Genomic DNA, 55,453 nt, shown 5'->3' with positions numbered 1-55,453 from the left:
ATGTTGACGGCAATCGAGAGTCTCGTCAAAATCTTTCCACTGGAAACATTGGCGAATGGATGGCGACCGCCGCCCGTCGATGTCCGGAACGACTTATCCGAACGAGAGGCATTCATGAAGGCAAACGTATTGATCTCCGGCGCTGGCGTGAGCGGTCTGGCGCTGGCTTATTGGCTCGATCGCGCAGGCTTCGCCACCACGCTGGTCGAGCGTGCGCCTGAACTGCGCCGGGGCGGTCAGGCAGTCGACATTCGTGGCGTTGCGCTCGATGTGGTCGAAGCGATGGGATTACTGGGGCAGGCAAAGGCGCTGCGCACGCAACTCAAAGGCATGTCGATGCTGGACGCGCAAGGCAACGAGCTCGACCGCTCCGAAGAGCGGACCTTCAGCGGCGGCCGGATCAATATCGGCGACATCGAGGTCTTCCGTGACGATCTGTGCGAGTTGCTGGCGGGTGCGCTTGGCGAGGACGTCGAGTGGCTTTACGACGACAGCATTCGGGCCATCGACGACCGGGGCGATCAGGTGGTGGTGAGCTTCGAGAACGGCGCGCCGCGCGCCTTCGATCTGGTGATTGGCGCCGACGGCACCTATTCCAACGTGCGCCGCCTGTGCTTCGACGACGAGGCGTCAGTCGTACGGCCGTTGAACATGGTGCTGGCCCTGTTCTCCACGCCCAACCTGATCGATCTGAAGGACTGGCAACTGGGCCATCGCGAGGGCGGCGTGGGGTACATCATCTACCCGAGTCTCGATCAGGATTCGTTACGTGTCGGCGTGGGCTTCGAGGCCCCCGTCCCGGCGTTACCACGTAACGACATGGCCGCGCAGAAGCGTCTCGTCGCGGCACATTGTGAACACTTGGGCGGCGACATCCCCAAGTTGATCTCGGCCATGCAGACCACCGACGAGTTCTATTACAACGAACTGGCGCAGATTCGCATGCCGTCGTGGTCCAAGGGACGTGTGGCGCTCGCAGGGGACGCGGCGCATTGCGCCTCGCCATTCTCTGGACAGGGCACCAGCCTTGCGCTGGTCGGTGCGGCCGTACTGGCGTATTCGCTGGCCCAGCATTGGCCGAATCCGGTGCATGCGTTTGCCGAGTACGAAGGACGCATGCGGCCGTACGTCGATCTCAATCAGGCGCTCGTCGATTTGCGGCGCAACGGGCCCGCCCCCGATGAGCAGATGGACGCCGCCAAGAACGGCATCCACATCAGCGACCTGCTCGGCGAGTTGTTAGCCGGATCAGATCACGCGCACGCCTGGCTTGCCCGGCCGCATGGCACCGACGATACCGGCTTCGGCGAAACCGTCGGCGCGGAACACGGCGAGCACATCGTCGACCGCGCCCGGGGCGCATGACACCAGCAGCCCGCCCGCCGTCTGCGGGTCGCACAGCAGGTCGCGATCCCGGTCGGTGAGGCGCTCGCCCAGTTCCACCGCGCTGCCGTACGACGCCCAGTTGCGGCCCGACGCGCCCGTGATGCAGCCCTTGTCGGCCAGTTCGCGCACGCCGTCGAACAGCGGCACGTCGGACATGCGCAGATACGCCGCGAGGTTGGCGCCACGGCACATTTCCAGCGTGTGCCCCAGCAGACCGAAGCCCGTCACGTCGGTGAGCGCGCGCACGCCCGGCAGTGCGGCCAGCGCGGGGCCGACACGATTCAGACGCGTGGTCGCGTCGATCATGCTGCGATAGCCGTCAGCGTCGAGCAGGCCTTTCTTGAGCGCCGCCGACATCACGCCGACGCCGAGCGGCTTGCCCAGCACCAGCACGTCGCCCGCCTGTGCGTCGGCATTGCGCTTGATGCGTTTCGGATGCACCACGCCCATCGCCGCCAGCCCGTAGATCGGTTCCACCGAGTCGATGCTGTGACCGCCCGCAATCGGGATACCGGCTTCGGCGCACACCGATTCGCCACCGCGCAGAATGTCGCGGATCGTCTCGCGCGGCAGCACATTGATCGGCATGCCGACGATGGCCAGCGCGAAGATCGGCTTGCCGCCCATGGCGTAGATATCAGAGAGCGCGTTGGTCGCGGCGATGCGGCCGAAGTCGAACGGATCGTCGACGATCGGCATGAAGAAATCGGTCGTGGCGATGATCGCCTGTTCGTCGTTCAACTGATAGACCGCTGCGTCGTCCGAGGTCTCGGTGCCCACCAGCAGAGCGGCCGGCATCGGCATGGGCGACTCGTTGCGTGCGAGCAGTTCCGAGAGCACGCCCGGTGCGATCTTGCAGCCGCAGCCGCCGCCGTGCGAGAGCGAAGTCAAGCGCGGAGCGGCAGGCGTGGTCTGCGGAGACGTCTGTGAAGCTGCCGGTGAAGCATCCACCTGAGTGGCATCGTGTGCGGTCATGGTCGTTGGCGTTGAAGTGGGCGGCATTCGTGGCGCTCGTGGCGCGCGGAAGGGATGTGCGGCATGTCTGCCTCAGACTACGTACATACCCTGCGGTGCGATGACGACAGTTTGCCAAAAGTCGACGTATTATGGAGCAGCTTTCGCCCGATGGCCCGTGCTATGGCGTCGCCGGTCGAACGACATCCCAACCACCATGCGCCGTGGGCGCTGATTCTGACGGGGATTCCATCATGCAACGTCGTCGTTTTCTCTCGCTCGCCGCGTCCACCGTACCCGCCGCCATGCTGCCCGCCGCGCTGGTTTCCGGCCGGGCCGATGCCGCCACCTCGCAACCCGCCGCAACGAATGCGCCCAATGCGGCCGACGGTTGGCGCACCTTCGAGCTGACGACGCAAGTCGACCTGCCCGCCTCGGCTGGCCCTGCCAACGTCTGGCTGCCGGTCGCCATTTCACCCTCCGCAACGTACCAGCAAGCGCTCGGCACGCGTTGGGAAGCGCCGGGCGCGCAAGCGGCATTGCGCAAGGTGCGCGGTGCCGCCGGGGTCGATGTGCCGATGCTCGCGGTCGCGTGGCCCGATGCGCCTGCACAGGGTGGCCCGGCGCGTACGGTCACGCTCATCAACACCTTTGCCACGCGCGACCGCCGCGTCGATCTGTCGCAGCCGCCGTCGGCAAATGCCCCGCGCGAGTCGGCCGAAGTGCTGCGCCGCTATCTGCAACCGACCGAGTTGCAGCCGACCGACGGTCTCGTACGCGAAACGGCCCAGCGCATCACGCGCGGGCAAGACGGTGACGTGGCGAAAGCACAGGCCATCTATCAGTGGATCGTCGACAACTGCCGCCGCGAAGGGTCGGTGCGCGGTTGCGGCACCGGCGACGTGCGCTACATCCTCACGACGGGCGACCTTGCGGGCAAGTGTGCCGACATCAACGCGCTCTTCACCGCGCTCGCACGCTCGGTCGGCATTCCCGCACGCGATGCTTACGGTGTTCGCGTGGCGGCGTCGAATCACGGCTTCAACAGTCTCGGCAAAGCGGGCGACGTGACACGTGCCCAGCATTGCCGTGCTGAATTTTATGCGGCTGGGTATGGCTGGGTGCCGGTTGACCCGGCGGACGTGCGCAAGGTCGTGCTCGAAGAAGTACCGGGCGGTCTGCCGGTCGACGATCTGCGCGTGCGTGCTGCGCGGGCGATGTTGTTCGGCCAGTGGGAAATGAACTGGGTCGCGTTCAATCACGGTGCCGACGTGCCGCTGCCGGGCGCGCGTGACAAGCGCGACGGCTCCGTGCCGTTCCTCATGTATCCGAATGGCGAAGTCGCACAGGGCCGGCTCGACAGTCTGGACCCGGACGCTTTCCGCTATCGCATGAGCGCGCGCGAACTCAAGGCCTGATCCGGACTTGCGGGACTTGCGAGACTCGCGTCAGACAACGAAGGAGAGCTTCACCATGCAACGCCGTCATTTTCTTCAGACGCTGGGCGCACTCGGCACAGCCGGGGCGCTGGCCGGTATCGACACCCCCGCGCTCGCCGCAGGGCCGGGCAAACCCGGTGCCGAAGTCGACGACAGCGCGCTCGCGGGCAACTCCGGCGGCACGCTCTCGGCGTGGCGCGGGGCAACCCCGTCGTTCACGCTGGAGGGGCTGGACGGCCAGCAGCATGCGTTATCGGAATGGCGTGGGCGTGTGGTGGTGCTCAACTTCTGGGCCACGTGGTGTGGACCGTGCCGCGAAGAGATTCCGGCGATGGGCGCAGTGGCCCGGCAGTATCGCAATCGCGGGCTGGCCCTCGTGGCCGTGAACGTGAAAGAGTCTCCGCCTACCGTCAAACCATTCCTCTCGAAGTTGCCCATCGACGGCACCGTGCTGCTCGATCGCGACGGCTCGGTATTCAAACGCTTCGGCTCCGTCGGGCTGCCAGCGACTTACCTCGTCGACCGCGCTGGCAATGCGCGCTTCTGGCGCATGGGCGAGCTCGAATGGACCGACGTCGGCCTGCACGGGCATATCGAGGCGTTGCTGCAACAGGGCGGTGGGGGTTCTACGGCTTGAGGATCGAATGCGCCGAGCGTGCAGATTTTTTCCATTTCCACAATTGAAGTCTGCGAGCCGTTCTTTCACCGACAGCCCTTCGTCATGAAAAAAATTAAATACGACGTTTATTTAAATTTCTAGAAAAAGGCGTGCGACGCGGATCGGTTCCGAAAAGCACGCCTTGGTTCTGTCGCCCAATCGACGTCAGGCAGCGACCGTTTTGGCGGATGGGATGAACGTATCGCGAGCGACGTTACCCACGACATTTGTCGTGACAGAGTCAAACGTCGCACCGACAATACCGCCCAAAATTGGCACCGCTTTCCCAAGATTGATGACACCGGTGGTTCCAAACTTGGTAAGTAGGCGGAACCCTACGGCCTGATTGATTTTGGTGATCGTTCCGCGACTTATGCCTTTCAGGGAATTGAGTGCGATTTTTTGCGCGATGACGATTCCCGCATCCTTCAAGATGTCTTTCGCTGCACTTCCCGCCAAGCAAGCGTATGCAAGCGCCTTGACGCGATCGTCTTTGGGATCGTAACCTCCGATACAGGCGATGGCGGCGATCATTCTCAGTTGAACGTAGAGCACACTCGCGACATTCGCGGGAATCGTCACAGGCAATGTCACTATGCCGCCCAAACCTGTCAGAAAGCCGGAAGTTGCGGCCTTCGTATTTTGCCAGCGAATGAGGGAGTTGACAGCGTCAAGTGGCGATTCGTTGTCGCTCAAGTATTGCTTCGCTAACTCCTCGGCAGTCCCGGTCCCGGGAATGCCATTTAATGCTTTGTCGTAGGCCCATTCAAGTGCCTGTTGAACCTTCGACTCGGTCAAATCACTGGCCATCTGATCTCTCTTTTCGTTTGTATTTGTGAAGTACGGTGCGAATCACCTGCCCCGGCCCACCAAAATTGAGCACATTCCAATCGCTCGCGTACATAGCGGCAAAATATTTAAAAACTTTAGGACTATTATCTATTCAATGATGGCACATTGAAATTTATTCAATACGCGGGGTAACGTCGCCGAAGGAAAGATATCTAACAGATGTTGTTGAGAACGCCAATGCCCCGAGCGACCAAGTGCCGTTTATCTCGGAAATCCGAAAGGTCCGCTATCGCGTGAATTCAAAGGTCGAATGCCCCATTGCGATTTCTGGCGAATGAAAGTGGATCTTGACCGCTTCCCGGCGGCCGTCATCCTGCGTTCAACAAGCTCACATCCCCCCATCCACCGGTTTTCGCCGCCGTGCGCACGTGGTCAAGCAAACGCGCCGTCGGCCCCGCGAGCACCCCGTCCCGATAAGCGAAGTGCAGCGGCGCGCGCGGTGCGGGGGTCAGTGGCCGGTAGACGATGCCCTCCACCTGCATGCGCATGAGCGATGCGGGCACGATCGACACCCCCAACCCGGCAGCCACCAGCGATAGCGTCGACGGCAGACGCGGCGCCTCCTGCTCGATATGCGGGCTGAACCCTGCCCCGTGACACGCGGCAATGATCGCGTCGTACAACCCCTGCCCCGTGCGGCGTCGATAGAGAATCAGCTTCTCCGCCGAGAGTGCCGTCAGCGGCACCGCTGCCTTGCCCGCACGCCCCTTGAGCGCCAGCGGGTGCGACGATGGCACTGCCAGCACCATCGGCTCTTCCAGCACCGGCAGGATGGCAATCTGCGCGATGTCGCCCAGCGGCTGACGAATGAAGACTGCGTCGAGCTGACCGTCGCGCAAGCCATCCAGCAATTCCGTCGTGCTGCTCTCGTCGAGCATCAGAGAAACCGCCGGTGCATCCGCCCGGAACGCGCGAATCACAGCGGGCACAAACGGGTGCAGTGCCGACGAACTCGTAAAGCCCACCGCCAGCCGCCCTTTGACACCTGCGGCCACGCGCCGGACGTCATCGACCGCCTGATCGAGTTTGCGCACCACGTCGTAGGCATCGCCCAGAAACGCCTGCCCCGCGTCGGTAAGCGCCATGCCGCGCGGCAGCCGCTCAAAGAGCGTCACGCCCAGTTGTGTCTCCAGCACGCGAATCTGCTGCGAGAGCGGCGGCTGGCCGATACCCAATCGTTCGGCGGCCCGCGTCATGTGGCCCGTTTCAGCCACCGCAATGAAATAACGCAGCAGCCGAATGTCGATGTTTGCCATATTGATTCGATATGATTCCAGTCACTTCCATATATTGGACAATATAGCGCAATCGACCTACTCTGACGTTGTCCCGCGCGGCGCCCGTGCATCTCCTTCCGCGATGTCACCTCCTGCCGGGCGGCCCCCACGGCTGTAGTAGTTCTAGAAGATTCCCGCCATGCGCATTCCGGCTCCGTCCACCAAGCTCGCCGCCCCGGCGACACGTCCGCCCGATCTCCCGGTCTCCGGTACCTCAGACACCAACGACACCGTCGTCCCGAGCATTCGTCAGCTTTTCTTCGGCTTTCTCGGCTTGGGCATGACCGCGTTCGGCGGCGCATTGCCGCTGGCACGCCGCATGATCGTCGACCGGCATCGTTGGCTGACCTCAGAAGAATTCACCGATCTGCTTGGGCTTTGCCAGTTTCTGCCCGGCGGCAACATCATCAACTTGTCCGTCGCATTGGGCATGCGTTTTCACGGCTGGCGCGGCGCGCTGGCGTCGATTCTCGGATTGATTGCGGCACCGTCTGCTGTCGTGATCATGCTCGGCATGGTCTATCAGCACTTTCAGAACGACCCGCACGTGAAGCATCTCTTCGCCGGGCTTGCGGCAGCGGCGGCAGGTTTGCTGATACAGATGGCGTGGAAAGTGTCGTGGCCGCTGCGCAAATCCGTGGTGCTGGCCGGTGTTGCGGCGGCGTGTTTCATCATGATTGCCGTATTGCGCGTGCCGCTCGTGCTCACCATGCTGATCATGACGCCGCTGTCCATCTACGCCACGTGGAGGGTTTCGCAATGACCGGCACCCTTATCTCGCTCGCGCTCATCTTCACGCAGTTGTCCGTGCTCGCGTTCGGCGGGGGCAACACGATCTTGCCGGAGATGGAGCGTCAGGTCGTCGACATCCATCACTGGATGACCTCGGAAGAATTCAGTGCGCTGTTCGCGCTTGGGCAGGCGGCGCCCGGCCCGAATCTCATGATCGTCACGCTGGTCGGCTGGCACGTGGCCAGTTGGCAGGGGATGCTGGTCACCACGCTCGCCAAGTTCGGGCCGTCGTCGCTGATTACGATCTTCGTGCTGCATCTGTGGCAGCGCTTCAAAGACCGGCCGTGGCGACGCATCGTTCAGGCTGGGTTGATGCCGATGACGGCGGGACTCGTGGCCGCGAGTGCGGCGTTGATTGCCGAGGCATCGGCCACGTCGTGGCTGCTTGCAGGCATTACCGCAAGCGTGGCCGTGCTGGCCATCCGAACGCGTGTTCACCCGCTGTGGTGGCTGGCGGCGGGTAGCGTTGCGGGATTGGTGGGTGGGGCGTGGTTGTGAGCGAAGTGCTCAGGCGTGGCGCCAGTTTGCGCCGTGCTTGTGGCTCGGCTTGCGGGCTCGCGCCGGCTTGCGCCACCGAGTCGACGCTTCACGCTCGGGGGCGTCCTGTTCGCTCGTGTCCGGCATCGGGTTCGCTCCGGTTCTGCCAGCCCGGCTGACCGTATCGAACGACGCACGCCAGTGCGCGTTGCCCATGATCTCCACGCCCTTGACGAGTTCGCTCCACTCCAGCGAGCCGATGACCAGCGCAGGCGGCGTGTCCATCCGAGCCATCGCCGCAAATCCGTATGCCGAGCGCGCCGTCGGCGTTGTCTGAATTCCGGCTTCGGTAATCAGGACGCGTGCCAGCCACTGCGCCACGTGCATCGGCATCGATGGGGGCCATGGCCCATGGGTGCCTGCCGGTGGCGCGTCGTGCCACTTCCAGATGTCGCGCGTCGAGATGTCCGCCATGACGCTGTTTCCAATGCGTTCGAGCACACTCGAACAGGTGTCGAGATACACCGACGCGATAGACATCTGCATATTGAAAAGATATCGCCAGTCGGCTCGCATGCCACAGTCGTTGCGCACGCTGGCGGCGATCAGTGACACGACGCGCGCCCGGACACGTTCAAGCGCCGCCACGTCGGTCAGCCGCTCCCGGTTCTCTCTGATCTCCTGCTTTCGCGCCTCGTGTGACTTCTTCGGCACCGACGGGTCATCGCACACCTCCTCCAGTGCCTCGAGATCGCCGGTCGTCTCCTCCGGATCGAAGAGTTGCACATCGACCGGATGCACCGAAAATGTCGGCGCCCCTGCCACATCCGTCTCCCACGCGGGTACCAACAGGTCGTGAAGCAGCCCGAACATCTCGTCGCGCCGAATCAACGAAGGCATGGCGGGAATGATTCGAAGGTTTTGTACGTGGGCGGCATTCAGGTGGAAGTCGAGCCCGTGAGCCAACAGTCCGCATAGCGCGACGACGTGCCAGCTATCCAGGTCACTCTGTCGTGGCGTGTTCGACAGATGCACGATCAGCGCTCTGGAAATGTCGGCGTCCGCCTGCGGCAGCTCAGGCTTTCGCCATGCAGTCAGCGCACGGGCGGCGTCGTACTGTTGATTCGCGCGCCACTCTTCCGGCGGGATATCCAACGGTGCCTTGGCGGCCGCATCGTCGGCCGGTGGCGGAAATGCCCCACCGAGGGTGGGTGGAACCCAGTTATCGGACCGTAGCCACGGCGAGAATAGTTTGTCGAGTGCCGCCCGCGACGACCACCCAAGGCCCGTAGAGACGAGCGCGGCGAGGGGCATCCAATATTCGCTGAATCCGTTGATGCCATGGATATAGTGCTCAGCACGAAAGTACTCCGGCCCTTCGTCACAGTGCGTCAGCACCATGGCGGTTTCGTTGATCGTCGTGCGCTCGCAACATCCGTAGGTTTGCGAGCAGTTTTGCACCTTCGCGAAGTTGCTCGCGAATTCGCCTGATCGAAGGACGTCCAGCACCTGCCCGAACGCCTGCTCCGGATGAACCAGATGAGACATCAGATCCACTAGCATTGGCATGTTGAGTATCCCGGTGGCATTGAAGAGCTGCGCAGCATGCGGCGGCGAGGCCCGCCACGCTTACGGGATTTCCAGCAGGGCTATGGCAAAACGCATTCTGGAGGACACCGCAGCAGGCGCGCCCCAAATCTGGGATGATGTCGCAATCGTGCCGTCCGGCGGCCGTTGCCTCCCGGCGACTGTCCGGCTATCTGCCACCAGCCGCCTGCCACCGGCCACCATTAGACGGCCCTGTTCCACGGAGACTCCATGCCGACCATTGCCACCCTCGCCACGTTCTTCGCCGTCGTGCTCGGGCTGTTCCTGATTCCCGGCCCTGCCGTGCTGCTCACCATTACCCGCACCGTGCAGGGTGGGCGCCGCGCCGGCATCATGACCGGCATGGGTATCGCCCTCGGCGACCTCGTCCATACCCTGTGTGCAGCCGTGGGCTTGTCGGCCGTGCTGATGACCTCTGCGCTCGCGTTCGACGTCGTCAAGTACATCGGGGCGGCCTACCTGATCTATCTCGGTATCAAGGCGCTGCGTGAGCGCCCGAGCGATCCGCAGTTGCCCGTGGCGCCGCAGGTGTCGCCCACGCGCGCGTTTGCGCAGGCCGTCGCCACCGAAGTGCTCAACCCCAAGACCGCGCTCTTCTTCCTCGCCTTCATGCCGCAGTTCGTGCATGCGAGCGAAGGCAACGTGTTCATGCAGTTTCTGGTGCTGGGTATGGTGTTCGTCGCCATGAGCGCCGTGTACACGGCCGCGATCGCCCTGTCGGTACGCCCGCTCGGCCGCTTTGTGAAGCGCTTTACGTGGCTGCTGCGCTGGCAGGGCAAGATCATCGGCACCATCTTCATCGGACTGGGGTTGCGCGTCGCCATGCAGCAGCGGTAAGTGTTCCGGGGCCTGCCGCGCCCCTCTCAAAGCCGGAGTCGCTCACTATGCAACGCATCGTCTCGCCGCTTCGCAATTCCAGCAATTCCCGCAATTCCCGCATTTCCAGCACCTTCCGCCGCCCGGTGATTCCTCCGGGCGCGCGCGCCCTTCGCGCTGCCTGCGCCGCCGCACTCGCCCTCACGCTCGTTGGCCTTGCCCCGGGCGCGGCCCTCGCGGCGGATAGCGATACCGGAAGCGGTGCCCTCTTCTCGCAAGCGCCCGCGGGCAGTGCGTTGCCTGTTGGCGCGCAAAACCTGCCCGTCGTCAAAGGCAAGAAGCTCACCCAGTACAACGTCGTCGCTGACGACGGACGCAATGTGATCGAAGCCAAGTCCGTGGATTCGGCTTCGGCGCTCATGTACAAGGGCGACGGCATCGATCTCGCGGCTACCCCGACCGTCTCGTGGCGCTGGAAAGTGGCGGGCGCCATTCCCGGGGCCGACAACCGCGAAGCTGACAAAGAAGACTCGCCGGCGCGGATCGTCTTCTTCTTCGATGGCGACAAGTCGTCGCTACCCTTCGGCGACCGGGCAGCGATGAGCCTCGCCAAAGCGGGCGGGGAAGACCTGCCCTACGCCACGTTGATGTACATCTGGTCCAACGATGCCGCCCCCGGCAGCGTCATCCAGAACCCGCATACCGACCGCGTGCAGATGCTCGTCGTGGCGGGTGGCGACGCCAGCATCGGCAAATGGCAGTCCTTCTCGCGCAATCTCGCGGCCGACTACGAGCGTGTTTATCACCAGAAGCCCGGCAAATTGATGGGCTATGGGGTTTTCACCGACAGCGACAACACGCACGCGAGTGCGCACGCGTGGTACGGCGACGTCCGGTTCGGCGCAGCGAAGTAGTGGCACCGAAGCGGATGGGAGCGGCCGGGAGCGGGCGTTTTTCCGCCGATTTTTCGTGTCCGGTTTCACCTGCTGACACCCATACGCGACCGCGTCGCGACGTCATCGAAAAAAACGCTGCAAGCCCCGTGTGACGGGGCTTTTGCGCTATTGCAACAGTCGCTTGCGTGCTACGCTATCTGGCCTAGAATTTGAGCCAGAGTCTGTTGATTGGCTCACCGCAGTCATCGCATCTCAACGCCCCGCGAGCGCCATGCAAAAGAAACGCCAGCCCAAGGACGTCACGTTCTCCGCCAGTCCGGTCCTTCAATCGCGCATGTCCTTGTGGCGCTCCAAACTCGTCGTCATCGTCATCACCCTCGCGTTCATCGGCTTGGTCGTGCGTGCCTTCTGGATTGCGGGCCCCGGCAACGGCTTCTATATCGCGCAGGGTGAAAAGCGTTACGAGCACACCATCGTCATGCCGGCCGTGCGCGGCAAGATCGAAGACCGCGATGGTCGCGTGCTGGCCACCAGCCTGCCCATGCGTACCGTGTGGGCCGTGCCGACCGAAGTACCGGACGACCTGTCCGACAGCGATATCCAGCAGGCGAGCAAATTACTCGACATGCCAGCCAAGGACTTGCGCAGCAAGTTGATCGGCGAGAAGAAATTCGTCTATATCAAGCGGCAGGTATCGCCCGAGATCGGCAAGCAGATCGAAGCGCTGGGCATTCCCGGCGTATACGAGAGCAGTGAATACAAGCGCTTCTATCCCGAAGGCGACGTTGCCGCCCACGTCGTGGGTTTCACCAACGTCGAGGACAAGGGGCAGGAAGGCATGGAGTTGGGCGAAGAGCCGTTGCTTGAAGGCGCAGCCGGGGTGAGGCGCGTCATCAAGGATCGAATCGGCCGCACCATTCAGGACCTTGACGACTCCAGCCCGCCGCGCGACGGCAAGGACATTCGTCTGACGCTCGATACTCGCGTGCAGTACATCGCGTACGAGGCATTGAAGAACGCACTGGATCGCACCGGCGCGAAGGCGGCGATGGCCGTCGTCATCGACGCCAAGACCGGACAGGTGTTGGCGCTGGCCAACTTCCCGACGTACAACCCCAATGATCGGGAGCATTTGACTGGTGAGCAGTTGCGAAACCGGGTGTTTACCGACGTATTCGAGCCGGGTTCGATTCTCAAGCCGTTCACGATGGCGTTGGCGTTGGACTTGCATCGTCTGACGCCGGCCACGCTTATCGACACAGGCCCGGGCCGCTATGTGTTCGAGGGTGCGACCATCAGCGACGACAGCGCGAACGGGGTATTGACGGCGGCGGGTGTGATTCAGAAGTCGAGCAACATTGGCATGACCAAGGTGTCGACCATGTTGCGGGCGGAGGAGATGTGGGACATGTTCACCGAGATTGGGTTGGGTCAGCAGCCGAAGCTCGGTTTCCCGGGTGCTGTCTCGGGGAGATTACGTCCGTACAAATCGTGGCGTCGCATCGAGCAGGCCACCATGGCGTACGGCTATGGTATTTCGGCGTCGTTGTTCCAGTTGGCGCGGGCGTACACCATCTTTGCGAACGATGGGGTGTTGGTACCGATCACGATCATCAAGCCGGACGCGCAGGTGCAGCCGGAGGGGGTGCGAGTGATTGATAGCCGTACGGCATCGGAGATGCGAAAGATGTTGGCGGCCGTGGTGGATACGGGGGGTACGGCGACGACGGCGCAGGTGGCGGGATACAGCATTGGGGGCAAGACGGGCACGGCGTACAAGGCGGGCGTGCACGGCTACGATCACTCGAAGTATCGGGCGTCGTTTGTGGGGATTGCGCCGTTGTCGGCGCCGAGATTGGTGATTGCGGTGTCGGTGGATGAGCCGAAGGCATCGCAGCACTTTGGGGGACAGGCGGCGGGCCCGGCGTTTGCGGAAATCGCGTCCCAAGCGTTGCCTTTGCTGGGTATCAGACCGGACTTGCCGGTGAGGCCGGGAGTGATATTGGCCGCACCGACCACGGATACACCGGCGGACGACCCGGGACCGCATGGATAGGGTGGGAGTGGTGAAACGACGGGAAATATGAGCGGTGATTGCCGGCCCTCTGGCGGAGCGACTTTAAATTGGAGTGAGCCGGAGGGCCGGCAAGCGCCGCGGGCCGGGGTGGCGGGAGAGGACGGAGCGGGTAGTCAAACGGTCGGCGTCATCGCATCGTGAGCCTCAAGACAAAAAGGGCAGTTCGATCATTCGAACTGCCCTTTTTGTTTACCACTAACACCGAGAAGGAAGAACTTACATCCCCGGCATCATCAGCGAGTTAGCGTTGTGCATGATCCACAGCGAGCCCACGAGCACGATCACGACGATCAGGCCGGTGAACAGGAACGCCATGATGTTCCAGCGTTGTTCCGACGAGCGGTCCATGTGCAGGAAGTAGATCAGGTGAACGATCATCTGGATCAGGGCTGCGCCGAGAATCAGCGGCAGCACTGTCGACGGGGGCATCGTGCCATCCATCACCAGTTTGAACGGCACCACGGTCAGGATCACTGCGAGCACGAAGCCGATCAGATACGACTTCACGCTGCCGTGGCTGCCACCGGCGGCATTATGGCCAGCTTCGTGGCCGTGCGATTGCACCGATTTGCTATTGCTCATTTACATCGCTCCCATCAGGTACACGACCGTGAACACGCCGATCCAGACCACGTCCAAGAAGTGCCAGAACAGCGAGAGGCACTGGAGGCGGGTCGTGTTCGTCGAGCTCAGGCCCTTCTTGCCGATCTGGAACATCAGCACGGCCATCCACAGCAGGCCCGAGGCCACGTGCAGACCGTGGGTGCCCACGAGCGCGAAGAACGACGACAGGAATGCGCTGCGTTGCGGGCCGGCGCCTTCCAGGATCAGGTGATGGAACTCATACAGTTCCATGCCGATGAACGCGGCGCCCAGCAGCCACGTCACCGCCAGCCAACCCATGACCGTGCCCTTCTTGCCGCCGTGCAGGCCGACCATGGCAAAGCCGTAGGTGATCGACGAGAACAGCAGGATGAACGTTTCGACCAGCACAAACTTCAGGTCGAACAGTTCCTTGCCGGTGGGGCCGCCTGCCGACGAGTCACGCAGCACCGCGAAGGTGGCGAACAGGCCGGCAAACAGCACCAAGTCGGTCATCAGGTACACCCAGAAACCGAAGATCGTATTGCCGCCGGTGTCGTGGTGCGCGTGGTCATGCGCATGCGCATCCGCATGCGAGCCCGTGTGTTTAAGAACTTCGCTCGTCATGATTAAGCCTTTGCTGCTACAGCCAGTGCCTGATGGTGGGCCTTTTCAATGGCCACCACTTCCGGCGACTGCACGTAGTAGTCGATCGAATCGTCGTTGCTGCGGCAGATGAATGCCACGATCATGCCGACGAAGCCAACGATAGCCAGCCACCAGATGTGCCAGATTGCGGCGAAACCGAACACCAGCGAGAACACGCTGATGATGAAACCGGCGCCGGTGTTCTTCGGCATGTGGATCGGGGCGTAGCTCGTCTTCAGATCGCTCTTGATGCCGTGTTCCTTGCGGTAGGCCAGCTCGTCCACATCGTGCACGCGCGGCTCTTCGGCAAAGTTGTAGAACTGCGGCGGCGAGGACGTCATCCACTCCAGCGTACGGCCGTTCCAGGGGTCACCCGTCGTATCGGCAAGCGCCTTGCGGTTCTTGATCGACACCACCACTTGCAGCACCTGGAAGGCGATACCGGCGGCGATGAACAGCGCACCGATCAGTGCGGCGATCAGCCACGGCTGCCAGGCCGGGTTGTCGTAGTGGTTCAGACGGCGCGTCATGCCCATCAGACCCAGCACGTACAGCGGCATGAAGGCCAGGTAGAAACCGATGATCCAGCACCAGAAGCTGTACTTGCCCAGACGTTCGTCGAGCTTGAAGCCGAAAGCCTTCGGGAACCAGTAGTTCATACCGGCGATGTAACCGAACAGCACGCCACCGATGATCACGTTGTGGAAGTGAGCAATCAGGAACAGCGAGTTGTGCAGCACGAAGTCAGCGCCCGGCACGGCGAGCAGCACGCCCGTCATACCGCCGATCACGAACGTCACGATGAAGCCCAGCGTCCAGAGCACCGGCACGGTCATTTGCACGCGACCGCGGTACATCGTGAACAGCCAGTTGAAGATCTTCACGCCCGTCGGGATCGAGATGATCATCGTCGCGATACCGAAGAACGCGTTCACGCTGGCACCCGAGCCCATCGTGAAGAAGTGGTGCGCCCACACGAGGAACGACAGCACCATGATCGCGGCCGTGGCGTACACCATCGACTTGTAGCCGAACAGCTTCTTGCCCGAGAACGTCGAGATGATTTCCGAGAAGATACCGAACGCCGGCAGAATCAGGATGTACACCTCAGGGTGACCCCAGATCCAGATCAGGTTGATATACATCATCGGGTTGCCGCCCAACTCATTCGTAAAGAAATGGAAGTCGAGGTAGCGGTCGAGCGAGAGCAGCGCCAGGGTCACCGTCAGCACCGGGAACGCGGCGCACACCAGCACCATCGTGCACAGTGCCGTCCACGTGAAGACCGGCATCTTCATCAGGTTCATGCCCGGAGCGCGCATCTTCAGAATCGTGACGACGAAGTTCACACCCGTGAGCAACGTCCCCAAGCCTGAAATCTGCAAAGCCCAGATGTAGTAATCCACGCCCACGCCGGGGCTGAATTGAATGCCCGAGAGCGGCGGGTAAGCCAGCCAGCCCGTGCGTGCGAATTCACCCACGCCCAGCGACAGGTTCACCAGTGCCATACCGGCCACGAACAGCCAGAACGACAGCGTATTCAGGAACGGGAAAGCCACGTCGCGTGCGCCGATTTGCAGCGGCACCACGAGGTTCACCAGGCCCGTCATGAACGGCATTGCCACGAAGAAGATCATGATCACGCCGTGGGCGGTGAAGATCTGGTCGTAGTGTTCCGGCGGCAGAATGCCAGGCGAATTGTGGGCGAGTGCCAACTGGGTACGCATCATCATCGCGTCGGCAAAGCCGCGCAACAGCATGACCAGCGCCACGAGCACGTACATGATGCCGATCTTCTTGTGATCGACCGACGTGATCCACTCATTCCACAGGTACTTCCACTTGCCGAAGTAGGTGAGCAGCGCGAGGATGCCCAGCCCACCCAGCACCATCATGCCCACGGCGCCGACGATGATCGGCTCGTGGTACGGGATGGCTTCGAGGGTCAGTTTGCCAAACAGCGTTGACATTGTTGTTTACTCCTTGTGCGCGTGCGCGGCCGTACCGGCGGCGTGCATCGCATGCGCGCCGGCGTCCATGGCCATGGTCATGGGCTGGCCGTTCTGCACGTTCGCTGCCGCAGCCGGAGCTGCCACCGCGTCAGTACCCGCGCCCTTCATTTCCATTTTCATGTCCATGCCCTTCATGTCCATGCCTTCATGGGCATCGTGACCGGCGGCGTGACCCTCGTGCTGCTGAGCCATGCCCGCGGCCATCGGGGCGTGCAGGATCGACTGGAACATGTTCGCGTCGACCGAGCTGTAATACGTCACCGGCGTGTTCTCGCTCATCGGTGCCAGCGTCGACGCGTAGGTCGACTTGTCGAGCACCTTCTTCGACTCACGCACCTTCGTCACCCATTGCTGGAAGTCGTTGTCCGTCATCGCCAGCGTCTTGAAACGCATGCCCGAGAAACCGCCGCCGCTGTAGTTCGCCGAAATGCCGTCGAACGAGCCGACGTGATTCGCGATCAGATGCAGCTTCGTTTCCATGCCGGCCATCGAGTAGATCTGGCTGCCGAGTTCCGGAATGAAGAACGAGTTCATGATCGATTCCGACGTGATCTTGAAATTCACGGGGGTATCGACCGGAACGGCCAGTTCATTGATCGTCGCGATGCCTTGTTCCGGGTAGATGAACAACCACTTGTAGTTCAACGACACCACTTCGACCGTGATCGGCTTCACGTCGCTTTGCAGCGGCTTGTAGGGATCGAGTTCGTGGGTGCTGACCCAGGTAATGCGCGCGAGGATCGCAATAATGATGATCGGCACGAGCCACACCACGACCTCAATGGCCGTCGAGTGAGACCAATTCGGCTCGTAGCGGGCCGACTTGTTGGTCGCGCGGTACTTCCACGCAAACCACAGCGTCATCACGATGACCGGAATCACAACGATCAACATCAGCCAAGTGGCCGTGAGGATCAGGGATTTGGTCTCTTCTCCGACCTGCCCTTTGGGGTTGAGCAGCGCCATGTCGCAGCCAGCCAAAAGCAGCGGCGAACACAAGGCGAGGAGCCTAAGCAATCGCGGGTTTCTGTGTTTCTTCATGTCACACGACAGGGTTGAGTTGGCCAGCGAACGGCACAACACGGGCTTACCGGCCTGATGCAGGGTCGCAGGAGGTTGGCAAGGGTTAAGGTGAGACGGGAGCAGTCGCCGCGCCGGTATTGCACCGGCCGAACTACGACGACTGGGTCATCGAAAAGACGGGAACCGGGGCAGATTGCCGCCCGCAGGCCTCAAGTCACTGTCCGACTTCTTGGCTTTTACTTCCATCACGGTGCGGCATTATGCCGAAGTTTAATAAGGCCGGACATGATGGGCACGGCTGCGCGACAATGTGTCGCGCCGGTCACCCGCGTACGCGCGCGACATTTTCAACGTAGTTATGGGGGCTTTTGACGGCAAACGCTGTGCAATGCAGCAATTGGGGAACGTTCCCATTTTTCAATAGGTGCGACGTTCTGTCGCACCCATAATTGCGGTGTCGCAGCGAAATGCACCTGGTTGGTGCAATGGTTTGCCCAGAGGGAAGTGCGGTAGCTTACCGCGAGTCAGGTCAATCGAGTGACAACCTGAGCGCGAACGCCATGAGCGCCGCCGCGAATGACCAGCGTTGTACTTTTTGTGCAAGCGGGCGCGTGCGCAACCAGCGCGCGATGTGGGCCGCGCCGAACGTCAGCGTCACGTCGAACACCGCGCCGACCGCCACGAGCAGCACCCCCAACTCCAGCACCTGCGACCACACCGGCCCCGCTTCCGGGCGCACGAACTGCGGCAACAGCACCGAACAAAACAGCAACGCCTTCGGGTTCAGCACGCTGGACAACACGCCACGGCGCACCGCCTGTGTCAGCGGCGGCGCCGCTTCGCGCGACGTCGACAGCGCCTCGATGCCGAACGCCGGCGAGCGCCAGATCTGGATGGCGATCCACGCAAGATAGATCGCGCCGGCAATGCGTACCGTTTCGAACAGCCACGGGGCCGCGCGCAGCAGCGCTGCCACACCACAGGCCGAGAGCGTCACATGACCCGCGCGCGCCAGTGCCAGCCCGACCGACGTTGCCAGCCCGTGCCGCACGCCGCGCACCATGCTCGTCTGCATCACCAGCGCCATGTCGGGGCCGGGCAATGCGTACACCACCACAAGCGCGCCGATGAAAACCGTGAGCAACTGAAGCGAAACCATGAGACGTCTCCGGACCCGGCCACAGCGGCCGGAAAGGTCTACATGATCACGCTAATTCATCGGAGAAACGTGGCGTTTTCCATCCAATAAAAGCATGATATTTAGCCGATTCCTCCACACCCAAAGAAATCACAAGACAATCCTTCAAAGTCATTTTTGGCGATATCCGGGCGACCTAAGCCGTCTGGATGAGGGGTAACACTTCCCCAGCACCGCAGATCGTGGTGGAATGCCGTCTTTGCAGCAGATTTTGTAGCGGGATACCCACCATGAACGAACTCGACGCCATCGATCGGGCGATTCTCGCCATCGTCCAGCGCGACGGTCGCATCTCCAACGCCAAGCTCGCCGAGCGCGTGTCACTCTCCGAAACTCCGTGTGCGCGCCGCCTCAAGCGCCTCGAAGCCGATGGCTATATCACCGGCTACCGGGCAGAACTCTCCCGCCGTGCGCTGGGCTTGGGTGTCGTGGCCTTCGTGCACGTGCGCTTTGCCGTGCATGACCGGGCGCTTTCCGAGCAGTTCGAGCGTGAAGTGCAGGCCATCGACCGCATCGTGTCGTGCCACAACATTTCGGGCAGCGCCGACTATCTGCTCGGCGTGGTGGCCACCGATCTCGACGACTACGGCCTGTTCACGCGCGACGTGCTGCGCGCCCTGCCCGGCGTCTCCTCCATCGAATCGATGCTCTCGCTGCGTGAAGTCAAACGCGACACCGGTGCGCCGTTGCTGTGATTCGGTGCGGTTTCTTCCCTGTGGCTTCGTGATTACGGCCCTATTTCGTCCCATAGGGGTTAGGGCCGTTTCACCTTAGAATGACGGCCTGACCCGACTTCAGGTGCCACATGCCGGACGCCATGCCCGCTGTACCTTCCACGTCTTCCGCTGCCCCTGCGGTGGCCCTCCCGAGCGCCGCCAGCGACGACGCCGTCATGTTCGATCTCGCGCCGGTCTCGCTCTGGCTCGAAGACTTCAGCGGCGTGCGGCATCTGTTCGACGAATGGCGGGCGCAGGGCGTGACCGATTTGCGCGCGCACTTCAAGACCGATGCGGCACATGTGTCGGCGTGCTCGCAGCGCATTCGCGTCATCAAGGTCAATCGCAAAACGCTCTCGATGTTCAACGCACCGTCGCTCGACGCGCTCGTGGCCAATCTGCCGCGTGTGTTCCGCGACGACATGCTCAAGACGCATATCGAAGAGCTCTGCCAGCTTTGGGACGGCCGTACGCACTTCACCAGCAAGACTGTCAACTACACGCTCGACGGACGGCGTCTGGACGTGCTGCTCAACGGCTCGGTCCTCCCGGGGCACGAAACCACGCTCGACCGCGTGCTGATTTCGCTCGAAGACGTGACCGAACTCGAACATGCACGCGAGCGCGTGACCATGGGCGAGCAATACGCACGGGGTCTCTTCGAATACTCGCCGGTCTCGTTGTGGGTGGAGGATTTCAGCGCGATCAAGTTGCTGCTCGACGATGCACGTGCGCGCGGCATCACTGACTTTCGCACCTTCACCGACGTGCATCCCGAGTTTGTCGAGCGCTGCATGAACGAGATTCACGTGCTCGACGTGAACCGTCACACGCTCGCGATGTTCGTGGCAACCGACAAGGCCACCCTGCTCTCGCGTCTGCCCGATGTGTTTCGCGACGACATGCGGCACAACTTCCGCGAGCAGTTGATCGATCTGTGGGAGAACAAACTCTTCCAGCAGCGCGAAGTCGTGAACTACGCGCTCGACGGCAACGAGATCAACGTCCACCTGCAATTTGCCGTGCTCCCCGGGCATGAGCCGCGCTGGGATCTGGTGCTCGTGGCGCTCACGGACATCACCGCGCGCAAGAAGGCCGAGTCGTATCTCGAATTCCTCGGCAAGCACGACGTGCTCACCAAGCTGCGCAACCGCTCGTTCTACGTGGATGAATTGAACCGTCTGGAGCGCAAGGGCCCGTTCCCGGTGACGGTGATCGTCGCCGATCTGAACGGACTCAAGGCGGTGAATGACCAGCTCGGACACGCCGCTGGCGACGCGCTGCTGCGTCGCGCCGGCGAAGTGCTCGGCAAGTCGGTGGTGGCGCCGCAGATTGCTGCGCGCATTGGCGGCGACGAATTTGCGCTGCTGCTGCCGTCAACCGATGCGACGGGTGGTGCAGCGATGATGGAGAGCATTCGTCAACTCGTCGAACTCAACAACTCGTTCTATCCGGGCACGCCGCTGTCGTTCTCGATGGGCATGGCCACGTGCGAGGCCGGTGAGCGCCTCGAAGCCACCGTGCAGAAGGCCGATCTGCTGATGTACGAAGAAAAGCGCAATCATTACGCCGGCAGTCTGAATGAGCGTCGCGTGCTGGACGGCTTGCCCTCCGGCAGCGGACCGGCGGGTGGCGTGGGCGGCGCGGGTGGTGCATAGCGCTGCTGCGTCGCGAGCGGCTCGCAAATCTGCGCGAGCCAGTCGACGAAGGCGCGCACGCGCGGTGAGACGCGCTTTTGCGCGGGGTACGCCACCGAGAGCCGCAACGGCGGTGGCGGACATTTCGGCAACACCGGCACCAGACGTCCCGAGGCGAGATACGGGGCCGCCGCCAACACTGTCGGTTGAATCAGACCGAGCCCTTCGAGCCCTGCGGCAAGATACGCAGCTTCATCGCCTACATGAAGTTGTCCGCGTGTGCGCACGCACGTGGCCCGGTCGCCGACCATCAACATCAGATCGCCGCAACGGGCAGTGACCAATGCCGGCGGCGGCGAGGTGGCAAGCATCGAACCGAGCGCAGGCAGCGCGTCATTCGCCGCCGAGGCTGAGCGAGGCGCATGCCCCACCGAAGCCGACATCGACGCTGATACCGAAGCAGAGGCTAGCGGCTCCGCAGGCGCCGTCAGCCATTTCACCGACGTGTGTGCGGTCAGCGCTTCGAGATCGTCGGGCACGCCATGCGTGTCGAGATAGCGGCGGCTCGCACACGTCACACGCGGCAAGTCCCCCAGATGCCGCGCCACCAGCCGCGAATCGGGCAACTCGCCCAACACCACCCCGCACTCCACACCGTCGCCACGCCAGTCGCCGTGCGCGGGCGTCGCATCGATTGCGATTTCGAGCCCGGGGTAGCGCGCCTGAAATTCTGCCAACGCCGGCATCACGACTTCACGCGCGATGACCGGTGGCAACACGATGGCAAGGCGTCCGCGCAACTGCACTTCGGCACCGAACAGTCCCGCTTCCACCTCTTCGATGTCGGCGAGTATCGCCGCACACCGCTCGTAATAGACGGCCCCTTCGATCGTGAGCGCGACACGCCGCGTCGAGCGCGTGAAGAGTGCCACGCCGAACCAGCGCTCGAGATGCTGCACCTGCGTCGTCGCCGTGGCGCGCGGCAGGTCGAGCGAGGCCGCTGCCTTGGTGAAACTGCCGACGTCGGCCACACGCACGAACGTGCGCATGGCGGTGATCCGATCGATCATGATGCCTCCTGCTCCTGCTCGGAAAGAGACGCCGCGGGCGCTGCGACGCGGCCACGCAAAGCCAGCACGGCAGCCGCCGCCGGTGCCAGCGCAAATACGGCAAACAACCAGACCGACGCGCGCTGCACGTCGGCGTATTGCCCATCGGCCAGACCGGCCAAGTTCGCGACAAGCCCTGCCAATGCAGAGCCGAGCGCCATCGAATACAACTGCACAGTGGTGATCGAGGCCGACGCCAGATGCACTTCGCCCGGACGCGCCGCGGTCATCACTCGCGTGAGCAAATGCGGCCAGCCCATGCCGACACCGACGCCGACTGCAAACAGCGCGATGCAGAGCGCCGTGACGCCCGTCGCCGTTTCGAACAGCGCGGCCTGCGGCAACAACCAGGCGAGTGCGAGCATGCCGAGCGTGACGATAACGGGCCCCAACCGCACGCGCTGTTCAGCGGCGTTGCCGTGTCGTCCTGCACTCGTCATCGAGCCGACCGACCAACCGGCCGCCATGAGCGCCGCCAGATAACCGGCAGCAAACGGCGTCTGACCGTGCAGGGTTTGCAGGAAATACGGGATATAGATTTCGCTCGTCGTCGCGATGCCAAGCAAGCTCATCGCCGCATACAGCGCGCCGAGCCGCGTGCGCATCGAATACGCCCCGGTCGGCAGCAGGCGCGGCACCGCATGACGGGCGCTGCGCTCACGCTGGGCGAGCCACCACGCCAGCGCCAGACCCACGATCACCCACGCGGCGGCCATCAGATGTGAGCTGACCACGGCAGCCAGCGAAATCGCCACGACCGACGCTGACAGCAGAATCACCTTGAACCACGGTACGGCATGGTTTTCGTCGGCTTGCGTTGCGTCTGCGCTCCCCGACGCTTGCGAAACGCGCCCGGCCGGCACCTGCGCACGAATGATCAGCGCGAGCCCGACCACCACCGGCAACAGCGACCAGAACGCCCAGCGCCAGTGGCCGAATTGCGCGAACACACCCCCCACGGCGGGCCCGCACAACGTGGCCACGCCCCACATGCCCGAGACCAATCCCATCGCTCGCGACCACAACGGCGGCGCGAACACCACGCGAATCAGCGCATAACTGAGCGAGAGCAGAATGCCGCCGCCGAAGCCCTGCAACGTGCGCCCTGCCAGCATCCACGCCATCGTAGGGGCCGCCGCACAAACGATCGTGCCCGCGCTGAAACCGATCAGGGCTGCGACGTACGCCGTGCGCGGCCCGAGCGACGTGAAGAGTTTCGACGCGAACACCGCCCCGAGAATCGACGCCACCACAAACAGTGTGGTGTTCCACGAGTAGAGATCGAGACCACCGATCTCGCGCACGATCGAGGGCAGCACCGTCGTCGCGACATATACATTGGTGGCGTGCAATGCCACACCGCCTGCCAGCGCCAGCGATCGCCAGCCATTGTTGCCGGTCAACAGATCACGCCATCCCGGCGCCGCAGCATTTGTCGTCGTTGTTGTCATGGATGGACAGCCGGCCGCAGGCCGACTAATATGCAAGATAATTCTTGGATATTACATGCGGCACAATGAATTACCCAAATAACCACTTGGATAATAGGGCAACGGTTCCGAATGCGGCACACGAGCGTGTGTTGCATTGGCTCAAGACACAGGGACCGGCGTCGACGGCAGAGGTCGCGTCCGCGCTGGGCATCACGGCGGAAGCGGCGCGTCAGCAGGTGCAGAAGCTGGTGGCCGACGGCCTGGTCGTGGGCGAGACGATGCCGTCACGCGGCGCCGGGCGCCCGCGTCAGGCGTGGATGCTCACCGGTGCCGGTCACAACCGCTTTCCCGATGCGCATTCCCATCTGACGATTCAGTTGATCGGCTCGATCAAACAGCTCTTCGGCGACGAAGGGCTGCATCGACTGATCTCGCAACGCGCGGCGGAAACGCGGGCGCAGTACAAGCACGCGGTCGATCCGCTGCCGACGCTGTCGCAACGGCTGACGCGGCTCGCGGAGATTCGGTCGGCGGAGGGCTATATGGCGCGCGTCGAGCGCGACGGCGACGACTGGCTGCTAATCGAAGATCACTGCCCGATCTGCGCCGCCGCCAAGACGTGTCAGGGGTTTTGCAGCAGCGAGCTGGAGCTGTTTCAAGAGTTGGTGGGCGCGCGCGGCACCGTCACGCGCGAAACGCATATTCTCGCGGGCGGGCAGCGCTGCACGTATCGCGTTCGGACGACGTGAGCGGCTTGCGATCAGGCACGCGAGGCCTGATGCGAGGCCTGATGCACGACGTGAGGATTACGCAGATTCAGCGCGGCTGAAACGCAATCAGGCCCATGCCCAGCAGCGCCACCGCCACGCCGGCCAGATCCCACGGGGTTGGGCGCATGCCGTCGACGGCCCACAACCAGACGATGGCGACCGTGATGTATACGCCGCCATACGCCGCATACACACGCCCGGCAGCCGCCGGATGCAACGTGAGCAACCACGCGAACAATGCGAGCGCCAGCGCGCCGGGGACCAGCAGCCATGCACTGCGATCCTGTCGAAGCCACAGCCACGGCAGATAACAGCCCACGATTTCCGCCACGGCCGTGACGACATAAAGCAGAAAGGTTTTCATGGTGCGATTATGCCCAGAACCCCTGCCACGTCCGCCAAAGGCCTACATCGTGTGCGTCAATGCACCGGTTGATGGCCTACAATGCCGCGTTCACCGGAGAAGGTCATGGAATCATTGGAATCGCGCATCGTCGAACTCGAAGTCAAGACGGCGTTTCAGGAAGACCTGATCGAGACGCTCAACGAGATCGTCACGCGTCAGGAGCGGCAGATCGATCTGCTGCAAAAGCAGTTCAGCGCGCTGTACCAGCAAATGCTGTCGCAGGGACAGGGCGGCAACGACAGCAATCCGCGTCACGAAATCCCCCCGCACTATTGATGGCATCCGGCAGGCAGCGCGCCCGTTCCGAACGAATCGGCGTTGGCGCAGTCCCAGCACCATCGACGGTTTGCGCACGGACCTCCCGTGCGATTACGTCTCCCGAGGCCTCCCGGCCCATCGCGATATGACTTCACGCCGTAGCTTGCCCCGCATTTCCACGGCCGATATGGCCCACGTCACCGACGAGCGCGCCGCGCCCTCACGCCGCGACCTGCTGCGTCTCGCCGCTGCCGGTGCGCTGGGTCTCGTGCTCGTGCCGGTCGTACGTCCGGCACGCGCCGCGTACAACATCTGGACGGGGGAATACACGATGACGCGTCAGGAAATCGAGAGCGCAGTCGACAAGCGCTTCCCGACGACGCTGCGTTACGGCCAGTTGCTCTCTGTGGAGTTGGCGCATCCGCAACTCGGATTCAATCCGCAGGCCAATCGCGTGAACACGCAGGTCGACGCGCAGGTGGCCAACGTGTTGATCGGCGGGCAACCGCTCAAAGGCGTGATCGCCATGTCGAGCGCGCTCAAATACGATCCGGTCAAACGGGCGGTCGTGCTCGACAATCCGAGCGTCGAGCGCGTGGATGTCGACGGCATGCCCCCCGCCTATGGACAGCAACTGAGCGCCGTGGGCGGCACCGTCGCGCAACAAGTGCTCAACCAATACGCGATCTACACCTTCAAGCCGGAACAACTGCGCTACGGCGGACGCGATGTCGAACCCGGCGCGATCACCGTGCTGCCCGACGGCATCAAGGTGGAGGTCAAGACGAAGTAGCCGAAGTGGTCGAAGCGGCGCGATGCGCGACGCGATCTGCAAAATGAAAAAGGGCTGAGTTGCCGTATGGCACTCAGCCCTTTTTGCATCGCTGCCGATGCTTCAGCCTCAATGAATCGACGTCAAAGCATCAACTTCGGCGAATCGGCGAATCGGCGCAGCGTCCTGCTCAGACCACCGTCAGCGTCACGTCGATATTGCCGCGCGTCGCGTTCGAGTACGGGCACACGATGTGGGCCTTTTGCACCAGCGCTTCGACCACGGCGCGATCCAGTCCCGGCACGCTGATCTTCAGTTCGGCCTGAATGCCGAAGCCCGTCGGGATCTGGCCGATGCCGACGCTGCCGTCGATCTTCGTTTCCGCCGGCAGTGCGACCTTTTCCTTGCCGGCGACAAACTTCAGCGCGCCCAGGAAGCAAGCCGAGTAACCGGCGGCGAACAGTTGTTCCGGATTGGTGCCGCCCACGCCCGGGCCGCCCATTTCCTTGGGCACTACCAACTTCACATCAAGCACACCGTCCGACGAAACGGCGCGGCCGTCACGGCCCCCGGTGGCGGTGGCATGAGCGGTGTACAGCACTTTTTCGATCGACATGACGAACTCCTGGTAAGTGGAAAAACGATCTTAATGCACCTGCCTGACGATAACCGTGACGCTAACCGATTTCCTGCGTCCCGTTTGTCTGGCTTTAGACAACAACCTCACATTTATTTATCTACTCATAGATAGACAAATGAACTCAAATAAACGGGAGTCTCGCTCCCGTGTTCCTTCAAATCTGCCGTGCGCTCACGCGCTCATGCGATCGCGCACACCGACGTCACTACATCCCCGAGCCGCGACGGCGACCGGAAGAGTCGCGATGCCATCACGCTGCCCTGAAACCCGGCGAACAGCGCTCGTGCCGCCGCTTCCGGCGAGGACGTCAGCTTCAGCGATCCATCTGCGACGCCCTCCGCCAGCACACGTGCCAGCCAAGCCTCGTGGTACGCGAAGAACTTCTGCACCGCTTCGCGCACCGGCTCGGGCAGCGTTTCAATGTCTGCCGCGAGCATGCCGCACAGGCAGATGCGGTGGCCGTCGGCGGCGATACGTCCGAACGCTTCGGCGTACAGCAACAGCTTCTGTGCCGCAGGCAATGCCTCATCGATACTCGCCAGCCCCGCACTGATCGCCTCGTCATAAGCCTTCACGGCTTCGAGCACCAGATCTTCCTTGGCGGGGAAGTAGTAATGGATGCTCGACGTCTTCACACCGACCCGCTCCGACAGATCCCGATAGCTGAAGCCGTTGTAGCCTCGCGTCATCAGAAACGTCTGCGCTTGCTCCAGCAGCTGTTCCCTGACGGTGGGGGTTCCCGGCGATGTCGTTGTGCGATTCATGTAGCGAAGTTTATCTACTGGTAGATAGATAAGCAAGGTGTTTTTCAGCCGATGTCGATTGTTTCTTTCAATCGGAACGATAGCGATGTGTGCCAACACCTCCGCGCCCCAAAGAAAACAGCGGCCCGAAAGCCGCTGTCTGGTCTTGCTGGCCTTACCCACCGGGCCACGGGTGCCCGGCGCGTCAATCAGAAATCGATCTTGGCGTTCAGGCTCACCATGCGCGGGTCGGCCGGCTTGATGTAGTTGTCGTACTGATATTCCCAGTACTTGCGGTTCGTCAGGTTGCTGACGGCTGCGCGCAGCGTCACGTCCTTGCCGGCGACACGCGTGCGGTACGTCGCGCCGATGTTGATCAGCGTGTAGCCCGACACTGTGAGCGAGTTCGCCGGGTTCAGCACCGTGCGGCCGTTGTAGCGGATATCGCCGCCCACCGACAGGCCCGGCACATACGGAATCTTGTAGTCGATGTTCCCAGACAGCACGAAGCGCGGTGCACCGCCCACGCGATTGCCGTCGAAGCCGTTCGTACGCGAGTACCAGCTATCGAGCGCCATGGCGCTGGCACCCAGCGTCCATTGCGTGCCCAGCTTCACCGAGCCGGCCATTTCGATCCCCTGATAGATCGACTGCCCGTCCGACACCCGCACGTTGCTGCCATCCGTGTACACGGCACCGCGCTCGATGCGGAACAGCGCCGCCGTTGCGCTCCAGTTCGACTGCTCCGTCTTCACGCCCACTTCGTACTGACGGCTCTTCACCGGATTGAGCACCGCACCCGCGTTTGCGTACTGCACGGCGACCACTTCGCCCGCTTCCAGCGCCTCGACGTAGCTCGCATAAGCCGTGGTATTCGGCGTGAGCTTGTACATCACCGCGATGGTCGGCGTGACCACGCCGTTCTTCGAGTATGTCGACACGCCCTGCGCGTTCGTCTGGTTGTAGTTCGTGAAGCGGACACCGGCGAGTACCGACCAGCGATCGGTGAGCTGCACCGTGTCCGAGGCGAAGGCCGAGCGTTGCTCGATGGCGCTGGAGCGTTGCGCCTGAAGCGGCGTGCCGTTGCCGTAATACTGATACGACGTGCCCTGATACAGATTGCCCAGATAGGTCGGGCTGTAGACGTAGGCGTAGTCGTTCGTCTGGTACTGCGAGGCGATGCCGAACGTCAGTTGATGGGCAAACGGGCCCGTGCGCAACTTGCCTTCGGCCGTGATCTGCCAGGCGCGGAACATGTTCGTCTCCGAGCCCAGATCGTTCTGCCCGCTGAAGTCGCCGGCACCGTTCAGCAGATACAGCGTCGCTTCGTTACGGTCGCGCGTCGACTTGTTGAACGCGTAGTTCGCCGACACCTTCCAGTCCGGATTAATCTGATATTGCAGACCCGTCGTATAGAACTGCGTGATCGTGTTCAGGTGCGTGGCCTGCGTTTGCAGGTTCGACGTCGACGCGTTGATCGGGCCCGGCAGTTGATTGCCCGTGAAGCTGTATGTTGAGAGCGACGGCGACGTGCCCGTTGCGCGGCGGTCCTGATACATCGCGCCGAAATTCCATGTCAGGTCCCGCGTGATGCGGGCGTCGAGCGCGACCGACACCGTATCGCGATTCAGATTGCCGTCCGTGTAAGTGCGGCCCTCTTCGTGCGTGTAATTCAGGCGAGCGCCGAACATATCGTCCGGCCCGGCGCGCCCGCCCAGATCGATGTGTTCGCGCCAGATACCTTCCGAGTGGAAGCCCACATCCACGCTGGCGATGCGCTCGTCGGTGGGCTTCTTCGTCACATAGTTGATCACGCCGCCCGGCGCCACAAAGCCGTACATGAAGCCCGACAGGCCCTTGAGCAATTCCACGCGATCGAACTGTTCGTAGGGCATGGTCACGCCGTAGGTCATCACCGGCAGGCCATCGAGCTTGAAGCCGTATTGCCAGTCGATCGGCATGCCACGCACATAGACGTAACCGGCCCATGCGTCGAACGCGTTGCTGCCGTCGGTGACCGAGGCGTCGGTCGAGAACACGTCCCCGAGTTTGGCCGGTTGCCGTTGTTCGAGTTGTTCCTGACTCACCACCGTGGTCGAGAACGGCGTATCGAGCTGGCTGCGCGAGCCGAGCGCGCCGTTCGACACCGACTGCTTCAGGTTTTGCGGCGTTTCGCGCAGTACCGAGCTGGTCACGGTCGTGGCTTTGAGGGTGGCCTGCGCGGCGGTCGCGTCGTTGGCCGACGCCGCCGTAGCGGCTGTCGTGGCAGGCGCCGTCGTGACTGCGGGCGTCTGGGCACCCGTGTCGGCCGACTGGGCCAGCGCCGGGGCGCTCACACCCAATGCCAGCATGGCGGCGAGCGTAATCGGCGTGAACGGAACGAACTGGGTGCCGGAAATACGGCGGCCGGCCGCCCGGCGTGCACGTGAGGCGTAATCGAAAGACATGGCAAAAATCCCGGGTGACAGAAGCAAAAAGCCTTTTGCTAATTTTTCGTAATGAGAATCGTTAACGTTCTCATTTGTGACGCGGGATGTTAGCAGACTGTCACGCATCGTCAACAAACGTTGAGCCGTGCGGGGAGAAACAACACCCAAATACAACATTCACAACATTCCAAATCCTTACAGCGCGGGGAGACATTCGGCGTGTGAGCCGCGGGGACTGAGGGGGCGTCGATACCCGCGCGAAATGCGCGATAAATACGCTAGTATTGCGGCACTGTCGCCTACCGGGCGGCCAATTGACTGGAACGCCGGTCCTTATCAGGGGCCGCAGCGCATTGTGGTATGGAACTCGACGCTATTGATTTGAAGATTCTGCGGGAGCTGCAAGCCGACGCCCGCCTCACCAACGTGGAACTCGCCTCGCGCGTGAACCTCTCGCCCTCGCCTTGCCTGGCGCGGGTGAAAGCGCTCGAAACGGCGGGTTACATCCGGCAGCGCGTGACGTTGCTCGACCCGGCACGTCTCGGGTTGCACATCAACGTGTTCATTCACGTCACGCTGGAGAACCAGCATCGCGACGGCCTCGACGCCTTCGAAGCCGCCGTGACCGCCCTGCCCAACGTGATGGAGTGTTACCTGATGTCGGGTGACGCCGACTATCTGCTGCGCGTGATGGTGGCCGACATGAGCGCCTACGAAACGTTGATCACCGATCGCATCTCGCGCATCCCCGGTATTCGCAACATCCGCTCCAGCTTCGCGCTCAAGCAGGTGCTTTACACGACTGCCGTGCCGGTGCCCGACGCGTCCGGCGATGCCTGAGGGCACGTCGCACTTCGGTCAACAACTTGCCTTGCACACGGCCGCGATGCTCTTTGGCGCGTCGGCGTTGTTCGGCGAGCATATTGCGGCATCGAGCACGATGATCGTGTTCGGGCGCGGCCTGTTCTCGTGGCTGGCACTCACCGTCATCGCAGTAGCGGGACTCGCTGGCTTGCGCAGTGCTGCGCGGCTCTCGGGCGGCGCGCCATGGCAGGGTCTCGCGCCCTCGTCGGCCGTGCGCCTGCTCATCGCGGGCGTCCTGCTTGCCGTGCATTGGCTGGCCTTCTTTCTTGCCATCAAGGAAGGCGGGGTCGCCGTCGGCACCCTCGGTTTTGCGTGCTTCCCGGCGTTCGTCATCCTGCTCGAATGGCCATTGCGCCGTGAGCGCCCGACGCTTGGCGACGCGGGTGTCATCGCGCTGGTGTGCATCGGGCTTGCGCTTGTCACGCCGCAATTCGACTGGCAGGCTAACGCCACCATCGGTCTCGCGTGGGGCGTGCTCTCCGGTGCGATCTACGCCGTGATTGCGCTCTCGAATCGGGTGCTTGGCGCGCAGGCGTCGCCGTTGCAGGCCAGTTGGTGGCAGTGCCTCGCCATCGTGATCGTGCTCGCGCCCTTCGTCGGCCGCGAAGCGCTCGACCTGCCTGCGTCGCAATGGGGCTGGCTCGCGTGCCTTGGCATCGTATGCACGGCGCTCGCCTACACCCTGTTCATCCACGCGTTGCGCACCGTGAAGGCGAGTCAGGCGGCCGTCGTCATTGCGCTGGAACCGGTGTATGCGATTGCGTTTGCATGGGTGCTGTTCGGCACCTCGCCCACGCTCAAGATGCTCGTGGGCGGCGCGTGCATCGTCGGGGCCGTTGCATGGTCCGGCTGGATGCGCGGGCGTCGCGGCGCCCACTGAGGCCACGCGTAAAAACAGGGGCCGAAGCCCCTGTGTGACACAACCGCTAGCCGCTCAGACGAACATGCCGCCCGAGGCTTCGATGCGTTGGGCGTTGATCCAGCCCGTTTCATCGGCCAGCAGCGCCGCCACCATGCCGCCGATATCCTCGGCTTCGCCCACGCGGCCGAGGGCCGTGTTCGCAGCGACCATCTGATTCACGCCCGCGTTGTCACGCACTGTGCCACCGTTGAAGTCCGTGGCAATCGCCCCCGGTGCAACCGTGTTGGCGCGAATGCCCCGCGCGCCCAACTCTTTCGCGAGATAGCGCGAGAACACCTCGATGCCGCCCTTCATGATCGCGTAGGCCGATGCCCCCGGCAGCGAGAAGCGCGCCAGACCGCTCGACACATTCAGAATGCGCCCGCCATCGGCAATCAACGGCAGCAGCGTCTGCGTGAGGAAATACGGCCCCTTCAGGTGAATGCGCACGAGGTCGTCGAACTGCGCTTCGGTGGTTTCGGCGAACGGTGCGTGCAGCCCCGTGCCGGCGTTGTTCACGAGGAAGTCGAACGTGTCGCGCTTCCAGACTTCCTTGAGCACACGCTTCACCTCGGCGGCGAACGGTGCGAACTGCGCGCTATCGGCGACGTCGAGCGGCAAAGCGACGGCATTGGCACCGAGCTTGCCGATCTCGGTGACGACCGCGTCGGCGTCGGCGCGCTGGCTGCGATAAGTCACGATGACGTCGATACCGCGACGGGCGGCGGCCAGTGCCGAAGCGCGGCCCAGACCGCGGCTGCCACCGGTGATGAGAACGATCTTGCGGGTCATGGTGTAACTCCTGAGTTCGAGCGCTGCATGCGGTAGGTGCTGACGGCGCCTCGGTATCAACATCCTATTGCAACGAATTCCGCCAATAAACCCGATGAATTTGATTAAACTGATCAAATTCCGATAACAATCGACCGGCACGTTTGCCGGATACTCCCGCCATGCATCAACTCGACGCCATGCGCATCTTCGTCCGGGTGACGGAGACCGGCAGTTTCACGCAGGCCGCCGACAGTCTGGGACTGCCGCGCGCCAGCGTGTCCAACGCCATCAAGCAACTCGAAACCAAACTGGGCACGCGCCTCCTCCACCGGACCACCCGGCGCGTGCAACTCACGCAGGACGGTCAGGCGTGTCTGGAGCGCTGCAAGGACCTGCTCGCCGATATGGAAGAGTGGGAAACGATGTTCGTGGCGCGCGACGAAGCGCTCACGGGGCGGCTGCGTGTGGACTTGCCTGCGACGATCGCGCGCACGGTCGTGATTCCGCAGCTCCCGGCGTTTCTGGCGTTGCATCCGGCGCTGCGCGTGGAGCTGTCGAGCACCGACCGGCGCGTCGATCTCGTGCGAGAGGGGTTTGATTGCGTGCTGCGGATCGGCACCAACGCCGATTCGACACTGATCGCACGCCCGCTAGGGTCGCTGCGTCAGGTGAACGTCGCCAGTGCCGCATATCTGAAGCGCTATGGCGAGCCCAAATCGCTCGAAGACCTGCATGAGCATCGGTTGATTCACTACACGACCACGCTCGGCACGCGCCCCATCGGCTGGGAGTATTTCGATGGTGAGCGTTACGCTCAGTGGCCAATGGACGGCGTGCTGACCGTGAACAACACCGATGCCTATCAATCGGCCTGTCTCGCGGGACTGGGGCTGATTCAAGCACCGGAAACCGGCGTGCGCACGCATCTGGCAGAAGGCACGCTGCGGGAAGTGATGCCCGGCTTTCAGGCCGAGCCGCTGGCAGTGACGTTGCTTTACGCCAACCGCCGCCACCTGCCCCGCCGCGCGCAAGCCTTCATGAACTGGCTCGCCGATTTGCTCACGCCGAAGCTGACGGCAACCGAGGGCAAATAGGCACAACCGGCACACCAGCACATCAGCCGGCACATCAGCCGGCACATCAGCCAGCACGTTATCCCGCGCCGGATGCCGCCATGCATTACAGCCCCTGCTCCACCATCGCCACGAGCCGGTAGCCGAGCGCATCGACTTGTTCGTCCGGCAGATCCCGCAGCGGGCCGTCGATCACCAGCACCGACAAGCCGTGCACGGCGGCCCAGGCCAGATATTCCGCGCCGGGCCGCTGCGACGGCGCAATGATCCCCGCCGCCAGCATCCGGTCGAGCGCCGCGCCGAGCAACTGGAACGGGTTCAACCCGCTCGCGCCCGCCTTCTCAGGATCGGCCGGCCCGCGCACATTCTCCGAACTCGCAAACGCCGTGCGAAACAACCCCGGATGCTGCCGGGCGTAATGCAGATAGCCAATCCCTACCGCCCGCAACCCCGCACGCGCAAGTGCCACCGCATCGTCCTGCGGCATCGCGTCGAGGGTGGCAAGTTCCTGCTCGATCGCGATGGCCAATTCGGCCAGTGCGGCTGAGCGCACGGCATCCAGTAAATCCTGCCGGTTGGCAAAGTGCCGATACGCCGCGTTGGGAACCACCCCGGCCCGGCGGGTGGCTTCACGTAGGATCACGGCGTCCGGTCCACCATCGCGCGCAAGCGCAATCCCCGCCTCCAGCAAGGCCCGGTGCAGGTCCCCGTGACGGTAAGTCGTGCGCACCGGCCCCGCTGTTGTGTCTTCTTCTGTCATTGCAACTCCTTGTGGACAGTGTCCATTATGTCTGCTATTGTTTGTGTACACTGTCCACAAAGGCAAGTTGCGGTGCGCAAAATGGCGTTATTTGCACTCACCGGGACGGTCGACGCAGGCGTTATTCCCCTCGCTCTCATGCCGCGCCCGCGTTCATTTCAATCGTTTCGTTTCGTCGCCGTTGCAGTCCCCCCGAAGTCACACGCTTTGCATCAGGAGGCACTATGGTTGAGACGTATCCCGCACACGGCGACGAAGCCGCCATTCGTGCGATCAATGCGGCATGGCTCGACGCCGTGCGCTACAAGAAGGTCGGCACACTGTTCGCGCATTACGACCCCGAAGTCGTGTTGTTCGACGTGATGCCGCCCGCCGAGCATCGCGGTATCGAGGCATACCGTGAGTTGCTCGAGAGTTGGTTCAGCCATGCGGTTGGACCGATTCATTTCGAAGTGGCGCAGTGGCAGCTCACGCTCGCCGGTGAACTGGCGTTCAGTCACAGCGTGAACACTGTGCGTAATACGAGCCCGGACGGCCAGTCGCGTGGCGCCACCGTGCGTGCCACCGTCTGCTATCGCAAGACCGAGGGCCGTTGGCGTGTCGTGCACGAGCATGCGTCGGTGCCGATGGCGATGGCACCGTGTTGAGTTGTCACCGTTGATTCATCTTGTTTGACCGTATCAGGGGCCGTCGCCTGCGGGTATCAGCCCCCCATCCCCAGAAGAGATCGAGGAGCATTCCATGCAAGTTCATTCCTATTTGTTTTTCGAAGGCCGTTGCGAAGAAGCGCTGGAGTTCTACAAGAAGGCGCTGGGTGCCAAGCCCGGCATGATGATGCGTTACAGCGACAGCCCGGAATCGTGTCCGGAAGGCATGCTGCCGCCGGGCAGCGAGAGCAAGATCATGCACGGCGAAATGACCATCGGCGAAACGATGGTGATGGTGTCCGACGGCCGCGTGAGCGGTAAGCCGAATTTCGGCGGCTTCTCGTTGTCGGTCGACTTCACCGAAAGCAAAGACGCCGAAAAGGCTTTCAACGCACTGGCCGACGGCGGCGAGATCGGCATGCCGCTCGGACCGACCTTCTTCGCCATCACGTTCGGCATGGTCAAGGACCGCTTCGGCATGAACTGGATGGTCATCGTGCCGCGCGAGATGCCGAAGGCCTGACGTACGAAAGCACGCCGCAGGCAGGGTATCGGCCCGCCCCCTCAAGGGCGGGTCCACGGGCATCGGGCTGGCAACGGCCCGATGCCCGCGTTTTCATTGGGCACAGCCGTCGCCCCTCGCCAACAGATTACGCAAGCCTGTGCTATCGTCGCCGCCATGCCTCCAGTGATCTCAATCCAAAATCTGTCGAAGACGTACGCATCGGGCTTCCAGGCGCTCAAGAACATCAACCTGGATATCCACCGCGGCGAGATCTTCGCACTGCTCGGCCCCAACGGCGCCGGCAAGACAACCCTCATCAGCACCATTTGCGGCATCGTGCGGCCCACCTCGGGCACGGTCACGGTCGACGGTCACGACATCGTCACCGACTACCGTGCTGCGCGCGAAGCCATCGGTCTCGTGCCGCAGGAGCTGACCACCGACGCGTTCGAATCGGTGTGGGCCACGGTCTCTTTTTCGCGCGGCCTGTTCGGCAAGCCCGCGAATCCGGCGCACATCGAAAAGGTGCTGCGCTCGCTCTCGCTCTGGGAGAAAAAGGACAACCGTCTCATGCAGCTCTCGGGCGGCATGAAGCGGCGTGTGCTGATCGCCAAAGCGCTCTCGCACGAACCGCGTGTGCTGTTCCTCGACGAACCCACCGCCGGTGTCGACGTCGAGTTGCGCCGCGACATGTGGCGGCTGGTGCAGTCACTGCGCGAGACTGGCGTGACCGTCATTCTCACCACGCACTACATCGAAGAAGCCGAAGAAATGGCGGACCGTGTGGGCATCATCACCGGCGGCGAAATCACGCTGGTGCAAGAGAAGACCGAACTGATGCGACGCCTCGGCAGCAAGCACCTGACGCTGCAACTGAGCGAACCGCTCTCGGCCGTGCCCGATGCGCTGGGCGGCTACGGCCTCACGATCGGACAGGAAGGCAACGAACTGGTCTTCTCCTACGATGCCAACATCGAACAGACGACCATCGCCGCCCTGTTGCGCGATCTGGAACGCGCCGGCATCGCCGTGAAGGATCTGAATACGACGCAAAGCTCGCTCGAAGACATCTTCGTCTCGCTCGTGCACAAAAAAGAAGGATGAGCCGCGCCATGAATTTTTACGCCGTGAAGGCGATTTACAACTTCGAGATGGCGCGCACGCGACGCACGCTGATGCAAAGCATCATCTCGCCCGTGATTTCGACGTCGCTGTATTTTGTGGTGTTCGGCGCGGCCATCGGCTCGCGCATTCCGGAGATCGAGGGCGTGCCGTACGGCGCGTTCATCGTGCCCGGCCTGATCATGCTCTCGCTGCTCACGCAGAGTGTGTCGAACGCCTCGTTCGGGATCTACTTTCCACGCTTTACCGGCACCATCTACGAGTTGCTCTCGGCGCCGGTGTCGTACATGGAGATCGTGCTCGCCTATGTCGGGGCGGCGGCGACCAAGTCGGTCATTCTGGGCGTGATCATGCTCGGCACTGCGGCGCTGTTCGTGCCGCTGCGCATCGAGCATCCGTTCTGGATGATTCTGTTTCTGGTACTCACCGCGATCACGTTCAGCCTGCTCGGCTTCATCCTCGGCATCTGGGCAGACGGCTTCGAGAAACTGCAACTCGTGCCGCTGCTCATCATCACGCCGCTCACGTTCCTCGGCGGCAGCTTCTACTCGACGCACATCCTGCCGCCGTTCTGGCGCACGGTGACGCTGTTCAACCCGGTGGTGTATCTGATCAGCGGGTTCCGGTGGAGCTTTTACGGGCTGGCCGACGTCAGCGTCGGCGTGAGCCTCGGCATGACGCTGGTGTTCCTCGCGGTGTTCGTCGCCGTGATCGCGTGGATGTTCAAGACGGGCTACCGTCTCAAGAACTGACGTCCGTTATCTTCAGATCGGAGGGGTCTCGCGAAACGCGGGCATCCCCTCGGCCTGCGCGGAGAACCGGGCCACTTCCGGAAACTCCGCGCTGAAATCGACCTCCGGCAAGAGCAACTGGTGAAAGCGCCACGCCACGGCGATCGTCACGCCATGCTCGCCGATCGCGTCCGGCGTTGCCAGAATCGGCACCTGCGCCAGCTCCACCTCCAGCCCACGAAACGCCGCACGCACCTGCGTGCGCACACGATCCGTCCAAGGCTCGTGCCGCTTCTCAAGCGGACGCAGTTCGCGCTCGTACACCAATTGCACCGACTTTTCGCAAGCCGCCAGCGCCAGTCCCGTCAGGCGCAAGGCGCGCAGCCGCTCTGCCGGGTCGACCGGAATCAAGCGCTGTTCGGCATCGACCAGTGATTCGAGGTATTGCAGAATCAGCGTCGAATCCATCAGCACTGTGCCGTCGTCAGTGATCAGCGTCGGGGCCTTCACCACCGGGTTGATCGCGGCAAAGGCGTCGAACGTGCTGAACACCGACAGCGAGCGATGCTCGTACGGCAGGCCAAGCAGCTTCAGGCAGATGGCCGTGCGGCGTACGTACGGGGAATCCAGCATTCCAATCAATTGCATGTCTCGCTCCAGTGGGCTTCGGGCGTGGCCCGCATCCGCACAAGCATAGCGGACGCGCCGCGGCCCGCAAATCGAATTCCTTTGCGGCTTTCTGCCAATTCCGCTCACAAGCCGCGCTGGTGAGCGTCATCCGCCCATTGAAGTCAGTCACATGACCGGGAACATGTAACGCCACAACCTGTCGCCTGCGAGTGAACGCTATGGCAGGTAAAATGATTCGCACGGCTGACTCGACAGGGAGACGTTTCATGAACATCCTGATGGTTCTGACCTCGCACGACCGCTTGGGCGACACGGGCAAGAAGACCGGCTTCTGGCTCGAAGAATTCGCCGCGCCCTATTACGTCTTCATCGACGAAGGGCTAGCGGTCACGCTCGCCTCACCGGCCGGCGGGCAACCGCCGCTCGATCCGAAGAGCGACGAGCCCGACGCACAAACCGACGCCACGCGCCGGTTTCGCGAAGACCCCGACGCGCAGAAGGCCCTCGCCACCACGCTGCGGCTGGCCGACGTCAAGCAGGACGACTACGACGCGGTGTTCTATCCCGGCGGCCACGGCCCGCTGTGGGATCTCGCGCAAGACCCGAATTCCATCCGTCTGATCGAAGCCTTCGAGCGCGCCGGCAAGCCCATCGGCTTTGTCTGCCACGCGCCCGGGGTGTTGTTGAAAGTGCGCGACGCCAATGGCGAACCGCTCGTGCGCGGGCGTCACGTGACGGGCTTCTCCAACGATGAAGAGGCAGCCGTCGGGCTGACCGACATCGTGCCGTTCCTCGTGGAAACCGAACTCGCGAAGCTGGGCGGGCTGTACGAAAAGGCCGACAACTGGCAATCGCACGTCGTCGGCGACGGCCGCCTCGTGACCGGCCAGAACCCCGCCTCTTCCGAAGAAGCGGCCCGCACGGTGCTCGCCATGATGGAGCCGCGTCTGCCATGAGTCCTCCCGCCCGCCCGACGATGGCGAAAACGACGGCCGCGGCCGCCGCCGCAGACGTCGACGTACGGCGTCTGGTGCCGGCCGACGCCCTCGCCTTTCAGGCGCTGCGTCTCGCCGGCTTGCAGGCGCACCCGGAAGCGTTCGGTTCCAGCTATGAAGTCGAGAAAGACTGGCCGATCGAGCGCGTGCGCGAGTGGCTGGAGGTGCGCCCGGACGTGGGTGTCTTCGGGGCGTTCGATCGCCAAGGCAGCGACGAACGTCTGGTGGGCGTGCTCGGGCTTGGGCGGCAGAAGGCCAGCAAGTTCGCGCACGTGGGCTTTCTGTGGGGGATGTACGTACAGGCGGACAGCGTCGGGCGCGGCATCGGCCGGGCGCTGATCGAATCGGCGGTGGCGCTCGCGCGCTCCCAACCCGGCCTGCGCCATCTGACGCTGCAAGTGAGTGCGACCAACCGGGCGGCGATCGCACTCTATCAATCATTCGGATTTGTCGAAATCGGCCGTGAGCCCGATGCCATGCGCATCGGCAACACGTATCAGGACGAGTTACGCATGTACCTGCCGATTTCGACGCACTGACCGCCGACGACGGCGGTTCAGGGTCAGATCTTTTCCATTTCGTACGGACCGAGGTAGTCCGTCTTCCCGACGGCCACGCCTTGCGCGCGCAAAATGTCGTGCGTCGTCGTCACGTGGAAATAGAAGTTCGGCAAGCCGAATTTCAGCAGGTAATCCACGCCGTCCATCGTCGTCTGGTAGGCCTTGAACTTCAAGGTGATCTCACGCGACTCCGCCCCTTCGAAACGGTCTTCGAGCACACCGGCGATAAACGCTTCGGTGTTGGCGATGCGATCGCGCAGTTGATCGAACGTCGTTTCGTTATCTTCGAATTTCGGCGATTCCACACCTGTAAGTCGTGATACGGCAAACTTTGCCGTATCGCTGACACGCTGCACCTGAGCGGTGAAATCGAGCATGTCCGGCGCCAGTTTCGCTTTGAGAATCGTCTCGGGATCGAGCGCCTTTTCTTCACAGTGCGCACGCGCTTTCTTGATGTAGTCGGCCATGACCGTCAGGCCGCGCAGGTAGACGGGAACGGTGGCGCGATAGAGGGAAATCGACATGGTGAAACTCCTTCCGGGGGCAGGGACGTCGGCGCAGCGGGCACTGCACCGTGCAAACGCACATGCTAGCAGCGCGCGGAAATTCTCGCCGCGCACCGGTCCGGCTGATCGATTTGTGAAATCCCGATACAGCCCGCGCACATCACACTCCTTGCTGCCCCCAAGAGGAGCCTGTCATGTCGACCGCCATCACCACCGCTGCCACGTGCTTCGGCAACCCCGACTACCGCACGCTGGATGCTGCGCAAATACGGCTCTGCGTGAGCGCCAAGTACGAAAGGGATGTCACGAGCCTGTGGGGGCGAATCAAGGACTACTTTCTGGGCACGTGCAAGGAAGATGCCAAGGTGACCCTGTTCCGGCTGGCGCATGCCGAGACCGGCGCAGACCAGTTCGAAGCGTTCCGGCGGCTCACTGACCTTGTGGCGCCCTCACGCGACGATCTGCTCACCTGGCACGTCTCCGAGAAGCCGTCCTGTGCCTTTCAGATCGGTGACTTCACGCTGCCGGCCAAACAGGACTGGATGAGCTTCGCCCAATTCGGCGACCCGGGACTGACGCTGGAAGATAAAGCCCGTCTGCTCCTGCTAATGCGCTACAACGGGCAGCAGGTCGTCACGCATTTCCATGAATTCGGTGTGGGGGCGATGCTCGATAGAAATGCCGATTCCGTGCTCCATGCGCAGAGCGTGTTTCTCGCGAATGCCCCGGAACTTTGCCATGCGCTGGCCGTTCTCGGACTGCATCGCAACGACGAGCACGGTAATTTTGCCGACGACCTCAACCAGACCGTCGAGCGCGTGCTCGACAGAACGGTCAACGATGGCAATGCCACAGCGCGGGCAGGACGCAACGCCGAGAATCTGTCGATTCTAATGACGCATCTGATACCGCCAACAGCGGTAGCGGCGTAGCGAAGCGGCGCGACCGGAACGCCCTACACAACTGAAGGCGCGACGCGCCCTAGCGCTGCCGCAGATGCGCGTAGCACTCGCCGTAGGCTTCACAACCGGGGCAGCCCGGCGCAGGCGCAGGCGCGCGGCCGTACGCGCTGGCGCAGGCTTCCGCGAGAAACCGCTTCCAGCGCAGATTCAGCGTGTTTTCCGCCGCGAGTGCCGGGAAGAAATGGGTGAGAAGTGCGGTGACATCGTCGCGCCCCGACAAGCCCAGATCACGCCAAAGGTGATCGGGACGCAGACAGGCCGTGGCGAGAATCGTCGCCATATCGGCGGCATCGGTCGGGTGGAGAATCGGGTCGGCACGGCGGCGCAGCATTTCGCGCATTTCCACCACGAACGTGGCGTGGGCGGCCCAGGCGGGCGTCGGCAGATCCGCCACCAGCGCCCGCCACTCGGCAGGCACGGGGGCGAAATGGCGTCGCAGCAATTCCGCGAATGCGGCCCCCGACAGCCCGAGCCGGGCAGCCCGTTCGGGCGTCGCGTTCGGGAGGAACAACGCGGCGAAGATCGCGCCTTCAGGGCGCGCGTGCGAAGGTTGCAAAGGCGTCAACGATGTCTCCATCGTCATGCAGCAGGTTCGGCAGGTTCGTTCAGGCAACCGCCACGATCACGCTCGATGCCTTGACCAGTGCAGCGGCTTCACGACCGGCTTGCAGGCCGAGGCGCTTGGCGCTTTCGTTCGTGACGATGGCCGCGATCACCGCGCCGTTGTCGGCCTTGATCTCGACTTCGCTGTTCACTGCGCCGGTTTCCACGCGCGACACCTTGCCGGTGATGACGTTGCGCGTCGACACCTTGCTCGCGTCAGCGTCGACCATCACGATGACCGACGACGCCTTGATCAGCGCCACGGCCTCGCTGCCTTCTTTCAGACCGAGGTTCACGGTGCTCTCGTGCGTAATCACAGCGACAATTTCCTGACCCGCTTCGGTGCGCAGCGTCACTTCGTCATTGACGGCACCGCGTTGCAGGGCGACGACCTTGCCGGTGAACTGGTTGCGTGCGCTGGTCTTCATCAGGAATCTCCATTCATTCAGTGGTTCGGACAATACGTGACACAGCACGTGTCATGCTGCGTGCCCCGCAGTGGGTTGAAGTATAGCGGGTCGACCTGAAGGTGACATCCAACTTGCGGTGATATGCTTCATCAGCACCCGCCATGCCGACGTACGCACCGCAACTGCACCGTCCCGCCTTGCGAACAGGAGTCCTCATGGGAACGCCCCGCCACATCCCCACGCCGACGCAAGCCGCGTCATTCGCCCGCCTATGTGTCACGCATTTCGCGAAGCCGACCAACATCGGGATGACACTGGCCTTTGTCGCCGGCTATATCGACGTGGTGGGTTTTATCGCGCTGTTCGGCCTGTTCACGGCCCATGTCACCGGCAACTTCGTGATGATCGGCGTGCAGCTCGTGGCGAGCACCCATGTCGGCGTGCTTGCGAAATTGCTCGCGTTGCCGGTGTTTGTCGCGGTGGTCGCGATGGTGAAGCTGGCGGTGCAGGGCTTTTCGCGCGCCGGGCGCCGCCCGTTGCGCCTGCTGCTGGCCACGCAGACGCTGCTGTTGCTGGGTTTCATGATCGTGGGGATGATCGCGCGCCCCATCGTCTCGGCCGATGCCCCGCTGGCCATTCTGGCGGGCATGTTCGGCGTCGCCGCGCTGGCGATTCAAAACGCGATCGGACGACTGCTGCTGGCCGACCTCGCCCCCACGACGATCATGACGGGCAACACCACGCAGATCGTCATCGACATGGTGGAACTGGCGAGCGGCAACTCGGGCGACGACAAGGCCGCACGTACTCGCCTGAAGAAGATGATTCCGGCATTGGCGGCATTTGCCGTGGGCGCGGTTTTCGGCGGCTTCGCGTATCACTGGACGAGTTTCTGGTGCGTGTTGTTGCCCGTGGTGCTGCTGAGTGCGCTGGCCGCAGCGAATGAGTGACCTGCCTCGGGCACAAGACACCCCGTAGAACGCGCGATAATGGCACCCGGTGCGCACGACGCGCATCAGAACATCACAAGCACACGACAAGGAACATCGGAATGAAGCTGGAATCGCAGTGGGTGCTCGTCACGGGCGGCGCCCGCGGTTTGGGTGCAGCCATCACGCGCGCCGTGGCGCGCGAGGGCGCGGGGGTGATCATCAACTATCTGCGCAGCGATGCCGCCGCGCGTACGCTGGCCGAATCGATCGGTCCGCGCGCGATTGCCTTGCAAGCCGATGTGACCGACGAGAAAGCCGTCGCCCGGCTCTTCGCCGAAGCCCGTGAGCGCACCGGCGCACCGATCGTCTCGGTCGTGAACAATGCCCTGGCAGACTTCCGCTTCGACGGCGACGCGCGCCCGCAACTGGCCGATATCTCGTGGTCGCGCTTCACGCAACAGTTCGAAGGCGCCGTCAAAGGCGCGCTCAACACCATGCAGGCCGCATTGCCCGGCATGCGCGAAGCCGGCTTCGGACGCATCGTGAACGTGGGCACCAACCTGTTCCAGAACCCGGTGGTGCCGTACCACGACTACACGGCCGCCAAGGCCGCACTGCTGGCACTGACACGCACGGCGGCCAACGATCTCGGCCCCGACGGCATCACGGTGAACATGGTCTCCGGCGGCTTGCTGCGCGTGACCGATGCGAGCGCCGCCACGCCGGAAGCCGTGTTCGACCTCATCGCGAGCCTCACGCCGCTGCGCCGTGTCACGACACCCGACGAGTTCGCCGACGCCGTGCTGTATTTCCTCTCGCCGTGGGCGCGCGCGGTGACGGGGCAGAATTTGATCGTGGACGGGGGCTTGGTGAAGGGCTGACAAGGCTAAACCTCGGGGCTAAAGCTCACGGCTGACCTTCGGGACTGAACTTCGGCTCCGAGCCCCGTCAACTACGGCCGCGTCCGCGCTTTCGCCGGACGCGGTAAAATTGCGCACTTCGCCTTTCTCCCTCCCGACCCGACCGTGACTGCAACACCCGCCAACACCGCTTCGAACGCCCCTGAGACCCCTGCCGACGCTGACCTCATCGACAACGATGGCGTCATCCACGAGGCACGTCTGTGGTGCGACGACGGCTGGACGGCCAAGGTGATCAAGAACGAGGAAGACGACGGTTGGGCCGTCGCGATGTACAAGGACGGCGAGTCCGAACCCGCCCTTGTCGGCCCGTGGACCATGGGCCGCGACAAGAAGAATCCGAAACCGCTCGACGTGAATGCCTTCAATACGCTGGTGAAGACCGCCGCCGAAGTGCTGCGCCGTCACGAGCAGCAACTGCGCGCACAAATGCACAAGCGGGTGAGCGTCGACGGCCCCGATGGCGACATCGAGGTCACGCTCGACATCGTGCCCGACGAGTACGATCCGTACGCGACCCTCAGCGCCATCGACCGCTTCGGTGAAACCATCGCCTCGGTGAAAGTGCCGCCGAACTTCAAGCTCTCGCGCAACAGTGCCCAGGCTTGGGTCGCCAACGACTTTCAGCGGCCCCAGTAAGCGCCCGCTCACGGCCTGCGGCCGTCTATCCGGCGCCCATCAAGCGGCGTCGCACTCCCCGGCAACATCACCGGACACGAGACCAGCACTCCCCCGAACCTTACGGCTTGGCAGCCCGTTACCATCGGTACCGGGATAACGCGCCGTCTGGCTAGCCGCGCCAGCCTCTCCTACGATCTATGACAACGACCGCCGAGACGGTAAGCGAGTGATCGCTCGCGTCGCATCCGTCGCATCCGTCGCACGCGTCGTTCGTCATTGAAAAAGGGAGACCCCATGAAACGCTTTCACATCGCGCTCGCCGTGCGCGATCTCGACCAGTCCATCGAAGATTACTCGGCTCGGCTCGGCCAACCGCCCTCGGCCGTCGTGCCCGGTGCCTACGCCATGTGGCGTACCGACTTGCTCAACTTCTCGATCAACGAGTCACCCTCGCGGGCAGGGGAGTTGCGCCATGTCGGCTTCGAAGACGATGCCGCGCCGGAATACAGCAGCAGCACCGATTGCAACGGCCTGCTCTGGGAGGCGTTTTCCGCCGCCGAGCAAGACCGTCGCATAGTGAGCACTTACGGGGTGGCGGTCGGCGGGACGTCTGATTTGGCCGCGTCCAGCGACGCCGCGAAGCGCCGCCCCGCGTAGTCGCGGGCAAACTGCGCGGCGATACGCCCGGAGCGAGCACCCCGGGTGAGTGCCCACTGCAATGCAGCGTCTCGGGCTTCGGCGATCTGTGCATCGTCGAAGCCCTGATGCCCGAGCCAAAGGGCCACGGCCGCCAGATACTCGTCTTGCGAGAAGCCGTAGAACGTCAGCCACAGACCGAAGCGCTCCGAGAGCGAGATCTTCTCTTCCACCGCGTCGCCCGGATGCAGCTCGCCGTTCGCGCCCGCGTGCGTGTCTAGGTTGTCGCTGGCGGACTCCGGCACGAGATGCCGGCGATTCGATGTGGCATACACCAGCACGTTCGCCGCACCGCCAGACACCGAACCATCAAGCGCCGTCTTCAGGCCCTTGTAGCTCGACTCACCCGGCTCGAACGACAGATCGTCGCAGAACAACACGAAGCGCTCGGGGCGCGCACGCAGCAAGCCCACGATATGCGGCAGATCGTCGAGATCGGCCTTGTCCACTTCGACCAGCCGCAGGCCCAACGGCGCGAACTGGTACAAGCACGCTTTGACCAGCGACGACTTGCCCGTGCCACGCGCGCCGGTGAGCAGCACGTTGTTGGCGGGATGCCCGGCGACGAACTGCGCCGTATTGCGCTCGATGACTTCGCGCTGACGCGTCACGTTGCGCAAATCGTCGAACGAGATCAGTTGCGGATCGGTCACGGGTACCAGCCTTGCGCCGCCCTGCCCGCCCTGTCCTCCACGCGAGCCGCGCCAGTGAAAGGCCACCGAGGCGGCCCAGTCGACCATCGACGGCTTGTCGCCGGTCAGCCACTGTTCAACCAGCGCCGTGAGGCGATCCAGCCGGGCACACAACGGGGCAAGCGCGTCATGGCCCCCGACATTGCCGGGTACGCTGCCCGGTGTCGTTCCTGAGGTCGCTCCTGAGTGGATGGATGGCGATGCCTGCGCTGCCGACGCCCGCGCCACGGGCGAGGTGCCCCCCGGCCCCTGCTGCCCGCTGTACAACGGCGCGTCCGTCGAAGCGCGGTCGCCCGTGCCCTGTTCCGGCACGGCGTCATGACCGTTGGCCGGCGTGGTTCCTCTCTCCCGATGTGCCGTTGATTTCCATGCTGTGCTTGTCATGCCGGCACCTCATCCGAATCCGATGCATCGTCCCCGCCGAAGCCCGGCAACGGACGCTTCCAGCGCTGCGCAATCGCCACGCCCACCAGCGCCACGCCGCCGCCAAGAATATGGAAGGTATGCAATTGCTCGCCGAGCATCAGCACAGCCAGCACTGCCGTCATCACCGGCAACACGTTGATGAACATGCTGCAACGATTGGGGCCGAGATGGCGAATGCCCTGAATCCACAGAATCGGCAACAGAATCGACGCACCGAGCCCCGCGTACAACACCAGCGGCACGGTCGCCACATTGAGTTGCGCCTGCCCGGCGGGCACCAGCGCGACCATCGGAATCATCGTGATCAATGCCGCGCACGCCTGCACATACGCCGACTGTGTCGACGGCAACGCAACGTGCCAGCGGCGCAGCAATACGCTGTACAGCCCGTAAGACGCCGAGGCGATCAGCATCAGCACGTCGCCCAAGTGAATACCGCCGTCGAGCAGCGTGGCCGGATGGCCCCGCCCGATCAGGTACACGAGCCCCGCAAGCGAGAGCAAACCGCCGACGAGCATGCCGAGGGTCGGCGGCTCGCGCAGCAGCGCCACACTCCAAAGCAACGTCAGCAGCGGTGCGAGCGCCGTCACGATGGCCATGTTCGTTGCCGTGGTGCTATGCGCCGCGAGATACGACAGGCTCTGATAGAACGACATGCTCAGAAAGCCGAGGAAACCGAGCTTCGCCAACTGCGGGCGCACATGCGACCAGTTGCGCATCAGCGGCCGAATGACGAAAGGTGTCAAGACCGCGACGGCCAGCACTAGCCGATAGAACGTAATCGCCGATGGCGCGATCGCGCTGGCAGAGAGTTTCGAGACGATGACGTTGCCGGCCCACAACAGCATGGCGCCCAACGGATACAGGATGTACCCCATGACGATTCCCACAGAAGTCAGAAAAAGGAAGGTCCATCGTCGGCGATAACCTTTTGGGTGTCTCACGCTAAAATAACCAAACCTATCTCAAAAAAGACATCGTCATGGCGCCGACGGATCTGATTTCGACCGATCACCTTCGCTTCGAACGCACCCCCATGCCGATGGCTGCGATGGCGGTCGATTACGGCCACAACACGTTCATCGCATCGCACCGGCACCGGCGCGCGCAACTGCTCTATGCCATTGAAGGGGTGATGATCGTCGCGGCGCCGTCCGGGCGCTGGGTGGTGCCGCCCACGCGCGGCGTGTGGCTGGCTGCCGGGCTCGAACACACGGTGCAGATGAGCGGCAACGTGAAGATGCGCACGGTGTTTGTCGAACCCGACGCCGCCAAGCTGCCCCAAGCGAGCTGCGTGGTGGATATCTCGCCACTGGTACGCGAACTGATACTGGCCGCCATCGCCATTCCGCTCGACTACGCGCCAGACTCACGCGACGCCCGGCTCATGCGGCTGTTGCTGGACGAATTGACCGCCCTGCCCGTGCTGCCGCTCTATCTGCCGTGGCCACGCGACGCGCGGCTCGCCCGCGTGTGCGACCGGCTGGTGCAGACACCGGCCGACGCCGCCACACTCGACGACTGGGCACGCGAAGTGAGCCTGTCGGCCAAGACCTTCCAGCGGCGTTTTGCGGCGGAGACGGGAATCACGTTCGGGCGTTGGCGTCAGCAGGCACGCTTGCTACAGGCGCTCGAAGCGCTCGCGCATGGCGAGAAGATCGTCAACGTGGCGCTCGATCACGGCTATGCTAGTCAAAGCGCGTTTGCCGCGATGTTCAAGCGGCACTTCGGCGTGCCGCCGTCGGCGTTTTATCGTTGATCGTTTACGGAGACACCCTCATGCATTACCTGCTGACTTACGAACTCGTCGATGACTATCTCGACCGGCGCGCTGACTATCGCGACGCGCATCTGGCGCTCGCGTGGCAAGCGGTGGATCGGGGTGACTTGTTGCTGGCGGGGGCATTGGAAGATCCCGTCGACACGGCGGCATTGCTGTTCGAGGGCGAGAGTGCGGCGTCGGCCGAGGCGTTCGCCAATGCCGATCCATATGTGCGCAACGGGCTGGTGAAATCGTGGTGCGTGCGGCCGTGGAAAACTGTCGTGGGGAAGATGGCGAGTACGCCGGTGCGCTGAAGGTGAATTTCTGCGGCACAAAAAACAAAACGCGCTTGGCGATGAAGCCAAGCGCGTTTGCCGACAACCGATTATCTGACGTGCAACCGGAGCTAACCGAGTGTCACGCCGATGAATCTGGCGTCCCCTAGGGGATTCGAACCCCTGTACTCACCGTGAAAGGGTGATGTCCTAGGCCTCTAGACGAAGGGGACTTAAAGTCTTCCGTTTGGTGGAGGTAAGCGGGATCGAACCGCTGACCTCTTGCATGCCATGCAAGCGCTCTCCCAGCTGAGCTATACCCCCGTGCGGCGAAGAAGTGAGACTATAGCGCAGCTTTTTGAAGTTGTGAAGCCCCCTCTCCAAATTTTTTGGAGAATTTCGACAACACCCGAGCCTTTACTGGCTCAGCCCGCGCGCCTCGATTGCCCAAAGCGCTTCAACACGTCCGTGCCGTACGGCGACATACCGGTCATACAGATTCACCGTCGGGTCGCAGTGCCCCGGCACCAGCAGAATCGTCTCGCCGAGCCACGGTGCACTGTCTTCGGTCGCCGACGCCAGCTCCAGTACGCCGTGTTCGTCGGAGGCCGTACGGTAATGCGGCTTGCCCGCTTGCTGCGACGACCAGAACCGCGGCAAGCCCGAATCGGTCGCCACGCTCTTGAGTCCTGCATCGCACACTATCACGCCCGGACGCGCGGTGCTCATTACCGTCGACGCGAGGAACAACCCGTGCCGGAAGCGCCAGTCGTCGCGCCATTCGAGCGAGCCGTAATGCCCGTCGAGAAACGCGTACGAGCCCGGCTGAATCTCGGTGTACACACCGCTTTCGATATCGAATTCCGCCGTGCCGGTGCCACCGCCCGTCACGACCGGGCACGTGATGCCGCGCGCTTCGAGAAACCGGACATACGCGGCCGCTTTGTCTGCCGCCTGCCGCGCTGTGTCACGTCGCAGATCCCAACTGGCGATGTGCTGTGCGCTGCCGTGATACGCCTGCAAGCCGCCGAAGCGCAGCCCTTCGTAGTGATCGATGGCGTCGACCAGTGCTGCCACCGCATCGGTCGAATCCACCCCGCAACGTCCCTGCCCCACGTCGACTTCGGGCAACACGGCGATGCGTACGCCCGCGCGCTTGGCCGCCATGCCCAGCGGTGCGACCTGACGCACATCGTCCACACAAACCGACAACGTCACGCGCGCGGCCATCGCGACAGCCAGTGAGATGCGCGCTTCGCCGACGAACTCGTTACTGATGTGGATATTGCCGATGCCTGCGTTGACGAACGGAATGGCCTCGGTGACTTTCTGGCAGCAAACGCCGACGGCACCGGCCGCCATTTGCGCACGGGCAATGCTGGTCGACTTGTGCGCCTTGGCGTGCGGGCGCACCGCCACGCCTCGGGCAGCGGCCGCGCTCGCCATGCGTTCGATGTTGGCGTCGAAGGCGTCGAGATCGAGTACCAGCGAGGGCGTGGCGATCTGGGCGAGCGCGTCGCCCGCCTTCGCCACGGGCGGTACGGCAATGCCGCCGACTACTGGCGGCACGAGAGAAGACACTACAGAAGCAGACGTCGAAACAGCGTTGACCGAATCAGGCATGACAATCCTTTGACGGAAGCGCGCGGCAAATTACGCAGACAGCGATGCGGGCAGCGCCTTCGCCAGCACGCGCGCCACATGGAGCGCCTGCGTGTGCGCACCATCGTGAATCTGATGACGGCAACTGGTGCCGTCGGCCACGACGATGGCATTGGCGTTACGTTGCCGGACTGCGGGCAACAAAGACAATTCGGCCATCGCGCGCGAGGTGTCGTAGTGCTCGGCCTCGTAACCGAAACTGCCCGCCATGCCGCAGCATGACGACTCGATCGATGATACCTTCAGCCCCGGCAGCCAACCAAGCACCGCCGTGACCGGCGAGAACGCGTCGAACGCCTTCTGATGGCAATGACCGTGCACGAGCGCCTCACCGACGCCATCGGGCAACGCTTGCCAGTCCACCGAAAAGCGGCCTGCCTTCTGCTCGCGAACCAGAAATTCCTCAAAGAGGAACGCGTTATCCGCCACCGTGCGTGCGGAGTCGCCAAAGCCGTAGCCGAGCACTTCATCGCGCAACGACAGCAGACACGACGGCTCCAGCCCCACGATTGGCACGCCGCGCTCGACGTACGGCAACACCGCATCGAGCAACCGGCGCGCTTCGGACTTCGCCTCATCCACGAGCCCGGCTGCCAGGAACGTACGTCCGCAACACAACGGCCGCTCACCCTCACGCCGGTTCACGTGCACCGTATAACCGGCCGCTTCGAGCACCCGCTTCGCGGCCAGCGCGTTCTCGGGTTCCATGTAGTTGTTGAACGTATCGACGAAGAGCAGCACTTCACGCTCACCCTGCGCGGCCTGACGCCCATTCGCAAGATTCGGGAGCGGTGCCTGCGCATCGAGGAACGACCGCCGCAACGCCGGCACCGAGCGCTCCAGCGCGAGCCCCAGCCAGCGCTTGGCGGCATTCCCGCCCGGCAGGCGCTGTGCGGCATCGAGCAGGCCGCCGACGCGGCTCGCCCACGGCGCATAGCGCGGCAGATACGCAATCATCTTGTCGCGCAGCGACACGCCGTGCCGCTTCGCCCGTGCATGACGGGCTTCGATCTTGAAGCGCGCCATGTCGATCCCCGTAGGGCAATCGCGCTTGCAGCCCTTGCACGACACGCACAGATCGAGCGCTTCCTTGACGTCGTCGCTGGCCAGCCCGTCCTCGCCCAACTGCCCCGACACCGCGAGGCGCAACGTGTTGGCCCGCCCGCGTGTGACGTGTTGTTCATCGCGTGTAACGCGATAGCTCGGGCACATCGTGCCCGCGTCGAATTTGCGGCAGTGGCCGTTGTTGTTGCACATCTCCACTGCCGACGCGAGGCCGTTCGAGGCGTCGCTGCCGGTGCCGGGCGCGGTCTGCTGGCCCGTGAGCGCGTCGCGCTTCACGTTCCACGCGCTCCAGTCGAGTGCAGGTGTCAGCGGCTTGGCCGCGTATCCCGGGGCGAAGCGGAACAGCTCGCGCGAATCCATCTTCGGCGGGCGCACCATCTTGTCCGGGTTGAAGCGATTCTCCGGGTCGAACAACTGCTTGATCTCGCCAAACGCCGCATTGATGCGCGGTCCGTACTGCCACGCCACCCATTCGCCGCGACATAGCCCATCGCCGTGCTCGCCGGAGTAAGCGCCCTTGTACTCGCGCACGAGCGCCGCCGCTTCCTCGGCAATCGCGCGCATCTTGTGCGCACCGTCGCGGCGCATGTCGAGAATCGGACGCACGTGCAGCGTGCCCACACTCGCGTGGGCATACCACGTGCCTTCCGTGTCGTGACGATGAAACACTTCGGTCAGCCGCCGCGTGTACTCCGCCAGATGTTCGAGCGGCACCGCGCAGTCTTCGATGAAGGACACCGGCTTGCCGTCGCCCTTCATGCTCATCATGATGTTCAGGCCCGCCTTGCGCACTTCCCACAGCGCCTTCTGCGGCCCGGCCTCGGGCATCTTCACGACACTGTCGGGCAAGCCGAGATCGCCCAGCAAGGTAGAGAGATCGTCGAGCTTTGCGCGCAGTGCCGCCGCGTCGTCGCCTGCGAACTCCACCAGCAAAATCGCCTGCGGATCGCCCACAAGCGCTTTCTCGATCACCGGCCGGAAAGCGGCGTTATCCATCGCCAGATCGATCATCGTGCGATCGACCAGCTCGACCGCGACCGGCCCCAGCTTGACGATGTGCTGCGTGAGATCCATCGCCTGATAGAACGTGGGGAAGTTCACCACGCCCAGCGTCTTGTGCACCGGCAGCGGCACGAGCTTGAGCGTGATCTGACGGCTATACGCGAGCGTGCCCTCGGAGCCGACCAACAAGTGCGAGAGGTTCGCCACGCCGTCGTCGGTATAAGCGCGCGGGTTCAGGCAATCGAACAGATCGAGGTTGTAGCCCGCCACGCGACGCAGCACGCGCGGCACACGCTCACGCAGTTCCGCTTGCTCGCGCAAGGCAATCTCGTGCACGCCCGCCAGAATCGCCTGCGTGCGGGCGTGCGTCGGCGGCGTATGCAGCGAGCCGAAATGCAATTGCGCGCCATCGGCCAGCACCGCGTCGATGCCAAGCACGTTGTGCACCATGTTGCCGTACTCGATGGAGCGCGAACCGCACGAGTTGTTGCCGGTCATGCCGCCGATCGTGCACTGCGCGGCGGTCGACACGTCCACCGGAAACCACAGACCGTGCGGCTTGAGCCACGCGTTCAGATGATCGAGCACGATGCCGGGCTCGACCGTCACCGTGCGCGCTTCGGCATCGAACGCCACAACGCGGTTGAGCCACTTGCTGTTGTCGATGACGAGCGCTTCGCCGATGGTCTGGCCGCACTGACTCGTCCCCGCCCCACGGGCGAGCACCGGCACGTGCTGATCGCGCGCGATATCGAGAGCGCGGATCAGGTCGTCCTGATCGCGCGGCACCACCACACCGATCGGGAATATCTGATAGATCGACGCATCGGTGGCATAGCGGCCGCGGCTCGCGCGGTCGAACAGCACTTCACCGCGCAATTCGCGGCGCAGTCGTTCCTGCAACGGGGTCAAGGCCACGCCGCCGCGTTGCATCGGCATCAGATGCACGGGCTGGAGCACGGAGGAAGCGGAGGATTTCGATTGCGGATTCATGACGTTGCTGGCGTTGAGCTGGCCTGAGGCGTCGCTGCGCGGGCGGGCCAACGCCCTACCCGTGCAGGAGAATGTGGCTTAAGCCGGTTGGCGCGTAGTACTTGCGCCCTTCGCTTCACCGGCGCTCGAGAACTTGCTCTCGGGCTGCATGCGGAAGGCGAGGATAACGCCCACCCCCATCAGGATCATGCTGCCGAGGAACGGCAGTTCCCAGTTGCCCGTGCGGTCGATCAAATACCCCGAGATCACCGGCGAGAGGATGGCCGCGAGCGCCGAGCCCGAGTTCATCATGCCGCTGGCCGTGCCCGAGTATTCCGGCGCGATATCCATCGGAATCGCCCACATCGGACCGATCGTCATTTCGGCGAAGAAGAAGCCGAATGCGAGGCATGCCATCGACACGTACAAATGGTGCGTGAACATCATCGGCACCAGCGAAATCAGCGTGAGCAGCATGCACACCGAGACCATCCAGCTACGTGCCTTCTTGAGGCTGCCGGTGCGCTCGTAGAGCTTGTCGGTCACGATGCCGCCAAGCGTATCGCCGATCACCCCGGCAAAGAACACGCTGGAGGCAAACAACACCGATTTCTTCAGATCGAGGTCGTAGCTATGCAGGAAGTATTGCGGAATCCACGACAGGAACAGCCACAGCGTCCAGCCGTAGCAGAAGTACACGATCGTGACCGGCAGCATGCGCTTGAACAGCGGGCCCCACGGCACCGACGGGCTCTTGGCCTTCAGCGCCGGCAGCACGGCGAGCTCTTCAGTCGTAATGCGCGGATGATCTTGCGGACGCTCCGTGAACGTGAAGCCCCACACCACCACCCATACCAGGCTCACGATGCCGCACAGATAGAACGACTCGCGCCAGCCATGCGTGGTCATGATCGCCACGACCACCACCGGTGCCACTGCGTTACCGATACGCGAGGCGGCGTGCGTGATGCCCTGCGCAAAACCGCGCTTTTCCTTGGGAATCCAGCGCGACATGGCCGATGTGGCCGCCGGGAACGTTGCCCCTTCGCCCAAGCCCAGCAACAGACGCGCGAGCAACAGCGTGACGAGACCACCTGCCATACCGGTGAGAATAGTCGCGACGGCCCACAACGCACCGCATACGAGCAGCGTGCGCTTGGCGCCGAAGCGATCGCTCACCCAGCCGCCGATGATCTGGAAGACGAGATAGGGATACGCGAAGGCCGAAAAGACCAGACCGATTTCGGTCTTGTTGAGATTGAATTCCTTACCGAAGCCGGCCGCGGCCGTGCTGACGTTGACGCGATCTAGGTAGGTGATGAAATACATGACGCATAGCATCACCAGCACGACTCTCGTCGCTCTGAAAAGCTTCATTGCATGTCTCCTGAAACAGCCCGTAGGGCGCGCCCGTTCGCAGCAGGCGGCGCGTGAGGTGTTGCGGCGGCGCGGGCAGGTTCTGTGACATGGCCCGGCGCCGGCTGAATTGCAAGCAAAGCATTCACTGCAAGGGCGTGCATGGCATACCCCGTAATTCCCGCCTGTTTCCCGAAAGCTGCCTCAGGCAAAGGCGTTCAACGACCCGCTCAACGACCGGCAAGCCAGCGGAAAGCCGCCGCTCAAATCGGCAAACGCCCCGATCAACGATTCGGTCTGCGACAGAATCGGCCTCCAGATCGGGGCGCTGCGTTAGGGCTTGTTCACCGTGATCGCCGGGTCGTTCGATCGCCAGATCAGGCGGCGGCCTTGAGCGACGGCGTGCTCTTGGCTTCGGCCAGATGGGCCATCGCCGCCACCACCCCCGAACCCGCCAGTTTCACGCCCGACAGTTGCAGGCCCATCTCGCAACCCGCGAGCGTGGCCATGAGCGTGAGATCGTTGCAATCGCCCAGATGGCCAATGCGGAACATCGTGCCGCGAATCTTGCCCAGCGCCTGACCGAGCGACATATCGAAACGCTCGTAGATGCGCTTGCGCACTTCATCGGCATCCACGCCCTGCGGCATCACCACGCCGGTGAGCACCGGGCTGTACACCGCCGGGTCCTGACACTGAATCTCGAGACCCCACGCCTGCACCGCACGGCGGGTGGCTTCGGCCAGACGCTGATGACGGGCGAACACGTTGTCCAGCCCTTCTTCGAAAATCATGTCGAGCGCTTCCGACAGGCCGTATAGCAGGTTCGTGTTCGGCGTGTACGGCCAGTAGCCGTTCTTGTTGGCTTCGATGATTTCCTGCCAGCCCCAGAATGCGCGCGGCATCTTTGCGTGGCGGCCAGCTTCGAGTGCCTTCGGCGACACTGCGTTGAAGCTGATCCCCGGCGGCAGCATCAGACCCTTTTGCGAGCCCGAGACGGTGACGTCCACGCCCCATTCGTCGTGACGGTAGTCCGCCGAGCCAAGACCCGAGATCGTATCGACGAGCAGCAGCGCGGGGTGACCGGCGGCGTCGATGGCACGGCGCACGGCCGCGATATCGGAGGTCACGCCGGTCGACGTTTCGTTATGCACCACGCACACGGCCTTGATGCCATGCGAGGTGTCGGCGCGCAGACGCGCTTCGATCATCTCGGGCTTCACGCCCTGACGCCAGCCGTCGGTGCCCGGCAGGCCGATGAATTCGGGCTTCAGGCCAAGGTTCTCGGCCATCTTCTTCCACAGCGTGGCGAAGTGACCCGTCTCGAACATCAGGACGGTGTCGCCGGGCGAGAGCGTATTGGAGAGCGCGGCTTCCCACGCACCCGTACCCGATGCCGGATAAATCACCACCGGCTGTTC

Annotated in this window: 56 protein-coding genes and 2 tRNA genes (1 of these 58 running past the window's edge); 29 read left to right on the top strand and 29 right to left on the bottom strand. The window is 63.2% G+C overall.

All coding sequences use genetic code 11. The features are described 5' to 3' along the window. The first annotated feature begins 114 nt into the window (after positions 1-114). Positions 115-1,365 carry an FAD-dependent monooxygenase gene (locus tag CDV44_RS03190; RefSeq protein ID WP_141118660.1) on the top strand — a complete coding sequence of 417 codons (1,251 nt, stop codon included), beginning with the start codon at positions 115-117 and terminating at the stop codon, positions 1,363-1,365. On the opposite strand, the gene selD is transcribed toward CDV44_RS03190, so the two are convergent. Continuing rightward, on the bottom strand, positions 1,249-2,361 hold the full coding sequence (gene selD, locus CDV44_RS03185) for a selenide, water dikinase SelD (RefSeq protein WP_249277389.1): 1,113 nt from the start codon (positions 2,359-2,361) through the stop codon (positions 1,249-1,251). The genes CDV44_RS03190 and selD overlap by 117 nt on opposite strands. A 233-nt stretch (positions 2,362-2,594) precedes the next feature. Between selD and CDV44_RS03180 the strand changes: the two genes are divergently transcribed. Both CDV44_RS03180 and CDV44_RS03175 read left to right on the top strand, forming a co-directional pair. Continuing rightward, positions 2,595-3,758: a transglutaminase-like domain-containing protein gene (locus CDV44_RS03180; protein WP_087686640.1), complete on the top strand. Its 1,164-nt coding sequence runs from the start codon at positions 2,595-2,597 to the stop codon at positions 3,756-3,758. Between the two features lie 55 nt (positions 3,759-3,813). Beyond that, positions 3,814-4,416, top strand: coding sequence for a TlpA disulfide reductase family protein (locus tag CDV44_RS03175; RefSeq protein ID WP_087686639.1), 603 nt, complete (start codon positions 3,814-3,816; stop codon positions 4,414-4,416). Positions 4,417-4,602: 186 nt separating this feature from the next. On the opposite strand, the gene CDV44_RS03170 is transcribed toward CDV44_RS03175, so the two are convergent. Further along, positions 4,603-5,247: an EcsC family protein gene (locus CDV44_RS03170; RefSeq protein ID WP_087686638.1), complete on the bottom strand. Its 645-nt coding sequence runs from the start codon at positions 5,245-5,247 to the stop codon at positions 4,603-4,605. A gap of 350 nt (positions 5,248-5,597) precedes the next feature. After that, positions 5,598-6,545: a LysR family transcriptional regulator gene (locus tag CDV44_RS03165; RefSeq protein WP_087686637.1), complete on the bottom strand. Its 948-nt coding sequence runs from the start codon at positions 6,543-6,545 to the stop codon at positions 5,598-5,600. A gap of 160 nt (positions 6,546-6,705) precedes the next feature. Between CDV44_RS03165 and CDV44_RS03160 the strand changes: the two genes are divergently transcribed. Both CDV44_RS03160 and CDV44_RS03155 read left to right on the top strand, forming a co-directional pair. Continuing rightward, a complete protein-coding gene (locus CDV44_RS03160) occupies positions 6,706-7,329 on the top strand; it encodes a chromate transporter (protein WP_087686636.1) in 624 nt (207 codons plus the stop codon). Then, complete coding sequence (locus CDV44_RS03155; protein WP_087686635.1) at positions 7,326-7,856, top strand: chromate transporter; 531 nt, start codon at positions 7,326-7,328, stop codon at positions 7,854-7,856. Before CDV44_RS03160 ends, CDV44_RS03155 begins: the two co-directional genes overlap by 4 nt. Before the next feature lie 9 nt (positions 7,857-7,865). Here the strand turns inward: CDV44_RS03155 and CDV44_RS03150 are convergent, their stop codons facing one another. Continuing rightward, positions 7,866-9,404, bottom strand: coding sequence for a hypothetical protein (locus tag CDV44_RS03150; RefSeq protein WP_141118659.1), 1,539 nt, complete (start codon positions 9,402-9,404; stop codon positions 7,866-7,868). A gap of 249 nt (positions 9,405-9,653) precedes the next feature. Here CDV44_RS03150 and CDV44_RS03145 point away from each other — a divergent pair, with 249 nt between their 5' ends. The 3 genes from CDV44_RS03145 (at position 9,654) to CDV44_RS03135 (ending at position 13,211) form a co-directional block, all read left to right on the top strand. Continuing rightward, positions 9,654-10,280 carry a LysE family translocator gene (locus CDV44_RS03145; RefSeq protein WP_087686633.1) on the top strand — a complete coding sequence of 209 codons (627 nt, stop codon included), beginning with the start codon at positions 9,654-9,656 and terminating at the stop codon, positions 10,278-10,280. Between the two features lie 47 nt (positions 10,281-10,327). Then, a complete protein-coding gene (locus CDV44_RS03140; protein ID WP_087686632.1) occupies positions 10,328-11,173 on the top strand; it encodes a DUF3047 domain-containing protein in 846 nt (281 codons plus the stop codon). 253 nt (positions 11,174-11,426) lie between these two features. Further along, positions 11,427-13,211: a penicillin-binding protein 2 gene (locus CDV44_RS03135; protein ID WP_087686631.1), complete on the top strand. Its 1,785-nt coding sequence runs from the start codon at positions 11,427-11,429 to the stop codon at positions 13,209-13,211. Between the two features lie 237 nt (positions 13,212-13,448). On the opposite strand, the gene CDV44_RS03130 is transcribed toward CDV44_RS03135, so the two are convergent. From CDV44_RS03130 to CDV44_RS03110, 5 genes are all read right to left on the bottom strand, one after another. Next, the gene (locus CDV44_RS03130; protein WP_058377759.1) at positions 13,449-13,814 is read right to left on the bottom strand and encodes a cytochrome o ubiquinol oxidase subunit IV; all 366 of its coding nucleotides are present in this window, start codon (positions 13,812-13,814) and stop codon (positions 13,449-13,451) included. Beyond that, on the bottom strand, positions 13,815-14,441 hold the full coding sequence (locus tag CDV44_RS03125) for a cytochrome o ubiquinol oxidase subunit III (protein WP_058377758.1): 627 nt from the start codon (positions 14,439-14,441) through the stop codon (positions 13,815-13,817). A 2-nt stretch (positions 14,442-14,443) separates the two neighbouring features. Then, positions 14,444-16,423 carry a cytochrome o ubiquinol oxidase subunit I gene (cyoB, locus tag CDV44_RS03120; protein ID WP_087687186.1) on the bottom strand — a complete coding sequence of 660 codons (1,980 nt, stop codon included), beginning with the start codon at positions 16,421-16,423 and terminating at the stop codon, positions 14,444-14,446. Positions 16,424-16,438: 15 nt separating this feature from the next. Then, positions 16,439-17,515, bottom strand: a complete 1,077-nt coding sequence (cyoA, locus tag CDV44_RS03115; RefSeq protein WP_084656064.1) for a ubiquinol oxidase subunit II — start codon at positions 17,513-17,515, stop codon at positions 16,439-16,441. 511 nt (positions 17,516-18,026) lie between these two features. Next, positions 18,027-18,656, bottom strand: a complete 630-nt coding sequence (locus tag CDV44_RS03110; protein ID WP_058377756.1) for a LysE family translocator — start codon at positions 18,654-18,656, stop codon at positions 18,027-18,029. 269 nt (positions 18,657-18,925) lie between these two features. Here CDV44_RS03110 and CDV44_RS03105 point away from each other — a divergent pair, with 269 nt between their 5' ends. Continuing rightward, entirely contained in the window at positions 18,926-19,390 is a 465-nt protein-coding gene (locus CDV44_RS03105) for an Lrp/AsnC family transcriptional regulator (protein WP_058377755.1), read from the top strand. Positions 19,391-19,512: 122 nt separating this feature from the next. Continuing rightward, entirely contained in the window at positions 19,513-21,069 is a 1,557-nt protein-coding gene (locus tag CDV44_RS03100; RefSeq protein WP_249277388.1) for a sensor domain-containing diguanylate cyclase, read from the top strand. Here the strand turns inward: CDV44_RS03100 and CDV44_RS03095 are convergent. Then, positions 20,976-22,118, bottom strand: coding sequence for a LysR family transcriptional regulator (locus tag CDV44_RS03095; RefSeq protein ID WP_087686629.1), 1,143 nt, complete (start codon positions 22,116-22,118; stop codon positions 20,976-20,978). The genes CDV44_RS03100 and CDV44_RS03095 overlap by 94 nt on opposite strands. Next, positions 22,115-23,608 carry an MFS transporter gene (locus CDV44_RS03090; RefSeq protein WP_087686628.1) on the bottom strand — a complete coding sequence of 498 codons (1,494 nt, stop codon included), beginning with the start codon at positions 23,606-23,608 and terminating at the stop codon, positions 22,115-22,117. Before CDV44_RS03090 ends, CDV44_RS03095 begins: the two co-directional genes overlap by 4 nt. Before the next feature lie 128 nt (positions 23,609-23,736). Here CDV44_RS03090 and CDV44_RS03085 point away from each other — a divergent pair, with 128 nt between their 5' ends. Beyond that, positions 23,737-24,339: a helix-turn-helix transcriptional regulator gene (locus tag CDV44_RS03085; RefSeq protein WP_371328723.1), complete on the top strand. Its 603-nt coding sequence runs from the start codon at positions 23,737-23,739 to the stop codon at positions 24,337-24,339. 67 nt (positions 24,340-24,406) lie between these two features. On the opposite strand, the gene CDV44_RS03080 is transcribed toward CDV44_RS03085, so the two are convergent. Then, positions 24,407-24,724 carry a YnfA family protein gene (locus CDV44_RS03080; protein WP_058377750.1) on the bottom strand — a complete coding sequence of 106 codons (318 nt, stop codon included), beginning with the start codon at positions 24,722-24,724 and terminating at the stop codon, positions 24,407-24,409. 114 nt (positions 24,725-24,838) lie between these two features. Between CDV44_RS03080 and CDV44_RS03075 the strand changes: the two genes are divergently transcribed. After that, positions 24,839-25,042, top strand: a complete 204-nt coding sequence (locus tag CDV44_RS03075; protein WP_058380156.1) for a SlyX family protein — start codon at positions 24,839-24,841, stop codon at positions 25,040-25,042. Between the two features lie 169 nt (positions 25,043-25,211). After that, complete coding sequence (locus CDV44_RS03070) at positions 25,212-25,817, top strand: DUF1439 domain-containing protein (protein ID WP_087686626.1); 606 nt, start codon at positions 25,212-25,214, stop codon at positions 25,815-25,817. Positions 25,818-25,986: 169 nt separating this feature from the next. On the opposite strand, the gene CDV44_RS03065 is transcribed toward CDV44_RS03070, so the two are convergent. From CDV44_RS03065 to CDV44_RS03055, 3 genes are all read right to left on the bottom strand, one after another. Continuing rightward, positions 25,987-26,412 (bottom strand): organic hydroperoxide resistance protein, encoded by a 426-nt coding sequence (locus tag CDV44_RS03065; RefSeq protein WP_058377748.1) that lies wholly within the window; start codon positions 26,410-26,412, stop codon positions 25,987-25,989. A 203-nt stretch (positions 26,413-26,615) separates the two neighbouring features. Continuing rightward, positions 26,616-27,200, bottom strand: a complete 585-nt coding sequence (locus tag CDV44_RS03060) for a TetR/AcrR family transcriptional regulator (RefSeq protein WP_087686625.1) — start codon at positions 27,198-27,200, stop codon at positions 26,616-26,618. 188 nt (positions 27,201-27,388) lie between these two features. Continuing rightward, complete coding sequence (locus CDV44_RS03055; protein ID WP_087686624.1) at positions 27,389-29,626, bottom strand: TonB-dependent siderophore receptor; 2,238 nt, start codon at positions 29,624-29,626, stop codon at positions 27,389-27,391. A 342-nt stretch (positions 29,627-29,968) separates the two neighbouring features. On the opposite strand from CDV44_RS03055, the gene CDV44_RS03050 reads away from it, so the two are divergent. Then, positions 29,969-30,448, top strand: coding sequence for an Lrp/AsnC family transcriptional regulator (locus tag CDV44_RS03050; RefSeq protein WP_058377746.1), 480 nt, complete (start codon positions 29,969-29,971; stop codon positions 30,446-30,448). Further along, on the top strand, positions 30,441-31,352 hold the full coding sequence (locus CDV44_RS03045; protein WP_087686623.1) for a DMT family transporter: 912 nt from the start codon (positions 30,441-30,443) through the stop codon (positions 31,350-31,352). The genes CDV44_RS03050 and CDV44_RS03045 overlap by 8 nt, the downstream gene beginning before the upstream one ends. Positions 31,353-31,406: 54 nt before the next feature. On the opposite strand, the gene CDV44_RS03040 is transcribed toward CDV44_RS03045, so the two are convergent. After that, entirely contained in the window at positions 31,407-32,165 is a 759-nt protein-coding gene (locus CDV44_RS03040; RefSeq protein ID WP_087686622.1) for an SDR family NAD(P)-dependent oxidoreductase, read from the bottom strand. 161 nt (positions 32,166-32,326) lie between these two features. Here CDV44_RS03040 and CDV44_RS03035 point away from each other — a divergent pair, with 161 nt between their 5' ends. Further along, positions 32,327-33,241, top strand: a complete 915-nt coding sequence (locus CDV44_RS03035) for a LysR family transcriptional regulator (protein WP_087686621.1) — start codon at positions 32,327-32,329, stop codon at positions 33,239-33,241. Positions 33,242-33,326: 85 nt separating this feature from the next. On the opposite strand, the gene CDV44_RS03030 is transcribed toward CDV44_RS03035, so the two are convergent. Beyond that, positions 33,327-33,980, bottom strand: a complete 654-nt coding sequence (locus CDV44_RS03030) for a TetR/AcrR family transcriptional regulator (protein ID WP_087686620.1) — start codon at positions 33,978-33,980, stop codon at positions 33,327-33,329. A 224-nt stretch (positions 33,981-34,204) separates the two neighbouring features. Between CDV44_RS03030 and CDV44_RS03025 the strand changes: the two genes are divergently transcribed. From CDV44_RS03025 to CDV44_RS03010, 4 genes are all read left to right on the top strand, one after another. Then, the gene (locus CDV44_RS03025) at positions 34,205-34,627 is read left to right on the top strand and encodes a nuclear transport factor 2 family protein (RefSeq protein ID WP_087686619.1); all 423 of its coding nucleotides are present in this window, start codon (positions 34,205-34,207) and stop codon (positions 34,625-34,627) included. A 94-nt stretch (positions 34,628-34,721) separates the two neighbouring features. Further along, positions 34,722-35,150 (top strand): VOC family protein, encoded by a 429-nt coding sequence (locus CDV44_RS03020; RefSeq protein ID WP_087686618.1) that lies wholly within the window; start codon positions 34,722-34,724, stop codon positions 35,148-35,150. A 156-nt stretch (positions 35,151-35,306) separates the two neighbouring features. Further along, positions 35,307-36,236 carry an ABC transporter ATP-binding protein gene (locus CDV44_RS03015; protein ID WP_058377739.1) on the top strand — a complete coding sequence of 310 codons (930 nt, stop codon included), beginning with the start codon at positions 35,307-35,309 and terminating at the stop codon, positions 36,234-36,236. An 8-nt stretch (positions 36,237-36,244) separates the two neighbouring features. Beyond that, positions 36,245-37,006, top strand: coding sequence for an ABC transporter permease (locus CDV44_RS03010; RefSeq protein WP_058377738.1), 762 nt, complete (start codon positions 36,245-36,247; stop codon positions 37,004-37,006). Positions 37,007-37,018: 12 nt separating this feature from the next. Here CDV44_RS03010 and CDV44_RS03005 read toward each other — a convergent pair whose 3' ends face one another. Next, positions 37,019-37,633, bottom strand: a complete 615-nt coding sequence (locus CDV44_RS03005) for a glutathione S-transferase family protein (RefSeq protein ID WP_087686617.1) — start codon at positions 37,631-37,633, stop codon at positions 37,019-37,021. 248 nt (positions 37,634-37,881) lie between these two features. Between CDV44_RS03005 and CDV44_RS03000 the strand changes: the two genes are divergently transcribed. Together CDV44_RS03000 and CDV44_RS02995 are read left to right on the top strand one after the other, a co-directional pair. Further along, entirely contained in the window at positions 37,882-38,571 is a 690-nt protein-coding gene (locus CDV44_RS03000) for a type 1 glutamine amidotransferase domain-containing protein (RefSeq protein ID WP_058377736.1), read from the top strand. Next, the gene (locus tag CDV44_RS02995; RefSeq protein ID WP_087686616.1) at positions 38,568-39,149 is read left to right on the top strand and encodes a GNAT family N-acetyltransferase; all 582 of its coding nucleotides are present in this window, start codon (positions 38,568-38,570) and stop codon (positions 39,147-39,149) included. The genes CDV44_RS03000 and CDV44_RS02995 overlap by 4 nt, the downstream gene beginning before the upstream one ends. A 23-nt stretch (positions 39,150-39,172) precedes the next feature. Here CDV44_RS02995 and CDV44_RS02990 read toward each other — a convergent pair whose 3' ends face one another. Next, the gene (locus CDV44_RS02990) at positions 39,173-39,694 is read right to left on the bottom strand and encodes a DUF1993 family protein (protein WP_087686615.1); all 522 of its coding nucleotides are present in this window, start codon (positions 39,692-39,694) and stop codon (positions 39,173-39,175) included. 176 nt (positions 39,695-39,870) lie between these two features. Here CDV44_RS02990 and CDV44_RS02985 point away from each other — a divergent pair, with 176 nt between their 5' ends. Then, on the top strand, positions 39,871-40,608 hold the full coding sequence (locus tag CDV44_RS02985; protein ID WP_087686614.1) for a hypothetical protein: 738 nt from the start codon (positions 39,871-39,873) through the stop codon (positions 40,606-40,608). A 49-nt stretch (positions 40,609-40,657) separates the two neighbouring features. Here the strand turns inward: CDV44_RS02985 and CDV44_RS02980 are convergent, their stop codons facing one another. Together CDV44_RS02980 and CDV44_RS02975 are read right to left on the bottom strand one after the other, a co-directional pair. Further along, positions 40,658-41,203 (bottom strand): nitrogen fixation protein NifQ, encoded by a 546-nt coding sequence (locus tag CDV44_RS02980; RefSeq protein ID WP_249277386.1) that lies wholly within the window; start codon positions 41,201-41,203, stop codon positions 40,658-40,660. A 40-nt stretch (positions 41,204-41,243) separates the two neighbouring features. After that, complete coding sequence (locus CDV44_RS02975) at positions 41,244-41,669, bottom strand: molybdopterin-binding protein (protein ID WP_087686612.1); 426 nt, start codon at positions 41,667-41,669, stop codon at positions 41,244-41,246. Between the two features lie 197 nt (positions 41,670-41,866). Between CDV44_RS02975 and CDV44_RS02970 the strand changes: the two genes are divergently transcribed. The 4 genes from CDV44_RS02970 (at position 41,867) to CDV44_RS02955 (ending at position 44,781) form a co-directional block, all read left to right on the top strand. Next, entirely contained in the window at positions 41,867-42,601 is a 735-nt protein-coding gene (locus CDV44_RS02970; protein WP_084656061.1) for a YoaK family protein, read from the top strand. A gap of 101 nt (positions 42,602-42,702) precedes the next feature. Then, a complete protein-coding gene (locus CDV44_RS02965; protein ID WP_087686611.1) occupies positions 42,703-43,464 on the top strand; it encodes a 3-oxoacyl-ACP reductase in 762 nt (253 codons plus the stop codon). A 207-nt stretch (positions 43,465-43,671) separates the two neighbouring features. Then, positions 43,672-44,142 (top strand): hypothetical protein, encoded by a 471-nt coding sequence (locus CDV44_RS02960; RefSeq protein ID WP_087687184.1) that lies wholly within the window; start codon positions 43,672-43,674, stop codon positions 44,140-44,142. Between the two features lie 276 nt (positions 44,143-44,418). Continuing rightward, a complete protein-coding gene (locus tag CDV44_RS02955; protein WP_087686610.1) occupies positions 44,419-44,781 on the top strand; it encodes a hypothetical protein in 363 nt (120 codons plus the stop codon). Here CDV44_RS02955 and CDV44_RS02950 read toward each other — a convergent pair. Both CDV44_RS02950 and CDV44_RS02945 read right to left on the bottom strand, forming a co-directional pair. After that, positions 44,709-45,626 carry an ATP-binding protein gene (locus tag CDV44_RS02950; RefSeq protein WP_249277420.1) on the bottom strand — a complete coding sequence of 306 codons (918 nt, stop codon included), beginning with the start codon at positions 45,624-45,626 and terminating at the stop codon, positions 44,709-44,711. The genes CDV44_RS02955 and CDV44_RS02950 overlap by 73 nt on opposite strands. A 266-nt stretch (positions 45,627-45,892) precedes the next feature. Then, entirely contained in the window at positions 45,893-46,816 is a 924-nt protein-coding gene (locus tag CDV44_RS02945) for a DMT family transporter (RefSeq protein WP_087686609.1), read from the bottom strand. A 104-nt stretch (positions 46,817-46,920) separates the two neighbouring features. Between CDV44_RS02945 and CDV44_RS02940 the strand changes: the two genes are divergently transcribed. Both CDV44_RS02940 and CDV44_RS02935 read left to right on the top strand, forming a co-directional pair. Continuing rightward, complete coding sequence (locus CDV44_RS02940) at positions 46,921-47,697, top strand: helix-turn-helix transcriptional regulator (RefSeq protein ID WP_249277385.1); 777 nt, start codon at positions 46,921-46,923, stop codon at positions 47,695-47,697. A 20-nt stretch (positions 47,698-47,717) separates the two neighbouring features. Then, the gene (locus CDV44_RS02935; RefSeq protein WP_087686608.1) at positions 47,718-48,014 is read left to right on the top strand and encodes a YciI-like protein; all 297 of its coding nucleotides are present in this window, start codon (positions 47,718-47,720) and stop codon (positions 48,012-48,014) included. A 118-nt stretch (positions 48,015-48,132) separates the two neighbouring features. Here the strand turns inward: CDV44_RS02935 and CDV44_RS02930 are convergent. The 6 genes from CDV44_RS02930 to CDV44_RS02905 all read right to left on the bottom strand — a co-directional run. Continuing rightward, positions 48,133-48,208, bottom strand: a tRNA-Glu gene (locus tag CDV44_RS02930). 15 nt (positions 48,209-48,223) lie between these two features. Further along, positions 48,224-48,299: transfer RNA gene (locus tag CDV44_RS02925), tRNA-Ala, on the bottom strand. A gap of 93 nt (positions 48,300-48,392) precedes the next feature. Continuing rightward, entirely contained in the window at positions 48,393-49,598 is a 1,206-nt protein-coding gene (locus tag CDV44_RS02920) for a DSD1 family PLP-dependent enzyme (RefSeq protein WP_087686607.1), read from the bottom strand. 30 nt (positions 49,599-49,628) lie between these two features. Next, a complete protein-coding gene (locus CDV44_RS02915) occupies positions 49,629-52,697 on the bottom strand; it encodes an FAD-binding and (Fe-S)-binding domain-containing protein (RefSeq protein WP_087687179.1) in 3,069 nt (1,022 codons plus the stop codon). A 78-nt stretch (positions 52,698-52,775) separates the two neighbouring features. Beyond that, on the bottom strand, positions 52,776-54,053 hold the full coding sequence (locus CDV44_RS02910) for an MFS transporter (protein ID WP_087686606.1): 1,278 nt from the start codon (positions 54,051-54,053) through the stop codon (positions 52,776-52,778). Between the two features lie 356 nt (positions 54,054-54,409). Then, positions 54,410-55,453, bottom strand: the 3' portion of a protein-coding gene (locus CDV44_RS02905; protein WP_087686605.1) for an alanine--glyoxylate aminotransferase family protein. 177 nt of this gene lie beyond the right edge of the window; 1,044 of the gene's 1,221 nt are visible here — the last part of the coding sequence; the start codon falls outside the window, past its right edge — the gene reads right to left on this strand; it ends in the stop codon at positions 54,410-54,412.

Source organism: Pandoraea sp. PE-S2R-1, from assembly GCF_002179865.1.
Classification (GTDB): Bacteria; Pseudomonadota; Gammaproteobacteria; order Burkholderiales; family Burkholderiaceae; genus Pandoraea.
This window is presented reverse-complemented; position numbering and strand designations above follow the sequence as displayed.

What these genes read in the sequence shown, in the direction of transcription:
- CDV44_RS02920 (WP_087686607.1), bottom strand. Translation starts at nt 49,598, where the DNA reads ATGCCTGATTCGGTCAACGCTGTTTCGACGTCTGCTTCTGTAGTGTCT.
- CDV44_RS03070 (WP_087686626.1), top strand. Translation starts at nt 25,212, where the DNA reads ATGGCCCACGTCACCGACGAGCGCGCCGCGCCCTCACGCCGCGACCTG.
- CDV44_RS03035 (WP_087686621.1), top strand. Translation starts at nt 32,327, where the DNA reads ATGCATCAACTCGACGCCATGCGCATCTTCGTCCGGGTGACGGAGACC.
- CDV44_RS03060 (WP_087686625.1), bottom strand. Translation starts at nt 27,200, where the DNA reads ATGAATCGCACAACGACATCGCCGGGAACCCCCACCGTCAGGGAACAG.
- CDV44_RS03095 (WP_087686629.1), bottom strand. Translation starts at nt 22,118, where the DNA reads ATGATCGATCGGATCACCGCCATGCGCACGTTCGTGCGTGTGGCCGAC.
- CDV44_RS03175 (WP_087686639.1), top strand. Translation starts at nt 3,814, where the DNA reads ATGCAACGCCGTCATTTTCTTCAGACGCTGGGCGCACTCGGCACAGCC.
- CDV44_RS03015 (WP_058377739.1), top strand. Translation starts at nt 35,307, where the DNA reads ATGCCTCCAGTGATCTCAATCCAAAATCTGTCGAAGACGTACGCATCG.
- CDV44_RS03170 (WP_087686638.1), bottom strand. Translation starts at nt 5,247, where the DNA reads ATGGCCAGTGATTTGACCGAGTCGAAGGTTCAACAGGCACTTGAATGG.
- CDV44_RS02990 (WP_087686615.1), bottom strand. Translation starts at nt 39,694, where the DNA reads ATGTCGATTTCCCTCTATCGCGCCACCGTTCCCGTCTACCTGCGCGGC.
- CDV44_RS03090 (WP_087686628.1), bottom strand. Translation starts at nt 23,608, where the DNA reads ATGACAACAACGACGACAAATGCTGCGGCGCCGGGATGGCGTGATCTG.
- CDV44_RS03110 (WP_058377756.1), bottom strand. Translation starts at nt 18,656, where the DNA reads ATGGTTTCGCTTCAGTTGCTCACGGTTTTCATCGGCGCGCTTGTGGTG.
- CDV44_RS03140 (WP_087686632.1), top strand. Translation starts at nt 10,328, where the DNA reads ATGCAACGCATCGTCTCGCCGCTTCGCAATTCCAGCAATTCCCGCAAT.
- CDV44_RS03130 (WP_058377759.1), bottom strand. Translation starts at nt 13,814, where the DNA reads ATGAGCAATAGCAAATCGGTGCAATCGCACGGCCACGAAGCTGGCCAT.
- CDV44_RS03190 (WP_141118660.1), top strand. Translation starts at nt 115, where the DNA reads ATGAAGGCAAACGTATTGATCTCCGGCGCTGGCGTGAGCGGTCTGGCG.
- CDV44_RS02935 (WP_087686608.1), top strand. Translation starts at nt 47,718, where the DNA reads ATGCATTACCTGCTGACTTACGAACTCGTCGATGACTATCTCGACCGG.
- CDV44_RS02975 (WP_087686612.1), bottom strand. Translation starts at nt 41,669, where the DNA reads ATGAAGACCAGCGCACGCAACCAGTTCACCGGCAAGGTCGTCGCCCTG.
- CDV44_RS03145 (WP_087686633.1), top strand. Translation starts at nt 9,654, where the DNA reads ATGCCGACCATTGCCACCCTCGCCACGTTCTTCGCCGTCGTGCTCGGG.
- CDV44_RS03025 (WP_087686619.1), top strand. Translation starts at nt 34,205, where the DNA reads ATGGTTGAGACGTATCCCGCACACGGCGACGAAGCCGCCATTCGTGCG.
- CDV44_RS03010 (WP_058377738.1), top strand. Translation starts at nt 36,245, where the DNA reads ATGAATTTTTACGCCGTGAAGGCGATTTACAACTTCGAGATGGCGCGC.
- CDV44_RS03030 (WP_087686620.1), bottom strand. Translation starts at nt 33,980, where the DNA reads ATGACAGAAGAAGACACAACAGCGGGGCCGGTGCGCACGACTTACCGT.
- CDV44_RS03040 (WP_087686622.1), bottom strand. Translation starts at nt 32,165, where the DNA reads ATGACCCGCAAGATCGTTCTCATCACCGGTGGCAGCCGCGGTCTGGGC.
- CDV44_RS02915 (WP_087687179.1), bottom strand. Translation starts at nt 52,697, where the DNA reads ATGAATCCGCAATCGAAATCCTCCGCTTCCTCCGTGCTCCAGCCCGTG.
- CDV44_RS03050 (WP_058377746.1), top strand. Translation starts at nt 29,969, where the DNA reads ATGGAACTCGACGCTATTGATTTGAAGATTCTGCGGGAGCTGCAAGCC.
- CDV44_RS03065 (WP_058377748.1), bottom strand. Translation starts at nt 26,412, where the DNA reads ATGTCGATCGAAAAAGTGCTGTACACCGCTCATGCCACCGCCACCGGG.
- CDV44_RS02985 (WP_087686614.1), top strand. Translation starts at nt 39,871, where the DNA reads ATGTCGACCGCCATCACCACCGCTGCCACGTGCTTCGGCAACCCCGAC.
- CDV44_RS02910 (WP_087686606.1), bottom strand. Translation starts at nt 54,053, where the DNA reads ATGAAGCTTTTCAGAGCGACGAGAGTCGTGCTGGTGATGCTATGCGTC.
- CDV44_RS03160 (WP_087686636.1), top strand. Translation starts at nt 6,706, where the DNA reads ATGCGCATTCCGGCTCCGTCCACCAAGCTCGCCGCCCCGGCGACACGT.
- CDV44_RS03155 (WP_087686635.1), top strand. Translation starts at nt 7,326, where the DNA reads ATGACCGGCACCCTTATCTCGCTCGCGCTCATCTTCACGCAGTTGTCC.
- CDV44_RS03045 (WP_087686623.1), top strand. Translation starts at nt 30,441, where the DNA reads ATGCCTGAGGGCACGTCGCACTTCGGTCAACAACTTGCCTTGCACACG.
- CDV44_RS02945 (WP_087686609.1), bottom strand. Translation starts at nt 46,816, where the DNA reads ATGGGGTACATCCTGTATCCGTTGGGCGCCATGCTGTTGTGGGCCGGC.
- CDV44_RS03165 (WP_087686637.1), bottom strand. Translation starts at nt 6,545, where the DNA reads ATGGCAAACATCGACATTCGGCTGCTGCGTTATTTCATTGCGGTGGCT.
- CDV44_RS02955 (WP_087686610.1), top strand. Translation starts at nt 44,419, where the DNA reads ATGAAACGCTTTCACATCGCGCTCGCCGTGCGCGATCTCGACCAGTCC.
- cyoA (WP_084656064.1), bottom strand. Translation starts at nt 17,515, where the DNA reads ATGAAGAAACACAGAAACCCGCGATTGCTTAGGCTCCTCGCCTTGTGT.
- CDV44_RS03125 (WP_058377758.1), bottom strand. Translation starts at nt 14,441, where the DNA reads ATGACGAGCGAAGTTCTTAAACACACGGGCTCGCATGCGGATGCGCAT.
- CDV44_RS02965 (WP_087686611.1), top strand. Translation starts at nt 42,703, where the DNA reads ATGAAGCTGGAATCGCAGTGGGTGCTCGTCACGGGCGGCGCCCGCGGT.
- CDV44_RS03135 (WP_087686631.1), top strand. Translation starts at nt 11,427, where the DNA reads ATGCAAAAGAAACGCCAGCCCAAGGACGTCACGTTCTCCGCCAGTCCG.
- CDV44_RS03020 (WP_087686618.1), top strand. Translation starts at nt 34,722, where the DNA reads ATGCAAGTTCATTCCTATTTGTTTTTCGAAGGCCGTTGCGAAGAAGCG.
- CDV44_RS03055 (WP_087686624.1), bottom strand. Translation starts at nt 29,626, where the DNA reads ATGTCTTTCGATTACGCCTCACGTGCACGCCGGGCGGCCGGCCGCCGT.
- CDV44_RS02940 (WP_249277385.1), top strand. Translation starts at nt 46,921, where the DNA reads ATGGCGCCGACGGATCTGATTTCGACCGATCACCTTCGCTTCGAACGC.
- CDV44_RS02995 (WP_087686616.1), top strand. Translation starts at nt 38,568, where the DNA reads ATGAGTCCTCCCGCCCGCCCGACGATGGCGAAAACGACGGCCGCGGCC.
- CDV44_RS03100 (WP_249277388.1), top strand. Translation starts at nt 19,513, where the DNA reads ATGCCCGCTGTACCTTCCACGTCTTCCGCTGCCCCTGCGGTGGCCCTC.
- CDV44_RS02970 (WP_084656061.1), top strand. Translation starts at nt 41,867, where the DNA reads ATGGGAACGCCCCGCCACATCCCCACGCCGACGCAAGCCGCGTCATTC.
- CDV44_RS03180 (WP_087686640.1), top strand. Translation starts at nt 2,595, where the DNA reads ATGCAACGTCGTCGTTTTCTCTCGCTCGCCGCGTCCACCGTACCCGCC.
- CDV44_RS03105 (WP_058377755.1), top strand. Translation starts at nt 18,926, where the DNA reads ATGAACGAACTCGACGCCATCGATCGGGCGATTCTCGCCATCGTCCAG.
- selD (WP_249277389.1), bottom strand. Translation starts at nt 2,361, where the DNA reads ATGACCGCACACGATGCCACTCAGGTGGATGCTTCACCGGCAGCTTCA.
- CDV44_RS03080 (WP_058377750.1), bottom strand. Translation starts at nt 24,724, where the DNA reads ATGAAAACCTTTCTGCTTTATGTCGTCACGGCCGTGGCGGAAATCGTG.
- CDV44_RS03000 (WP_058377736.1), top strand. Translation starts at nt 37,882, where the DNA reads ATGAACATCCTGATGGTTCTGACCTCGCACGACCGCTTGGGCGACACG.
- CDV44_RS03005 (WP_087686617.1), bottom strand. Translation starts at nt 37,633, where the DNA reads ATGCAATTGATTGGAATGCTGGATTCCCCGTACGTACGCCGCACGGCC.
- CDV44_RS03150 (WP_141118659.1), bottom strand. Translation starts at nt 9,404, where the DNA reads ATGCCAATGCTAGTGGATCTGATGTCTCATCTGGTTCATCCGGAGCAG.